The organism is Agrobacterium sp. RAC06 (assembly GCF_001713475.1).
GTDB lineage: Bacteria > Pseudomonadota > Alphaproteobacteria > Rhizobiales > Rhizobiaceae > Allorhizobium.
In genome coordinates, this window is the sequence record NZ_CP016499.1 from 1,133,647 (window position 1) to 1,188,841 (window position 55,195).

The 55,195-nt window shown below is 61.0% G+C and carries 57 protein-coding genes, 1 tRNA gene and 1 riboswitch (2 of these 59 running past the window's edge); of the genes, 22 read left to right on the top strand and 36 right to left on the bottom strand.

The genetic code is table 11. The annotated features are described in order from the left end of the window. The 3 genes from BSY240_RS05465 to BSY240_RS23610 form a co-directional block, all read right to left on the bottom strand. Positions 1-951 carry the 5' portion of a UDP-glucose dehydrogenase family protein gene (locus BSY240_RS05465; RefSeq protein WP_069041640.1) on the bottom strand. Its footprint begins 459 nt before the window's first position, so the window shows 951 of its 1,410 coding nt (coding positions 1-951); its start codon is at positions 949-951; the stop codon falls past the left edge of the window. A 130-nt stretch (positions 952-1,081) separates the two neighbouring features. Further along, the gene (locus tag BSY240_RS05470; RefSeq protein WP_069041641.1) at positions 1,082-2,401 is read right to left on the bottom strand and encodes an MFS transporter; all 1,320 of its coding nucleotides are present in this window, start codon (positions 2,399-2,401) and stop codon (positions 1,082-1,084) included. A gap of 32 nt (positions 2,402-2,433) precedes the next feature. Continuing rightward, positions 2,434-2,598, bottom strand: a complete 165-nt coding sequence (locus BSY240_RS23610) for a DUF2256 domain-containing protein (protein ID WP_083229562.1) — start codon at positions 2,596-2,598, stop codon at positions 2,434-2,436. A gap of 141 nt (positions 2,599-2,739) precedes the next feature. On the opposite strand from BSY240_RS23610, the gene BSY240_RS05475 reads away from it, so the two are divergent. After that, positions 2,740-3,726: an aldo/keto reductase gene (locus BSY240_RS05475; protein ID WP_069041642.1), complete on the top strand. Its 987-nt coding sequence runs from the start codon at positions 2,740-2,742 to the stop codon at positions 3,724-3,726. Between the two features lie 80 nt (positions 3,727-3,806). On the opposite strand, the gene BSY240_RS05480 is transcribed toward BSY240_RS05475, so the two are convergent. The 6 genes from BSY240_RS05480 to clpP all read right to left on the bottom strand — a co-directional run bounded on the left by BSY240_RS05480 (position 3,807) and on the right by clpP (position 12,993). After that, the gene (locus BSY240_RS05480) at positions 3,807-6,005 is read right to left on the bottom strand and encodes an esterase-like activity of phytase family protein (RefSeq protein WP_069041643.1); all 2,199 of its coding nucleotides are present in this window, start codon (positions 6,003-6,005) and stop codon (positions 3,807-3,809) included. A 98-nt stretch (positions 6,006-6,103) separates the two neighbouring features. After that, positions 6,104-7,006: a DMT family transporter gene (locus BSY240_RS05485; protein ID WP_069041644.1), complete on the bottom strand. Its 903-nt coding sequence runs from the start codon at positions 7,004-7,006 to the stop codon at positions 6,104-6,106. A 135-nt stretch (positions 7,007-7,141) separates the two neighbouring features. Further along, a riboswitch (FMN riboswitch) is annotated at positions 7,142-7,295 on the bottom strand. A gap of 140 nt (positions 7,296-7,435) precedes the next feature. Beyond that, positions 7,436-7,711, bottom strand: coding sequence for a DNA-binding protein HupB (gene hupB / locus BSY240_RS05490; protein WP_006727558.1), 276 nt, complete (start codon positions 7,709-7,711; stop codon positions 7,436-7,438). Positions 7,712-7,917: 206 nt separating this feature from the next. Next, a complete protein-coding gene (gene lon, locus BSY240_RS05495; protein ID WP_069041645.1) occupies positions 7,918-10,335 on the bottom strand; it encodes an endopeptidase La in 2,418 nt (805 codons plus the stop codon). Positions 10,336-10,793: 458 nt separating this feature from the next. Beyond that, positions 10,794-12,071 (bottom strand): ATP-dependent Clp protease ATP-binding subunit ClpX, encoded by a 1,278-nt coding sequence (gene clpX / locus BSY240_RS05500; RefSeq protein WP_054150608.1) that lies wholly within the window; start codon positions 12,069-12,071, stop codon positions 10,794-10,796. A gap of 286 nt (positions 12,072-12,357) precedes the next feature. Further along, positions 12,358-12,993: an ATP-dependent Clp endopeptidase proteolytic subunit ClpP gene (gene clpP / locus BSY240_RS05505; RefSeq protein ID WP_054150607.1), complete on the bottom strand. Its 636-nt coding sequence runs from the start codon at positions 12,991-12,993 to the stop codon at positions 12,358-12,360. A gap of 357 nt (positions 12,994-13,350) precedes the next feature. Between clpP and BSY240_RS05510 the strand changes: the two genes are divergently transcribed. Both BSY240_RS05510 and BSY240_RS05515 read left to right on the top strand, forming a co-directional pair. After that, positions 13,351-14,607: a GGDEF domain-containing protein gene (locus tag BSY240_RS05510; protein ID WP_069041646.1), complete on the top strand. Its 1,257-nt coding sequence runs from the start codon at positions 13,351-13,353 to the stop codon at positions 14,605-14,607. A 50-nt stretch (positions 14,608-14,657) separates the two neighbouring features. Continuing rightward, positions 14,658-15,902 (top strand): cytochrome P450, encoded by a 1,245-nt coding sequence (locus BSY240_RS05515; RefSeq protein WP_069041647.1) that lies wholly within the window; start codon positions 14,658-14,660, stop codon positions 15,900-15,902. On the opposite strand, the gene BSY240_RS05520 is transcribed toward BSY240_RS05515, so the two are convergent. Further along, positions 15,892-16,875, bottom strand: a complete 984-nt coding sequence (locus tag BSY240_RS05520; RefSeq protein WP_069041648.1) for a helix-turn-helix transcriptional regulator — start codon at positions 16,873-16,875, stop codon at positions 15,892-15,894. The two genes, BSY240_RS05515 and BSY240_RS05520, sit on opposite strands and share 11 nt — an antisense overlap. 118 nt (positions 16,876-16,993) lie before the next feature. Here BSY240_RS05520 and BSY240_RS05525 point away from each other — a divergent pair, with 118 nt between their 5' ends. Next, a complete protein-coding gene (locus tag BSY240_RS05525) occupies positions 16,994-17,653 on the top strand; it encodes a glutathione S-transferase family protein (RefSeq protein ID WP_069041649.1) in 660 nt (219 codons plus the stop codon). Here the strand turns inward: BSY240_RS05525 and BSY240_RS05530 are convergent. Next, positions 17,650-17,994: a cupin domain-containing protein gene (locus BSY240_RS05530; RefSeq protein ID WP_069041650.1), complete on the bottom strand. Its 345-nt coding sequence runs from the start codon at positions 17,992-17,994 to the stop codon at positions 17,650-17,652. The genes BSY240_RS05525 and BSY240_RS05530 overlap by 4 nt on opposite strands. Positions 17,995-18,049: 55 nt before the next feature. Then, positions 18,050-19,336, bottom strand: a complete 1,287-nt coding sequence (locus BSY240_RS05535; protein WP_069041651.1) for an O-acetylhomoserine aminocarboxypropyltransferase — start codon at positions 19,334-19,336, stop codon at positions 18,050-18,052. Between the two features lie 167 nt (positions 19,337-19,503). Here BSY240_RS05535 and BSY240_RS05540 point away from each other — a divergent pair, with 167 nt between their 5' ends. Continuing rightward, positions 19,504-19,935: a DUF6455 family protein gene (locus BSY240_RS05540; protein WP_069041652.1), complete on the top strand. Its 432-nt coding sequence runs from the start codon at positions 19,504-19,506 to the stop codon at positions 19,933-19,935. 4 nt (positions 19,936-19,939) lie between these two features. Here the strand turns inward: BSY240_RS05540 and BSY240_RS05545 are convergent, their stop codons facing one another. Beyond that, on the bottom strand, positions 19,940-20,371 hold the full coding sequence (locus tag BSY240_RS05545; protein ID WP_069041653.1) for a CoA-binding protein: 432 nt from the start codon (positions 20,369-20,371) through the stop codon (positions 19,940-19,942). A 113-nt stretch (positions 20,372-20,484) separates the two neighbouring features. On the opposite strand from BSY240_RS05545, the gene BSY240_RS05550 reads away from it, so the two are divergent. After that, a complete protein-coding gene (locus BSY240_RS05550; RefSeq protein ID WP_069041654.1) occupies positions 20,485-20,829 on the top strand; it encodes a hypothetical protein in 345 nt (114 codons plus the stop codon). A gap of 14 nt (positions 20,830-20,843) precedes the next feature. Here BSY240_RS05550 and BSY240_RS05555 read toward each other — a convergent pair whose 3' ends face one another. After that, the gene (locus tag BSY240_RS05555; RefSeq protein WP_054150598.1) at positions 20,844-21,308 is read right to left on the bottom strand and encodes a CoA-binding protein; all 465 of its coding nucleotides are present in this window, start codon (positions 21,306-21,308) and stop codon (positions 20,844-20,846) included. Between the two features lie 114 nt (positions 21,309-21,422). Then, positions 21,423-21,854 (bottom strand): VOC family protein, encoded by a 432-nt coding sequence (locus tag BSY240_RS05560; RefSeq protein WP_069041655.1) that lies wholly within the window; start codon positions 21,852-21,854, stop codon positions 21,423-21,425. 431 nt (positions 21,855-22,285) lie between these two features. Between BSY240_RS05560 and rplM the strand changes: the two genes are divergently transcribed. The 5 genes from rplM (at position 22,286) to BSY240_RS05585 (ending at position 26,294) form a co-directional block, all read left to right on the top strand. Then, positions 22,286-22,750 (top strand): 50S ribosomal protein L13, encoded by a 465-nt coding sequence (rplM, locus tag BSY240_RS05565; RefSeq protein WP_054150596.1) that lies wholly within the window; start codon positions 22,286-22,288, stop codon positions 22,748-22,750. A 2-nt stretch (positions 22,751-22,752) separates the two neighbouring features. After that, positions 22,753-23,217, top strand: a complete 465-nt coding sequence (gene rpsI, locus BSY240_RS05570) for a 30S ribosomal protein S9 (protein WP_054150595.1) — start codon at positions 22,753-22,755, stop codon at positions 23,215-23,217. A 152-nt stretch (positions 23,218-23,369) separates the two neighbouring features. After that, entirely contained in the window at positions 23,370-24,323 is a 954-nt protein-coding gene (speB, locus tag BSY240_RS05575) for an agmatinase (protein ID WP_069041656.1), read from the top strand. 68 nt (positions 24,324-24,391) lie between these two features. After that, positions 24,392-25,324, top strand: coding sequence for an N-acetyl-gamma-glutamyl-phosphate reductase (argC, locus tag BSY240_RS05580; RefSeq protein ID WP_069041657.1), 933 nt, complete (start codon positions 24,392-24,394; stop codon positions 25,322-25,324). A 145-nt stretch (positions 25,325-25,469) separates the two neighbouring features. Then, the gene (locus tag BSY240_RS05585) at positions 25,470-26,294 is read left to right on the top strand and encodes a DODA-type extradiol aromatic ring-opening family dioxygenase (protein WP_069041658.1); all 825 of its coding nucleotides are present in this window, start codon (positions 25,470-25,472) and stop codon (positions 26,292-26,294) included. 6 nt (positions 26,295-26,300) lie between these two features. Here BSY240_RS05585 and BSY240_RS05590 read toward each other — a convergent pair whose 3' ends face one another. Then, the gene (locus BSY240_RS05590) at positions 26,301-27,404 is read right to left on the bottom strand and encodes a COX15/CtaA family protein (protein WP_069041659.1); all 1,104 of its coding nucleotides are present in this window, start codon (positions 27,402-27,404) and stop codon (positions 26,301-26,303) included. A gap of 116 nt (positions 27,405-27,520) precedes the next feature. Here BSY240_RS05590 and BSY240_RS05595 point away from each other — a divergent pair, with 116 nt between their 5' ends. Both BSY240_RS05595 and BSY240_RS05600 read left to right on the top strand, forming a co-directional pair. Next, a complete protein-coding gene (locus BSY240_RS05595) occupies positions 27,521-27,748 on the top strand; it encodes a DUF2842 domain-containing protein (protein ID WP_069041660.1) in 228 nt (75 codons plus the stop codon). Between the two features lie 115 nt (positions 27,749-27,863). After that, the gene (locus BSY240_RS05600; RefSeq protein ID WP_069041661.1) at positions 27,864-29,126 is read left to right on the top strand and encodes a GNAT family N-acetyltransferase; all 1,263 of its coding nucleotides are present in this window, start codon (positions 27,864-27,866) and stop codon (positions 29,124-29,126) included. Positions 29,127-29,154: 28 nt separating this feature from the next. On the opposite strand, the gene BSY240_RS05605 is transcribed toward BSY240_RS05600, so the two are convergent. Beyond that, the gene (locus BSY240_RS05605; protein WP_069041662.1) at positions 29,155-31,347 is read right to left on the bottom strand and encodes a GumC family protein; all 2,193 of its coding nucleotides are present in this window, start codon (positions 31,345-31,347) and stop codon (positions 29,155-29,157) included. A 189-nt stretch (positions 31,348-31,536) separates the two neighbouring features. Here BSY240_RS05605 and BSY240_RS05610 point away from each other — a divergent pair, with 189 nt between their 5' ends. The 6 genes from BSY240_RS05610 (at position 31,537) to BSY240_RS24085 (ending at position 36,731) form a co-directional block, all read left to right on the top strand. Beyond that, positions 31,537-32,106 (top strand): polysaccharide biosynthesis/export family protein, encoded by a 570-nt coding sequence (locus tag BSY240_RS05610; protein ID WP_371418475.1) that lies wholly within the window; start codon positions 31,537-31,539, stop codon positions 32,104-32,106. 3 nt (positions 32,107-32,109) lie between these two features. Further along, positions 32,110-33,252 (top strand): glycosyltransferase family 4 protein, encoded by a 1,143-nt coding sequence (locus tag BSY240_RS05615; protein ID WP_069041664.1) that lies wholly within the window; start codon positions 32,110-32,112, stop codon positions 33,250-33,252. A 109-nt stretch (positions 33,253-33,361) separates the two neighbouring features. Next, the gene (locus tag BSY240_RS05620; protein ID WP_054150585.1) at positions 33,362-34,918 is read left to right on the top strand and encodes an undecaprenyl-phosphate glucose phosphotransferase; all 1,557 of its coding nucleotides are present in this window, start codon (positions 33,362-33,364) and stop codon (positions 34,916-34,918) included. Further along, a complete protein-coding gene (locus BSY240_RS05625) occupies positions 34,915-36,147 on the top strand; it encodes an O-antigen ligase family protein (protein WP_069041665.1) in 1,233 nt (410 codons plus the stop codon). Before BSY240_RS05620 ends, BSY240_RS05625 begins: the two co-directional genes overlap by 4 nt. A gap of 99 nt (positions 36,148-36,246) precedes the next feature. Next, positions 36,247-36,504 (top strand): hypothetical protein, encoded by a 258-nt coding sequence (locus BSY240_RS05630; protein WP_236759317.1) that lies wholly within the window; start codon positions 36,247-36,249, stop codon positions 36,502-36,504. A 77-nt stretch (positions 36,505-36,581) separates the two neighbouring features. Beyond that, on the top strand, positions 36,582-36,731 hold the full coding sequence (locus BSY240_RS24085; RefSeq protein ID WP_006727526.1) for a hypothetical protein: 150 nt from the start codon (positions 36,582-36,584) through the stop codon (positions 36,729-36,731). Positions 36,732-36,748: 17 nt separating this feature from the next. Here BSY240_RS24085 and BSY240_RS05635 read toward each other — a convergent pair whose 3' ends face one another. The 9 genes from BSY240_RS05635 to BSY240_RS05675 form a co-directional block, all read right to left on the bottom strand. Continuing rightward, positions 36,749-37,771, bottom strand: a complete 1,023-nt coding sequence (locus tag BSY240_RS05635) for an extracellular catalytic domain type 1 short-chain-length polyhydroxyalkanoate depolymerase (RefSeq protein ID WP_069041667.1) — start codon at positions 37,769-37,771, stop codon at positions 36,749-36,751. A gap of 205 nt (positions 37,772-37,976) precedes the next feature. After that, positions 37,977-38,053 (bottom strand) — tRNA-Pro (locus BSY240_RS05640). A 122-nt stretch (positions 38,054-38,175) separates the two neighbouring features. Next, a complete protein-coding gene (locus BSY240_RS05645; protein ID WP_083229564.1) occupies positions 38,176-38,589 on the bottom strand; it encodes a hypothetical protein in 414 nt (137 codons plus the stop codon). A gap of 79 nt (positions 38,590-38,668) precedes the next feature. Beyond that, positions 38,669-39,202 (bottom strand): MerR family transcriptional regulator, encoded by a 534-nt coding sequence (locus tag BSY240_RS05650; protein WP_069043840.1) that lies wholly within the window; start codon positions 39,200-39,202, stop codon positions 38,669-38,671. 126 nt (positions 39,203-39,328) lie between these two features. Then, positions 39,329-39,667 carry an integration host factor subunit alpha gene (locus tag BSY240_RS05655; RefSeq protein WP_054150580.1) on the bottom strand — a complete coding sequence of 113 codons (339 nt, stop codon included), beginning with the start codon at positions 39,665-39,667 and terminating at the stop codon, positions 39,329-39,331. A gap of 108 nt (positions 39,668-39,775) precedes the next feature. Further along, a complete protein-coding gene (locus tag BSY240_RS05660; protein ID WP_054150579.1) occupies positions 39,776-40,747 on the bottom strand; it encodes a beta-ketoacyl-ACP synthase III in 972 nt (323 codons plus the stop codon). Between the two features lie 16 nt (positions 40,748-40,763). Continuing rightward, positions 40,764-41,810 carry a phosphate acyltransferase PlsX gene (gene plsX, locus BSY240_RS05665; RefSeq protein ID WP_054150578.1) on the bottom strand — a complete coding sequence of 349 codons (1,047 nt, stop codon included), beginning with the start codon at positions 41,808-41,810 and terminating at the stop codon, positions 40,764-40,766. 101 nt (positions 41,811-41,911) lie between these two features. Then, positions 41,912-42,472, bottom strand: a complete 561-nt coding sequence (locus BSY240_RS05670; protein ID WP_069041668.1) for a YceD family protein — start codon at positions 42,470-42,472, stop codon at positions 41,912-41,914. A 60-nt stretch (positions 42,473-42,532) separates the two neighbouring features. After that, entirely contained in the window at positions 42,533-43,072 is a 540-nt protein-coding gene (locus tag BSY240_RS05675) for a ubiquinol-cytochrome C chaperone family protein (RefSeq protein ID WP_069041669.1), read from the bottom strand. 241 nt (positions 43,073-43,313) lie between these two features. On the opposite strand from BSY240_RS05675, the gene BSY240_RS05680 reads away from it, so the two are divergent. Continuing rightward, complete coding sequence (locus BSY240_RS05680) at positions 43,314-43,817, top strand: outer membrane protein assembly factor BamE (RefSeq protein WP_054150575.1); 504 nt, start codon at positions 43,314-43,316, stop codon at positions 43,815-43,817. Positions 43,818-43,914: 97 nt separating this feature from the next. Here BSY240_RS05680 and BSY240_RS05685 read toward each other — a convergent pair whose 3' ends face one another. From BSY240_RS05685 to ribH, 4 genes are all read right to left on the bottom strand, one after another. Next, positions 43,915-46,053, bottom strand: coding sequence for a sodium-translocating pyrophosphatase (locus BSY240_RS05685; protein WP_069041670.1), 2,139 nt, complete (start codon positions 46,051-46,053; stop codon positions 43,915-43,917). Between the two features lie 154 nt (positions 46,054-46,207). Further along, positions 46,208-47,434, bottom strand: a complete 1,227-nt coding sequence (locus tag BSY240_RS05690) for an MFS transporter (protein WP_069041671.1) — start codon at positions 47,432-47,434, stop codon at positions 46,208-46,210. Positions 47,435-47,444: 10 nt separating this feature from the next. Further along, positions 47,445-47,924 carry a transcription antitermination factor NusB gene (gene nusB / locus BSY240_RS23900; protein ID WP_054150572.1) on the bottom strand — a complete coding sequence of 160 codons (480 nt, stop codon included), beginning with the start codon at positions 47,922-47,924 and terminating at the stop codon, positions 47,445-47,447. Between the two features lie 3 nt (positions 47,925-47,927). Continuing rightward, a complete protein-coding gene (ribH, locus tag BSY240_RS23905) occupies positions 47,928-48,386 on the bottom strand; it encodes a 6,7-dimethyl-8-ribityllumazine synthase (RefSeq protein WP_069041672.1) in 459 nt (152 codons plus the stop codon). Positions 48,387-48,713: 327 nt separating this feature from the next. On the opposite strand from ribH, the gene BSY240_RS05705 reads away from it, so the two are divergent. Further along, the gene (locus BSY240_RS05705; protein ID WP_069041673.1) at positions 48,714-49,076 is read left to right on the top strand and encodes a hypothetical protein; all 363 of its coding nucleotides are present in this window, start codon (positions 48,714-48,716) and stop codon (positions 49,074-49,076) included. A 234-nt stretch (positions 49,077-49,310) separates the two neighbouring features. On the opposite strand, the gene ribD is transcribed toward BSY240_RS05705, so the two are convergent. The 4 genes from ribD to BSY240_RS05725 all read right to left on the bottom strand — a co-directional run bounded on the left by ribD (position 49,311) and on the right by BSY240_RS05725 (position 53,693). Further along, positions 49,311-50,399 carry a bifunctional diaminohydroxyphosphoribosylaminopyrimidine deaminase/5-amino-6-(5-phosphoribosylamino)uracil reductase RibD gene (gene ribD / locus BSY240_RS05710; RefSeq protein ID WP_069041674.1) on the bottom strand — a complete coding sequence of 363 codons (1,089 nt, stop codon included), beginning with the start codon at positions 50,397-50,399 and terminating at the stop codon, positions 49,311-49,313. Between the two features lie 4 nt (positions 50,400-50,403). Further along, positions 50,404-50,880, bottom strand: coding sequence for a transcriptional regulator NrdR (nrdR, locus tag BSY240_RS05715; protein ID WP_006727509.1), 477 nt, complete (start codon positions 50,878-50,880; stop codon positions 50,404-50,406). A gap of 12 nt (positions 50,881-50,892) precedes the next feature. Then, positions 50,893-52,182 (bottom strand): serine hydroxymethyltransferase, encoded by a 1,290-nt coding sequence (gene glyA, locus BSY240_RS05720; protein ID WP_054150568.1) that lies wholly within the window; start codon positions 52,180-52,182, stop codon positions 50,893-50,895. A 182-nt stretch (positions 52,183-52,364) separates the two neighbouring features. Next, positions 52,365-53,693: a L,D-transpeptidase family protein gene (locus BSY240_RS05725; RefSeq protein WP_054150567.1), complete on the bottom strand. Its 1,329-nt coding sequence runs from the start codon at positions 53,691-53,693 to the stop codon at positions 52,365-52,367. 326 nt (positions 53,694-54,019) lie between these two features. Between BSY240_RS05725 and BSY240_RS05730 the strand changes: the two genes are divergently transcribed. Continuing rightward, entirely contained in the window at positions 54,020-54,406 is a 387-nt protein-coding gene (locus BSY240_RS05730; RefSeq protein ID WP_069041675.1) for a hypothetical protein, read from the top strand. A 74-nt stretch (positions 54,407-54,480) separates the two neighbouring features. Here BSY240_RS05730 and ldtR read toward each other — a convergent pair whose 3' ends face one another. Both ldtR and BSY240_RS05740 read right to left on the bottom strand, forming a co-directional pair. Further along, positions 54,481-54,990, bottom strand: coding sequence for a transcriptional regulator LdtR (ldtR, locus tag BSY240_RS05735; RefSeq protein ID WP_054150565.1), 510 nt, complete (start codon positions 54,988-54,990; stop codon positions 54,481-54,483). A gap of 132 nt (positions 54,991-55,122) precedes the next feature. Further along, a protein-coding gene (locus tag BSY240_RS05740; RefSeq protein WP_054150564.1) for a DUF6163 family protein crosses the window boundary here: on the bottom strand, positions 55,123-55,195 show its end. Its footprint extends 365 nt past the window's final position; only the last 73 of its 438 coding nucleotides appear in the window; its start codon lies beyond the right edge, outside the window; its stop codon occupies positions 55,123-55,125.

The following is a 55,195-nucleotide window of genomic DNA, read 5'->3' on the forward strand; positions in this document are numbered from 1 at the left end:
ACCGATTCGCTTGCCGCGCACGCTGCCGTCACAGGCGGCAATCACCCGGCGGCCCATGGCCCGCTTGCGGTTTTCGTTGATCGCGACCGTTGTCTCGATCAGCTTCAAGGGCCGGTCGTAATCCTGGGCCGTCTTCACCAGCGCCAGCGTATCCTTCGGGAAGCAGGACCCGCCGAAGCCGGGACCCGCCTGGAGAAACTTGTCACCGATGCGGCGATCCATGCCCATCCCCTTGGCGACCTTCTGCACGTCGGCGCCGAGTTCTTCGCAGAGATCGGCCATTTCGTTGATGAAGGTGATCTTCATCGCGAGAAAGGCGTTGGAGGCGTATTTGATCAGTTCGGCTGTGCGGCGCTCGCAGAAATAGAGCGGCATCTCCTTGAGATCGAGCGCCTCATAGATGTCGCGCATGACCTCGGTGGACCGTTCGTCATCCGAGCCGACCACGATCCTATCCGGACGGCGGAAATCGGAAATGGCCGCACCTTCCCGCAGGAATTCGGGATTGGAGACGACGGCGATAACCTTTTGCGGGAATTCTTCCCGGAAGATGCGTTCGATCTCGTCGCCCGTGCCGACGGGCACGGTGGACTTGGTGACCACGACGGTGAAACCAGTGGCAGCGGCAGCAATCTCGCGGGCGGCGGCGTAGACATGGCTGAGGTCGGCGTGACCATCGACGAGACGCGACGGCGTGCCGACCGCGATGAAGACCGCATCGGCCGCCGCCACCGGTCCCACGAGATCGCCGGAGAAGCTCAGGCGGCCGGCGGCACAGTTGTCGGCGATGATGATCTCCAGACCGGGCTCATAAATCGGCACTTTGCCGGCCTGCAGCGCCTCGATCTTGTCCCGGCTCTTGTCGACGCAGACCACGTCATGACCCAGCGCCGCCAGGCAGGCTCCGGAGACAAGCCCCACATATCCCGAACCGATCATCACAATGCGCATCCGTCACCCTTCCCGAAGAGAATCGAGCTTGAACCTCACGCCGTCACATGTGACCGAAAGACACGACGACTGGATGACAGCCACTCGCCAGGTCGCAGCGACGGGTGATCGGATAGCGAATCGTCTTGTTTCAGGCGCCGAGGCTTGCGCGCAGTTTCTGATGGGCCGCCTCGTCGAGGGAGAAATTCCACATCAAGGCGATGGCCGCGAGCTTGGGAAGGATCGGCAGGAAGGCGTAGAGGGCCGTCAGTGCAGTGAGTGCACCGGGCGTTTGGGTGGCCGTCTGGCTGCCGATGAAGCCGGCAAGGTCGAGGAGCGGGAAGACGACACCGGCGGAGAGCGCCACCGCAAGCTTGGTGGTGAAGCTCCAGGCGGCGAAGTAAAGGCCGGAGCGCTGCTCGCCTGATGAAACCGTGTCGTTGTCGATCACGTCGGCCTGGATCGCGGGTGGCAGCGTCAGATCGAAGCCGAGCAAAAGACCGGTCACGACGCAGACCACAGTGAAGGCGAGCACATCGCCCTCGCCAAGGAAACCCGTCACCGAGAAGACGGCACAGGCGAGCATCATGGCGTAGCACCAGGCGCGGTGCTTGCCGAGGCGCTTGGCGGTGGCAACTGCCAGCGGCACGCCGGCGATGGCGCAGAGGAAATAGGTGAAGAGCAGCGGCCCCTGCATGGCCGGCGCATCAAGACGCTGGCCGACGAAATAGATGAAGAGCGAAGCTGGGATCGCATTCGCAAAGCTGTTCAAGAGGAAGGCGCTGACCAGTCGCAGGAAGGGACCATTGGCGCGCAGATGCCGGAAGCCCTCCCGCAACGAGAGCTTCCGCTGTGAGAGATCGATCGGTTCCGGCACCACGGCCACCGCCAGCAGTCCCGCTAAGGGTAGCGCGACGGCAATGAAGACGGCGACCCAGGCAAGGCCGTGAAAGCCGGCTGCCGTGTCCAAGCCGCCGACGAATGGCAGGGTGATCGCGATCAGCGAGCCGATCAGAGTGGCGCCCTCGCGCCAGGCCGACAGCTTCACCCGCGCCTGATAACCGGTCGCGAGCTCCGCCCCCCAGGCAGTGTAGGGCAAAAGCGACCAGGTGGCGCCGATGGAGAGCGCCACGCCCCAGAAGGCGAGATAACCGACGCCCGCGTCCTCAGGTGGCCAGAAGAGCATGAAGGCGGCGAGCGCTGTCAGCGGCGTGGAGATGACGAAGAAGAAACGGCGGCGGCCATAGCGAGAGCGGACACGGTCGGACAGCCAGCCAAACAGGGGATCGGTGATCGCGTCGACCAGCCGGATGGCAAGCAGCAGCGTGCCGATGGTCGCGAGCGACAGGGCGAAGTGATCGGCGTAGAAGGTCGGCACCACGATGTAGAAGGGCAGCGCAATGGCGGCCATCGGGATTGCGGGAAGCGCGTAGAAAGCAAGGCGCTTCGACGACGGGGCCTGGTCTGTCATGGGGATCCGATCACTGAACTCTCTGGAAAGGTCTACGCCTTGTCGGCGTTAACGGTTTTGCCCGTGCGGCGGCAGCGCTCCGAACAGTAGACGACATTGTCCCAGTCCCGCTCCCACTTTTTGCGCCAGGCAAACGGTTTGCGGCAGACGGGACAGGTTTTCTGGGGCAGATCGCCCTTGCGGATCGTCTTGGGCATTCGGGGCTCGCGTTTGAATTTCACCTCCCATTTCGCATGGGCGGCGGTAGCGGATCACTTCAAGAGATTAGAGCGGTTGAAGCTTGCCACCCCCTGCCCCACTTGCTAGCTCGAAACCGCAATCACGGGAGAGACATCACGATGAGAGAACATTCCTTCGGCCGGACGGAATTCACCGTCAGCGATATCGGCTTCGGCGCCTGGCAGATCGGCGGATCCTGGGGCGAAGTCTCCGAGGCAGACGGCCGGGCGGCGCTCAATGCGGCCCTTGATGCCGGCATGACCTTTATCGATACCGCCGACGTCTATGGCGACGGTCGGTCGGAAAAAATCATTGCCGAGGTGCTGAAGGCGCGTGGCGGCAAGCGGCCGATGGTGGCGTCCAAGGCCGGTCGGAGGCTCAACCCGCATGTGGCCGATGGCTATACCAAGGCGAATATAGAAGCCTTCATCGATCGGTCGCTGAAGAACCTCGAAATCGATACTCTCGATCTGGTGCAGCTGCATTGCCCACCGACCGACGTTTACTATCGCCAGGAGATGTTCGAGGGGCTGGAAGAGATCCGCAAGGCCGGCAAGATCAAGCATTACGGCGTCTCGGTCGAAAAGGTCGAGGAAGCGCTGAAGGCAATCGAGTATCCGGGCGTCGTTTCGGTGCAGATCATCTTCAACATGTTCCGCCAGCGCCCGGCTGCCCTCTTCTTCCAGGAGGCCAGGCGCCGCAACGTCGCGGTCATCGCCCGCGTACCGCTGGCAAGCGGCCTGCTTTCGGGCAAGATCACCGCAGCCACGCAGTTTGCGGCGGAAGACCACCGCAACTTCAACCGCAATGGCGAAGCCTTCGACGTGGGCGAGACCTTTGCCGGCGTGCCATTCGAGACGGGGCTCGCGGCCGTCGAGGAAGTGCGCAAGCTGGTGCCAGCTGGCACCTCCATGGCGCAGTTTGCACTCCGCTGGATCCTGATGCATGAGGCCGTCACGGTCGTCATTCCCGGCGCCCGCAATGGCGAGCAGGCCAAGGCCAATGCGGCGGCCTCGGACCTTGCAGCGCTTTCTGCCGATGTCATGGCGGCGTCGCGCGAGGTCTATGAGCGGCTGATCGCACCGCATGTGCATCATCGCTGGTAATCCGCACCGGTGACGACATGAAAAGAGGCCGGGTGAGCGATCACCCGGCCTCTTCTGTTTCAGCTGGCCCGATCTTTCGATCAGTTGGTGCCCTGAAGGTTCACTTCCCAGAACAGGGTCTCGCCAGACGAGTCATCCACGCCGTCATTGTCGGTCACGGCAAAGGCCTTGCCCGATGCGTCGAAGGCGAAGCCTTCGAGCTTGTCGACGACATAGCCATTGGTGGCGGCCTTCAGGTCCGGGATGAAGTCATGGACTTGTTCCTTCGCAACCGTCGGGAGCTCTTCACCGATCTTGGCGGGCTTCAGATCGGCAATCGCGACGCGGTAGAGCTTCTTGAGCTTGGCGTTATCGCCGATCTGGTTGTCGCGCTCGACGATATAGACGTGGTCGCCATGGGCGGTGATTTCCGACAGACCGACCCAGCCTTCGCCAGCCGCTTCCAGCGGATAACGAACGGCACCCCATTCCTTGGACTTCGGGTTGTAGGAGAGGAGCTTCACCGAGCCCTTCTCGTCATCGCCCCATCCGCGCTGAACGGCCATCCAGAGCGTCATGTCGTCGCCGGTGCCGACAGAGGTGATGCCTTCGAGACCGAAGCGGGTCTGGCTGGCCAGGAGTTCGACCGGCAAGCCGATCTCGGCCTTGATCTCGCCCTTGGCGTCGACATTGTAGAGGCCGTGGCCGACGAGCTTGGCAGCATCGCCTTCGGAAGCCAGCCAGAAGCCGCCCTTGCCGTCGAGCGTGATACCTTCCAGGTCGAGCTTCTGGGCCGCAGCGCCACCGCGGGTGATCGGCAGGGCTGAGGTGATGACAGCCGGCTTCTGCGTTGCATCGATCGTGAAGATCGTCGGCTGCATGGCGTAGAAGCTGTCGTTGACGGCATAGAGCGTGCCGACCTTCTCGGCATCGCCGACGAGGCCAGAGAGAGCGCCCCAACCGATCGGTGCGCCATCGACCATGGCCGACTGGATCATCGGATAGGCGGGCGTACCTTCAGCCAGTTCATAGAGCATGACGTGAGAGCGCGCGCCACCGTCTTCACCGAGATCAACTTCGTTGGCGGTTACCAGAAGGTTGCGCGATGGGATGGCGACTGCGCCTTCCGGCGAGACGCCCGACGGCAGGAGCTGGGTGAGTTCAGGCTCGGCGCCCGTGTCCTTGTAGACGGCGGCAATCGAGGAACGCTCGGCGAGAACGAAGAAATAGTTCTGGTCGCCGAAGGTTGCGGCTTCCAGGCCTTCCGGCTCGACGCCCTTGGAACGGGCGCGCTTGTCCGGGAAGTGGCCGATCTGGGCGATCGCCATTTCGAGCGAGGCGCCGGCTTCGTAGGCGACCTTGCCGGTCTTGTCGAAAATGGTGAAACCGCGTGAACCGCCGTTCCAGGCGCCTTCATTGGCGATGACAAGACGATTGTCATCGAGCCACTTCACGGCGTCGGGCTCGCGCGGAACGCCGTCCTTGGTGCCGGTGAACTTCAGCGCGCCATCCGACTTGGTGTCGATGCCCGTCAGATCGACCGTACCGGCGGAGAAGTGGCTCTTCACTTCGCCGGTCTTGCCGTCGACGATGGCAATGTAGTTGTTTTCCTGCAGCGTGACGGCGATTTCGCCGAGGCTGTTGACCGAAACGAATTCCGGCTCCGGATCTTCTGGGGCGACTTCGGCGAGACCGGTCAATGCGACGCGCTTCATGGTGCCGCAATCGGCAACGCCATCCTTCAGCGAGATGATGACGAGGTCACCGGCCGGCATCTGCGGCAGGGCGCCGTCGTTGACGTCTTCGTCACGCTCGTTCTCGATGGCGATCGCGACGAAAGAGCCGTCCTTGGCAACAGCAACCGAATCCGGCTGACCGCCGATGTCGCAGGTGCCCTCGACGGTCTTGCCGGCGATGTCGACGATCGCGAGCTTGCCCGACGGGTTGGTGAAGCTCTCGGACGTGTTGACGCCGACGAGAACCTTGCCACCGGCGACGGAAACAGAAGTCGGTTCGCCGTCCATCATCAGCACACCGGCGGCCTTCGGCGCCTTGGCGTCCGTGATGTCGATGAAGCCGATGCCGCCGAGCGGGCTGTCGGAATAGATCAGGGTATTGCCGTCTTCCGAGGCCGTGATGATCTCGGCCGAGGTGGTGGAAAGCTTGTCCTTGTCAGCCGGCAGATTGGTGGCGACCGGGAAAGCGGCAATACGGTTGAAAACCTGTTCGGCTGCGGCCGGCAGGGCCACGGATGCAAAAAGCGCCGCCGTCAGGGCGACGCGGGAGAGACCATGGGTCATCGGGAAACCTCCAGTATCCAGAAATGGAACAAGAGGGTTCTGAGGCAGTCCGATGACAGTCGAATGACAAGGCGGGAATGAACGCACTTTTCATCGGTTCAGGGTTGAGGCGAAACTTCCTTGCCAGCCTCGCGCAGCATCAGGAAGAGTGATGCGCCGAGGATGAGAAGAGCGCCCAGCCAGAGATAGCCGCTCGGCGCATAGCCGAAGACGAGCCAGCCGGCAAAAACATTGAGCGGCAGTTTCAGGTCATCGAAGGGCTGAACATAGGCGGCATCCGCCGCATTGTAGGCGAGCGTCAGCAGATACTGGCCGATGGCCGTCAAAAGACCTGCGGCGAGAAGCAGCCAGAGCGCTGAACCTTCAGGAATGGCAAAGCCGGATGCTGCAGCAAGGCCGAAGTTGATCGGCGTCAGCAGCACGAGAAGCCAAACGGTCACCGTCTCCGGAGACTCGTAATGGGTGAGGTTCTTCATGATCAGCGACGAACCGCCCCAGAGAAGCGCAGAGAGAACCGGCAGCAGCGCGGCGAGCGTGAAGCTGTCCGACCAGGGCTGCAGGATGATCATCGCACCAACGAAGCCTGTGAGGGTCGCCAGCCAGCGATCGCGACCGACGGTCTCGCCGAGAAAGAGCCGCGCACCAATGATGATGAAGAAGGGCGAGGTCATGACGAGCGCGATCGCCTGCCAGATCGGCACGGTGGCAAGGCCCGTCACCCAGGCCTGGACGCCGAAAGCCGCGAGCAGGACGCGCAGGATGTGGCGGACGGGATAGGCGGTCTTCATCGCCATCAAACCGAGCCGGAACAACAGCGGAAGGGAGAGGACAAGAGCGAAGCCATATTGCCAGAAGGCCGTTGAAGCCGGCGGAAAGCCGAGCGTCATCGAGAGCCACTGGGTGACGACATTGAGAATGGCAAAGGCAACGCCTGCCAAAACCATAAAACCGGCACCAACAACGGCCCGGGAACGCAGAACAGAAACCGAGCTCTGATTCATGTCATTTTTCCTTATCCAAAGGACCAACACAAATCAGGACAGATGAGGACGACGAAAAACCGCGCCCGGACGGGCACGGACCTGCGCAGCAACGCCCAACTGATCCGCGTGACGCGGATGCAGGGCACAGCCTGACCTCATTCTCTTTCATCCGGACTTTAACCGTCGGCTCCGGAGTTACACCGGATCTGCTGACCCTGCCCTTCCCTTAGAGAAGACCAGGCGCTCGCGGGCTTGGAGTTTCCTCCTTACCGCCGGTGGGGAGTTTCACCCCGCCCTGAGAACGAATGCCGGACAATCCGGCGCAACAGAAATATGACAGCCCATGCTGCAGCGCAAGAGCGCAAAAAGAAAGCCCGGCACAGAGGCCGGGCTAACCAGGGTGTCAGCTGACCATCGGCACCGAAGGGTGGCGACGGTCACGACGGATCAGCTGTTGACAGCGTCCTTCAGGCCCTTGCCGGCCGTGAACTTCGGCACGTTGCGAGCCGGGATATCGACTTCAGCGCCGGTGGACGGATTGCGGCCCTTGGAGGCTTCGCGACGGGCGACGGTGAAGGCGCCGAAGCCAGCGAGACGAATGTCGCCGCCGTTCTTCAGTTCAGCCTGGACCGTTTCAAAAACGGCATCAACGGCAGAGGCAGCGTCAGCCTTGGTGAGGCCAGCCTTCTCGGCGACCGCGGATACGAGTTCGTTCTTGTTCATGTTTCCACCCTTTCTGATTGGTATGAAACGACTCAAATGATTAAGTCGGGCGGAGAATACGAAAGCTTCTGCCCTTCGCAACTCAAAAGCACCCGAAAGCCCCGGAAAACAAGCCTTTTAAGCGGCTTTTCACAAAAAAGGCTGGCAAAAATGCCAGCCTTTTTGTCGGTTTTGGAGCTTTGTGGCTCACTTATGGCAGAATTGCCTCAGTGAGCGACTGTTGCACCGGTTTCGTCGGTTCCATCAACCACGCCGATTGCCGGCGTTTCGACGGTTCCGTCCCATTCAATCGGTTCAGGCACGCGAACCAGAGCATGACGGATCACCTCGCCCATACGGGACACAGGGATGATCTCCATGTTGTTCTTCACGTTGTCCGGGATGTCTGCCAGATCCTTGGCGTTCTCTTCCGGGATCAGAACCTTCTTGATGCCACCACGAAGTGCTGCGAGCAGCTTTTCCTTGAGGCCACCGATCGGCAGGACGCGACCACGCAGTGTGACTTCGCCAGTCATCGCGACATCCTTCGAGACCGGAATGCCGGTCATAATCGAGACGATGGCGGTTGCCATGGCGATACCGGCGGACGGACCGTCCTTCGGGGTTGCGCCTTCCGGAACGTGAACGTGGATGTCTGACTTGTCGAAGCGCGGAGGCTCGATGCCGAAATCGACGGCGCGCGCACGGACATAGGATGCCGCAGCGGAAATCGATTCCTTCATCACTTCCTTCAGGTTGCCCGTGACCGTCATGCGGCCCTTGCCGGGCATCATCACGCCTTCGATTGTCAGCAGTTCGCCGCCCACTTCCGTCCAGGCCAGCCCCGTGACAACGCCCACCTGGTCTTCGCCCTCGGCTTCGCCGTGGCGGAAGCGCGGGACGCCCAGATATTCGTTGATGTTCTCACCGGTCACGGCAACCGAGGTCACCTTACCCTTGATGATTTCGGTGACGGCCTTACGGGCAAGCTTCATCAGTTCGCGTTCGAAGGAGCGAACGCCAGCTTCGCGGGTGTACTGCTGGATGATCGCCAGGATCGCCGAGTCGGCAACGGAGAATTCCTCCGGCCGCAGGGCATGTTCCTTGATCGCCTTCGGCAGCAGGTGCCGCTTGGCGATCTCAAGCTTCTCATCCTCGGTGTAACCGGCAATACGAATGATCTCCATACGGTCCATCAGCGGACCCGGGATATTCAGCGTGTTGGCGGTCGTCACGAACATGACGTTCGACAGGTCATATTCCACTTCGAGATAGTGGTCCATGAAGGTCGAGTTCTGTTCCGGATCCAGCACCTCGAGCAGGGCCGAAGACGGATCGCCACGGAAGTCCATGCCCATTTTGTCGATCTCGTCGAGCAGGAAGAGCGGGTTGGACTTCTTGGCCTTCTTCATTGACTGCACGATCTTGCCGGGCATCGAGCCGATATAGGTGCGGCGGTGACCACGGATTTCGGCTTCGTCACGCACACCACCGAGCGCCATGCGCACGTATTCACGGCCGGTTGCCTTGGCGATCGACTTGGCGAGCGAGGTCTTGCCGACGCCCGGAGGGCCAACGAGGCAAAGGATCGGGCCTTTAAGCTTTGTCGCACGCGCCTGGACGGCGAGATACTCGACGATGCGTTCCTTGACCTTGTCGAGACCGAAATGGTCCTCGTCGAGGGTCTTTTCAGCCGCGTTGAGGTCGATCTTGACCTTGGACTTCTTGCCCCAGGGAAGCCCCAGCAGCCAGTCGAGATAGTTGCGCACGACGGTGGCTTCCGCCGACATCGGGCTCATGTGACGCAGCTTCTTCAGCTCGGCATCGGCCTTTTCCTTGGCTTCCTTGGAAAGCTTGGTCTTGGCGATGCGCTCTTCCAGTTCGGCCATCTCGTCACGGCCGTCTTCACCGTCGCCGAGTTCCTTCTGGATCGCCTTCATCTGTTCGTTGAGGTAGTATTCGCGCTGCGTCTTCTCCATCTGGCGCTTGACGCGCGAGCGGATACGCTTCTCGACCTGGAGAACCGAGATCTCGCCTTCCATGAAGCCGAGCGCCTTTTCCAGACGCGTCTTCACGCTCACCGTTTCCAGCATTTCCTGCTTTTCGGTGATCTTGATGGAGAGATGCGAAGCAACCGTATCGGCGAGCTTCGAGTAATCCTCGATCTGGCTCGCGGCGCCGACGACCTCAGGCGAAATCTTCTTGTTCAGCTTGACGTAGTTTTCAAACTCGGAAACCACGGAGCGGGACAGGGCCTCGATCTCGACCGCATCTTCTGCCGGCTCGGCGAGGATGCTCGCCTTGGCTTCGTAGTAATCTTCGCGGCCGGTGTAGCTTTCGACCTTGGCGCGTGCACGGCCTTCGATCAGCACCTTCACGGTGCCATCTGGCAGCTTCAGCAGCTGCAGGACGTTGGCAACAGTACCGACTTCGTAAATGGCGTCCGGGGCCGGATCATCGTCGCTTGCGTTGATCTGGGTGGCCAGCATGATCTGCTTGTCGGAGCCCATCACCTCTTCCAGAGCGCGAATGGACTTTTCACGACCGACGAACAGCGGAACGATCATGTGAGGAAACACCACGATGTCGCGCAGAGGCAGCACCGGATAGGTGTTCACCTCGTTTGCAGCTGACGTATTCGTCATTTCACTTCCTTTCAAACGTCCCGGGGAAACCGGGACTCCATGCCGACCCAAAAGAGGCATCAGGCATATTTTTCGATCCTCCAACAAGTGGAGTGGCGCTCCCGCCAATTCAAGCCTGCCGCCTGTGCCCGCGCCGAATCTGTGACATCAGCATGACAGAACCTGCCCGCTTTCACACTACATTGCGGACCTGATGCGAACCATGCGCGTCACTTCGTCGCCTGAAAGGCAGCCGGTCGTCGCATGGATGATCGGGAACGCGGATACGCGGTAACGGCGACGCCGAACTCAAGCGTTCACTCGCCCCTGTTCTAGCCCAATCGACGGGCCTGACAACAGCGAATACCGTAAATGGACAAGGGCTCCGGAGATAACCACAGGCAGCACCAAAAAAGATCGCCCGAAACGGAAAAGCCCGCCACAAGGGCGGGCTTTTCGCTGCAATCGATCCGACACGATCAGGCGGAAGCGTTGGCCTTCTCTTCCTGGCGATCGGCATAGATGTAGAGCGGGCGGGAATTGCCGTTGACGACGTCGTCGGAGATGACGACTTCGCGGACGCCTTCCAGTTCCGGCAGTTCGAACATCGTGTCGAGCAGGATCTTTTCCATGATCGAACGAAGGCCACGGGCACCGGTCTTGCGGGTGATCGCCTTGCGGGCAATCTCGCGAAGCGCGTCCTCGTGGAAGGACAGTTCGACGTCCTCCATTTCGAACAGGCGCTGGTACTGCTTCACAAGGGCGTTCTTCGGCTCGGACAGGATCTGGATCAGTGCATCTTCGTCCAGGTCTTCAAGCGTCGCCAAGACTGGCAGACGCCCGATGAATTCCGGGATGAGGCCGAACTTGACGAGATCTTCCGGCTCGAGTTCACGCAGAACTTCGCCGACGCGGCGATCATCTTCCGCCTTCACCGTTGCGCCAAAACCGATCGAGGTCTTTTCGCCGCGGGCGGATATGATCTTGTCGAGGCCGGCAAAGGCGCCGCCGCAGATGAACAGGATGTTGGTCGTATCCACCTGCAGGAATTCCTGCTGCGGATGCTTGCGGCCACCCTGCGGAGGAACGGACGCGACCGTGCCTTCCATAATCTTCAGAAGCGCCTGCTGGACGCCCTCGCCCGATACGTCGCGGGTGATCGAGGGATTGTCCGACTTGCGGGAGATCTTGTCGACTTCGTCGATGTAGACGATGCCGCGCTGGGCGCGCTCGACGTTGTAATCTGCCGACTGCAGGAGCTTCAGGATGATGTTTTCGACGTCTTCACCGACATAACCGGCTTCGGTCAGAGTCGTGGCATCCGCCATGGTGAAGGGCACGTCGATGATGCGGGCAAGCGTCTGGGCAAGATAGGTCTTGCCGCAGCCGGTCGGGCCGACGAGCATGATGTTCGACTTCGCCAGTTCCACGTCGCCGCCCTTGGAGGCGTGCGAAAGGCGCTTGTAGTGGTTGTGCACGGCCACAGCGAGGATCTTCTTCGCCTGCTTTTGACCGATCACGTATTCGTCGAGGATCTTGATGATGTCCTGCGGCGTGGGAACGCCGTCACGAGACTTGACCATCGAAGACTTATTCTCTTCGCGGATGATATCCATGCAGAGTTCGACGCATTCATCGCAGATGAACACCGTCGGTCCGGCAATCAGCTTGCGGACCTCGTGCTGGCTCTTGCCGCAGAAGGAACAATAAAGGGTATTCTTGGAGTCACCGCCGTTGCTTCCGCTGACTTTGCTCATGTCTTTATCCTTCCAGCACGCCGCGCCACCGCAGTCACGGCAGGGCGGTCACTCACACTGTTCAGCTTCCACCGCCGCCTTTGGTGAAAACCTCTTCCGATCCGGAGCTACTAGCCGATCCGACCTTGTCGGAGCGGCGGCAACGAAAACTCTCAGTCTCGGCAGACTATGTCACAAAGATTCAACATAGCCTTAATCCTACTATTAGCGCTTTTGCGTCGACTTTAAACCCCGGGTGCCATCACGTCTGCCGGCATCGGTCCGATACCGGCATCCGCAACAAGGGTCACGCCGACGGTGCAGCGCCTTCCATTTCAGCGCGCGAGGTCAGGATACGGTCGATCAGACCCCATTCCTTGGCTTCGCTCGATTCCATGAAGTGGTCACGATCAAGCGTGTTCTCGACTTCGTCATACGTCTTGCCCGTATGCTTGACATAGACCTCGTTCAGGCGACGCTTCATCTTAATGATGTCACGAGCATGGCGCTCGATGTCGGAGGCCTGCCCCTGGAAGCCGCCGGAAGGCTGGTGAACCATGATCCGCGAGTTCGGGGTGGCAAAGCGCATGCCCTTCTCGCCTGCAGCGAGGAGCAAAGAGCCCATCGAAGCGGCCTGGCCGATGCAAAGCGTCGACACGGCAGGACGGATGAACTGCATCGTGTCGTAGATCGCCATGCCGGAGGTGACGACACCGCCCGGCGAATTGATGTAGATGGCGATTTCCTTCTTCGGGTTCTCGGCCTCAAGGAAGAGAAGCTGGGCACAGACGAGCGAGGCCATGGTGTCTTCGACCGGCCCCGTCAGGAAGATGATCCGCTCCTTCAGCAGTCGAGAAAAGATGTCGTAGGAGCGCTCGCCACGGTTGGTCTGCTCGACGACCATCGGCACCAGAGCGAGAGCGGTATCAACGGGATTTCTCATGTCGGTCCTTTTCAGCCTCTCCCCGGCACATCCGGTGGCGGGAATCACGTAATCTTTGTCAATCCCTACATAGAGTGTCCGCACCCAGACATTCAAGACACGAGGACCGGATATCCTTAATGGTCGCGATGCGCTCCCTGCTGGAGATCCTGGCTTTCGGCCGGCTCGACGGACGGCTGAGTGCCATGGCGCGATATCCATACACAAGAAACGGCTAACATGGTGAAATTTCGGTAAGTCTGGCCTTTGCTCAATTCCTGGCCGGGGCAGGATTCTGCACGTTTTCATAGTGACTGCTTAACCTGCTTGGCCCATTCTGCAGCGATAGACTGCCGAATTCGTTTCAGGAATTGCATCGTGATTGACGTCAAGACCGCGTTTTTGCTCTGGGTCATCCAGGCCAGCACGCTCGCGATTCTGCTCATGGCCATCTGGTGGCACGCCCGTGACCAGAAACACTTCTTATGGTTCGGCACCGGATTCCTGTTTCATGCAAGTGGCCTTGGACTGGTCGCGCTGCGCGGACAGATCCCCGATTTCGTTTCGATCCAGACGGCCAACACCATATCGCTCCTCGGCTTCAGTCTCTGGGTGAAGGGGCTCGCAGCCCTTGATCACAGGCCGGCACCGCGGCTTTTGTGGATCCCGCCCGTAGTCTGGCTCGCCGGAAACCTCGCACCCTTCATCCGGATGGAGTTCGCCTTTAGGGTCTCGCTTTACAATGTGGCCGCCGCCATCGGATTCGCGACGCTGGCCTTCATCGCCGCGCGCGCGCATTTCAGCTCCCACCGCGATCGCGCCCTGCTTGTCTGCATCTGGGGTGGTCAATCTGCGGTGACGCTGGGTTTTGCCGCGTTCGTCATTTTCCAGCGCCCCACGAGCTTTGCCGACAACTATTTCTCCATGTGGATAGGAACGCTCGCGGTCATCGGCTTTGTGACCTCGGTCGTGATACTCGCCAAGATTACAATGGACCGTTCCCAGGAACAGCTGCAGGCACTGGTCAGGACAGATCCACTGACCGGCGCGCTCAACCGGCGTGGCTTTTCCGAGGCCTATCAGGGGCTTGTGGAAAGCTCCCCCCTCAACACACTGGCAGTCCTGATCTTCGACCTCGATCATTTCAAGCAAATCAACGACCGGCACGGTCATACGGTCGGTGACCGGGTCCTGCGGGAATTTGCCGAAGTCTGCCGGTCGCTTCTGCCGCAGCGTGCGGTTTTCGCGCGGACCGGCGGTGAAGAATTTGCCGCAGTCCTCGCGATTTCGGAACCAAGGGATGCGGCGCTGTTCGCCGAGACCGTGCGGCTGGCGCTGGCAGATCGCAGCATCCCGACCGAAGACGAGGCGATCTCTGTCACCACCAGCGTCGGCATCGCGACCAGTTCTCTGCGCGACGCAGATCTGGACAAGCTCCTGTCCGAGGCCGATCTCGCGCTTTACACGGCCAAGGCGCAAGGGAGAAACCGCACCTCGCTGCGCTCGGGCAATCACACCGTGACCGTGCCGCCAGCGCGCGAAGACAACATACAGGTAGAGGTCGATCGGCAGGCGAGCCGACAGGTGGCCATTCTGAAACGCATCTCTGCCGTTGCCCACAAGCTGGACGACTGAGCGCATCCGCTTCCCCTTGCGCGCGGGAATGCAAAGGATAAACAGAACGCATGACACAGACATCCTTCCTTTCCATCGACCCCGCCACCCGTCGGGTCTCCCTCGACGCCCGCGATCCGGCCTTCTACAGCGATCCGAACCGCACCTATGCGGCCCTGCATGACAGCTGTCCGACCTTCTACTGGGAGGAACAGAAGCAATGGTTCTTCACCGGCTATGACCATGTGAACGCGCTTTTGCGCGACCGCCGCTTTGGCCGGCAGATCCTGCATATCGCGACCCGCGAGGAGCTCGGCATGCCGGAACCGGCCGAGCACACCCGTCACTTCGACAAGGCTGAGGAGCATTCCCTGCTCGAGATCGAGCCGCCGGAGCACACGCGCCTGAGGACGCTCGTCAACCGCGCCTTTGTCTCTCGCCATGTCGAGAAGATGACGCCTGAGATCGAACTGCTCGCGAACCGGCTGATCGACGATTTCGAGAAGGATGGAAAGACCGAGCTTCTGTCGACCTTTGCCGACATCATCCCGGTCACGATGATCGCGCGGATGATCGGCATCCCCGAGGACATGGGACCACAGCTCCTCAAATGGAGCCACGACTATGTCGGCATGTACATGTTCAAGCGGACGCGTGCAGACGAGGAAGCCGCAGACCGCTCGGCGAAGGAATTTGCGGATTATGTTCGGACAGTGATTGCCGAGCGCCGCGCCAATCCGAGCGACGATCTCTTGAGCCACATGATCCACACCGAGCACAAGGGCCAGTTCCTCACCGAGGACGAGCTGATCTCGACAACGATCGTGCTGCTCAATGCCGGCCATGAAGCGACCGTGCACCAGATCGGCAACTCGGTGCGCGTGATCCTCGACAGCGGCATCGATCCCTCAACGCTGTTTTCCGACGAGAAGACGACCGAGCGGACCGTCGAGGAAACACTTCGCATCTGTGCGCCGGTGCATATCTTCCAGCGCTGGTGTCTGGAGCCCTGCGAGATCGACGGCGTCAGCTTTCAGCGTGGCGACAAGGTGAGCCTGATCCTGGCTGCGGCCAATCTCGATCCGCAGAAATTCCCCGAACCACTCGCCTTCAAGCCTTCGCGCGAGGAAGGGGCCAATCTCTCCTTCGGCGCAGGCATTCATTTCTGCATCGGAGCTCCGCTCGCCAGGCTCGAGCTCAACATCGTGCTGCCGCTGCTCTTCAAGCGCTTGCCGGGGCTGAAGATTGCAGAGACGCCCACCGTCAAGGACGTCTATCACTTCCACGGGCTGGAGCGGCTCGATCTTACCTGGTGAGGGCAGTCGGCTCGGCGTAGCGGACCATCAGCGCTTCGACGGCCCGCCGCATGGCGAGCCGCAATTCTGGCGGGTCGAGGACCTCGGCTTCCGTTCCGAGCTTCAGCATTTCGGAGACGGCCATGCGCTCATGCGCCACTGGCAGGCGGACCGTCTGCCAGCCATACTCGTCAGGCTCTCCCAGCAATTCGAGATTGGCGCGCACATAGGGTGGCGCCATGTGCTCCAGCTCTTTTAGTCCCCAGGCCGAGAGCCGGATCACTGCCGAGTTCGGGTAGAGCTCGAGTTCGAGGCGCCGCGTGTTTTCGGTCCAATAGGCGGCGAGGTCAAAATCTTTCGGCCAATCGAAACGCTCTTCGGTGACGATCAGGTCGAGGACACGCGAGATCCTGTAGGTGCGGACAGTGCCGTCGACGCGGGCGGCAAGATACCAGGCTCCGCCCTTCATGACGATGCCGAGCGGTTCGGCCTCACGGTTCTTTTCCGCCTTCCACGAGCGATAGCGCATGCGGATGCGCTTGGAGTTCCAGACCGCATCGGCAATGGCCTGCAGGTAGACCGGCTGCTCCCCTTCGGCGAGCCAGGCGGGCGCGTCGAGATGGAACTTCTCCTGCATGCGGCGGGCGCTTTCGCGCAGATCTTCCGGCAAGGCGGCTGTCAGCTTCTTCTGAGCGCCAGCCATCAGGGATCCCAGGCCGAGATCGGCAGCCGCACCGGGAATGCCGGACAGAAACATGGCCTCGGCCTCGGCGGGCGTGAGGCCGTTCAGACGAACGCGGTAGCCGTCCAGCAGCCGGTAGCCACCATCGGAGCCGCGTTCGCTGTAGACGGGGATACCCGACAGCGAGAGGGCATCGATATCGCGGTAGATGGTGCGCACCGAGACGTCGTTTTCGTCGGCCAGCGCCTCGGCGGTCACCAGCCCCTTCGCCTGCAGCGTCGTGAGTATGTTGATGAGCCGGCTCGCCCGCATCGAAAATTCCTCGTTTCGACCACTATGCTAAACCAACCTGACACAATCTGACAGGTATGGTGGCGCAATCTCCCTTCATCGCCTTATGGCGTGATCATTTTCGAAAGGGAGACGTCCAATGACGCAGACACGATCAATCACCCTCTTCTACTCACCCCAGACCCGCGCCACCGGTGCGCGCGTGTTACTCGAGGAACTGAAGGTGCCTTACGATCTGCATGTGCTGAACATGAAGACGGGCGAGCAGCGCCAGCCCGCCTATCTCGCGATCAACCCGCTCGGCAAGGTGCCGGCGGTGCGAGTCGGCGATACGATGGTTACCGAACAGGGCGCAATCTACCTCTATCTCGCTGATCTCTACCCCGAAGCGGGGCTTGCCCCTGCCCTCATGGACCCGGATCGCGGCGCTTATCTGCGCTGGCTCTTCATCTATGGCAGTTGCTTCGAACCGGCAGTCGTCGATCGCTTCATGAAACGCGAGCCGGGCTCGATGAACGAAACCCCCTATGCCAGCTACGATTCGCTGATCGACATGCTGGAAGAGACGCTGAAAACAGGCCCCTACCTGCTCGGCGAGCGGTTCACGGCTGCGGATCTGCTCTGGGGGATCGCGCTGCGCTGGACGACGATGTTCGGGCTCGTCGAGGCGCGCCCGGTCTTCCAGGCTTACATGGACCGGATCGGCGATCGTGCCAGCATCCAGAAGGTGTCAGCCGAAGATGCCACGATGGCAGCAGAGCATGAGGCGGCAGCGACCCGGCTCAAGGCCGCGAGCTAGAGCCGGATGACGTAGTCCTTGCGAGTCGTTTCAAGGACTTCCCAGGTTCCCTTGAAGCCGGGTCTGAGGATCAGGCGATCACCGGCCTTCAAGTGAACGGGCTCGCCGCCATCCTCGGTGACAACAGAGTGGCCTTCGAGAATGTGGAAGTACTCCCATTCATCGTAGACGATCCGCCACTTGCCCGGCGTCGACTGCCAAATACCGGCATAGATGCCGCCGTCCGCTTCCTCGATGTTCCAGGTGATGAAGCGTGGGTCGCCTGAAATCAAGCGATCGGTGGCGGGAGCGCCCTCTTCCGGCGTGACGGTGGAGGGATCGAATGGCAGGGACAGGCTCATCATGGTCTCCAGGTGAACGAGCGGCGGTGTTTTGCACCGCCGCTCAAAGGACAGATCAGGCCGAGGCCAGCGCCTGCTCAAGATCGGCGATAATGTCTTCGGCGTCCTCGATGCCGATGGACAAGCGGACGACGTCAGGTCCGGCACCGGCTGCGATCTGCTGGGCTTCAGAGAGCTGGGCGTGGGTCGTCGACGCCGGATGGATGATCAGCGAGCGGGTGTCGCCGATGTTGGCCAGGTGCGAGAAGAGCTTCAAGCCACCGACCAGCGCTTTGCCGGCTTCAAGCCCGCCCTTGATGCCGAAGGTGAAGACGGACCCGGCGCCCTTCGGCGAGTAGCGCTTCTGCAAAGCGTTGTTCGGATCGTCGGCCAAGCCGGCATAATTGACCCAGGCGACCTTCGGGTGGCTCTTCAGCCAGGTTGCGACCTTCATGGCGTTGTCGCAATGACGCTGCATGCGCAGCGGCAGCGTCTCAATGCCGGTCAGCAGCAGGAAGGCGTTCATCGGCGCGATGGCTGGTCCAAGATCTCGCAGGCCAAGGACACGGCAGGCGATCGCGAAGGCGAAATTGCCGAAGGTCTGGTGCAGGACGACGCCGTTATATTCCGGGCGTGGCTCAGACAGCATCGGATACTTGCCGGGTTTTGCAGACCAGTCGAATGTACCGCCATCAACGATGACACCGCCCATGGAATTGCCGTGGCCGCCAAGGAACTTGGTGACGGAATGGACGATGATGTCGGCGCCATGCTCCAGCGGGCGGATCAGGTAGGGGCTCGCCATGGTGTTGTCGACGATCAGCGGCAGACCGTGGCGATGGGCGACCTCGGCGATGGCTTCGATATCGACGAAGGTGCCGCCGGGATTGGCCAAGCTTTCGATGTAGACGGCCTTGGTCTTGTCATCGATCTGGGCGGCGAAGCTCTCGGGGGCAGCAGGGTCTGCCCAGCGGACCTGCCAGCCGAAATTCTTGAAGGCATGGCCGAACTGGTTGATCGAGCCACCATAGAGCTTCTTCGCCGCAACGAAGTTGTCGCCGGGCTGCATCAGAGAGTGGAAGATCAGGAGCTGGGCCGCGTGACCTGAGGCCACAGCGAGTGCTGCCGTGCCGCCCTCTAGGGCTGCGATCCGCTCTTCCAGAACGCCCTGGGTGGGGTTCATGATGCGGGTGTAGATATTGCCGAACTCCTTGAGGGCAAAGAGATTTGCGGCATGATCGCTGTCGTTGAAGACGTAAGCCGTGGTCTGGTAGATCGGCGTGATCCGCGCGCCCGTGGTGGGGTCCGGCTGGGCGCCGGCATGGATTGCGAGCGTGGCGAAACCCGGATTGTTCTCCGACATTATTTGGTCCTCCCTATGTGACTTCGGGCCGGATCATAATCAGTCGCCGCCCGATGTCAGCCCGGATTATTCCAAAGTGCGGGGGTGATCGGGAAATTCATACTTGATCGAGGTCAATGCGGTCGTCCGTCGTGCTGGCATGCTCTTCGCAGTTAAAGGAGAGACGCATGACACTCACGATCGCCGATCCGGTCCGCCACACCGTGCAGCAAATCCTCTCCTGGTTCGCCCAGGGTTTCGAAACCGCCAATGAAAGCGACATGCTTGCCGCCTTATCCGATGCCGAAGTCGATGCGCTCGCAGACGACTGCGGCATCAGCAGCCATCAGTTGCTTGCGCTCGTGAAGGCAGGCCCGCATGCCGCCGACGAAATGCCGGCGATGATGCGGGCCTTGAACATCGATCCGGCAGAGATGGAGTACCGCATGCGTCGCCTGTTCCGCGACATGCAGGTGACCTGTGCGCAGTGTTCATCCAAGGATACCTGCCGGGCGCACCTGCACCAGGGCAAGGCCGAGCAAACCTTTGTCGACTATTGCGGCAATGCCGATACGCTGAACGCGCTGCGCGCCAATCCGGACTTGCTGGTCGGCGCCTAACGCGTCAGAGCCCGAGCCTGGGGATTTCGATCGCCGGGCAGCGGTCCATGACCACGCGGATGCCAGCCTCTTCGGCCGGCTTGACGGCTTCATCGTCGCGGACCGTAAGCTGACCCCAGATGACCTTGGGCCGGTTCGGCAAGGCAAGCGTTTCTGCGACCACCTCGCCCAGGTATTCCGGTGCCCGAAAGACGTCGACCATATCGATCGGTTCAGCAATGTCAGACATTGTGGCGTAGACGGTCTGGCCGAGAATTTCCTTGCCAGCCTGGCCCGGATTGATCGGATACACCGTGTAGCCCTTCGACAGAAGGAAACGCATGACGCCGAAGCTCGGTCGATCCGGCTTTGGAGACGCGCCGAGCAACGCGATCGTTCGAACGCTTCCGAGGATGTCCCGCAGGTCATCCGCGCTGTAGTGATCGTGATCGGCCATGTCTGTCTCCTCATCTCGCTAGATCAGGATTAAATGGTGTGGCCGCCGTCGACAACAAGGCGGAACCGCCCTGCCCGGCCACACGTTGATCTGCCGTCTCAAGGAGGACCGCCATGCGCCCGACACAGCTTGCCATCACAACCATCGCAGCCCTGCTGCTTGCCCAGCCGGCACTCGCAATTTCGCGCTACAACTCCACGGCGCTCACCTGCGACCAGGTCCGGCAGCGCGTCTTGAACGAAGGCGCGGTCATTCTGCGCTACCCGTCGACGCGCGTGAAAGGCATGACGCTCTACGACCGCTATGTCACACGCAGCGCCATGTGCGATCCGCATGAATATGCCGAGCGCGCCTATGTGCCGACGCGCGATGCCGCCTGGTGCCCGGTGCTCAACTGCCAGGACTACGATCCGGAGACGCGTCGATTCGGGTTTGGAAAACCGATCATCCGCTTCTGAATCGCCTGAGCGTATTAGGCTGCATGACCTTGCGCCGAGCCCGGATGCAGCCGCTCATAGACAAGCGGGTATTCGGACACCAGCGCGCGGTTCATGACCATGCTGATGCCTGCTGCCTCTGCCTTTTCGGCCGCCGCATCATCCCGGATCCCGAGCTGACACCAGATCGCGAAGGGCCGGGGCGACATTGCCAGGACCTCGTCGACGATGCCCGGCAGGCATTCCGTGCGGCGGAAGACATCGACGAGATGAACCGGTTCCGGAATCTCCGCCAGCGATCCGTAGACCTGCTGCCCGAGGATGCGCTCGCCGCGATGCAGCGGATTGACGGGGAAGACGTGATAGCCCTTGCCAAGCAGAAAGCCGGAGATCCAGTGACTGGGGCGCTTGTCATCCGGCGAGGCGCCGACGACGGCCACGTTCTTGGCCGTCGCAAGGATATCGGCAAGGTAGCTGTTGAGGTAGGTGTCGTGGTTCATGGACGTTCCTCCCGGCCCGCAAAGGCCCTTGGTTTACCCGTCCATCTTGTCCCAATCTCACTCTAGCGCGGACCGCTTAACGAGCGCGTATGCATATCGATCAAATGCAAGCGATCATTCCGGAAGGATGACATGTCCGTGTTCATCCTGCGGGAAGAACGGGTTGAAGGCGATCTCCCACAAATGACCATCGGGATCGGCGACGTAACCGGAGTAACCACCCCAAAAGACTTTCTCCGGCGACTTGACCAGCCTTGCCCCGCAGGACACGGCAAACTTCACGACGGCATCGACGCCGATCTCGCTCGAGACGTTGTAGGCGAGCGCGATGCCGGAAAAGCCCGGGGGCGTGTCTTCGACATGCGCATCTTCCGCCAGGCTGGCGCGCGAAAACAGACCAAGGGCCGTGCCCTTCAGCTGGATGAAGGTCACCTGGTCGTTGGACGCGGCGGATTTAGTCCAGCCCAACCTCGCATAAAACTCGGTGCTGCGAGCGATGTCGGCGACGCCGAGCGTGATGAGCGAAATTCGGCGTTCGAGCGACATGGCGATCTCCGTTGACGACCCCAGCCGGTACGTTCGGTTTATGTTTTCATTATGTTCATGCGCATATTAGCAAAATCATGGGTTGCGCTGGACAATTATGACACGTCTGTTCCATTTGCTTGCTTCGCTGGAATGCGGAATTCCGCCTTTTCCGGCCGATTAGCGCGGTCATGGAGTCTGATGCCGACAGCGATCGACATGCGGTAAAATAACACCACACCATCAAGTCATTGTTTTACCTTCGGTTTCTCCGAACCCGCCGAGCTGCCGCGATCTTGACCTCCAGCGGCACTCCCTCTATACCCCTCCTCGGAATGCGGCCCTTCGGGACCGCCTTCTTTTTTGCGTCGAAAACGGCGCGAAACAAGCAACAAGAAACGCCTGTCGCTCCCACAATTGGGAAACACAGGATCACACTGAAAGAGACCTCAATGTCTACCTTCGTTCAGAAGCCTGCAGAGGTGGAGAAGAAGTGGATCCTCATCGACGCCGAAGGGCTCGTTGTCGGCCGCCTCGCCACCATCATCGCCATGCACCTGCGTGGCAAGCACAAGGCCACCTACACCCCCCATGTTGACGACGGCGACAACGTCATCGTCATCAATGCCGAAAAGGTCGTCTTCACCGGCAAGAAGTATGCCGACAAGAAGTACTACTGGCACACCGGTTATCCGGGCGGCATCAAGGAGCGTACGGCTCGCCAGATCATCGAAGGCCGCTTCCCGGAGCGCGTTCTCGAGAAGGCCGTCGAGCGCATGATCCCGCGTGGCCCGCTCGGTCGTCGCCAGATGAAGAACCTGCGCGTCTATCCTGGCACGAACCACCCGCATGAAGCTCAGCAGCCCGTCGCTCTCGACGTTGCCAAGCTGAACGCCAAGAACACAAGGAGCGCCTAAGTATGGCCGATCTTTCTTCCCTGAAGGACCTTGCCCCGGCACAGGACGCAGCTCCGGCTCACGTCCGCAAGGTCGACTCGCTGGGTCGCTCCTACGCCACCGGCAAGCGTAAGAACGCCGTTGCCCGCGTATGGGTCAAGCCGGGCACCGGCAAGATCACCATCAACGGCCGCGAGTTCTCCACCTACTTCGCACGCCCGGTCCTGCAGATGATCCTGCAGCAGCCGATCGTCGCAGTGGCCCGTGACGGCCAGTTCGACATCATCGCGACTGTCGCCGGCGGCGGCCTCTCCGGTCAGGCCGGTGCCGTTCGTCACGGTCTCTCGAAGGCCCTCACCTACTTCGAACCGGGCCTGCGTCCGGTCCTGAAGAAGGGTGGCTTCCTGACCCGCGACAGCCGCGTCGTCGAGCGTAAGAAGTACGGCAAGGCGAAGGCCCGTCGTTCGTTCCAGTTCTCCAAGCGTTAATCGCTGGACAACCGGAAACGGAAATCAAGGCGGGGCTTCGGCTCCGCCTTTTTTCGTTCGCCTCGACCCGCGCAGCTGCTGCCGGCGATCGAGGCTTGACCGAGCAAGTCGACCAACTAACTTGATCAAATTTTCAGAGGGAGAAGAGCATCATGGCCAGCAAATCGATCGACAACGCGTTTACCGCAAAGACCCTGCGCGGTGCAGCGACCGATCCGACCTATGCGGGCGCGCTCTCCTTCATGCGCCGCAAGTATTCCAAGGACCTCACCGACGTCGATGCGGTCGTGCTCGGCATCCCTTTCGATGCCGCCGTCTCCAACCGGCCCGGCGCCCGTTTCGGGCCACAGGCAATCCGGCGCGCCTCGGCGATCTTCGACAATGATCCGCAATATCCCTTTGCGCGCGATCTCTTCGAGCAGATGGCCGTCATCGATTACGGCGACGTGCTTCTGGACTACGGCAATCATCAGAAGACCCCTGCCCTGATCGAGGACCAGGCGTCCGAGATCATCGCTTCGGGCGCCTACCTGCTTGGCCTTGGCGGCGACCACTTCGTCACCTGGCCACTTCTGAAAGCCCATGCCGCCAAACACGGACCGCTGGCGCTCGTGCATTTCGATGCCCATCAGGACACCTGGGACGATGACGGCCAGCGGATCGACCATGGTTCCTTCGTCTGCCGGGCCGTGCGCGAAGGCGTGATCGATCCGACGAAATCGATCCAGATCGGCATCCGCACGGAAGCGCCGGAGGATTTCGGCATCCGGATCATTCCAGGCTACGAGGTCGAGGACATGGGCGCGCAGGCCATCGCCGACGCGATCCTCTCGCATGTTGGCACGGCTCCGACCTATATGACCTTCGACATCGACTGCCTCGACCCGGCCTATGCTCCGGGCACGGGGACACCGGTCGCCGGCGGCCCCTCCTCCGCCAAGATGCTGTCGGTCCTGCGCAAGCTCGGGGCCCTCGACGTCCGGGGCTCCGACATCGTCGAGGTGGCGCCGGCCTATGACCATGCCGACATCACCGCAATTGCCGGTGCCACGGTTGCAATGTATATGCTGGGCCTGCGCGCCGAGAAACTCGCGACACGCGCCTGACACATTGATTCAACACACTCACAATCAGATTCCGCATTCTCATCCAAACCTCTGACAGGATTAGACAAATGGCAGCGAAGATCTTCATCGACGGCGAACACGGCACAACGGGCCTGCAGATCCGCACGCGCCTGGCCGACCGCCGCGATCTGGAGCTGCTGTCGATCCCCGAAGCGGAGCGGCGGAACGAGAAGATGCGTGAGGACATGCTGAACAGCGCCGACATCGCCATCCTCTGCCTGCCCGACGATGCGTCGAAGCAGGCCTATGAGATGACGGCAGCGAATAACAATGTCCGTTTGCTGGATGCCTCAACCGCATTTCGGGTGCATCCCGATTGGGCCTATGGCTTTGCCGAAATGGACAAGGCGCAGAAGGCGAAGATCCAATCGGCGCGCTATGTTTCCAATCCCGGCTGCTATCCGACCGGTGCGATCGGCCTCATCCGGCCGCTGCGCGCTGCCGGAATCCTGCCGGACGGCTATCCGATTTCTGTCAATGCCGTGTCGGGCTATACCGGCGGTGGCAAGCAGATGATTGCGCAGATGGAGGACAAGACCCATCCGGAGCATCTGGCGGCGAACAACTTCCTCTACGGCCTGACGCTCAAGCACAAGCATGTGCCGGAGATGCAGACCCATGGCCTGCTTGACCGCGCGCCGCTGTTTGCCCCCTCCGTCGGGCGATTTGCGCAGGGCATGATCGTCCAGGTGCCGCTCTTCCTGGAGGATCTCGCCGCAGGCACGACGGTGGAGAGCATCCATGCTGCACTCGTCGCCCATTATGCGGGCCAGGACATCGTCAGTGTGGTTCCGCTGGCGGACAGTGCCAAGCTGCCGCGCGTCGATGCAGAAGAACTGGTCGGACAGGACTCGATGAAGCTCTTCGTCTTCGGCACGCCCGGTGGTGTGCATGTGAACCTCGTGGCGCTGCTCGACAATCTCGGCAAGGGTGCGTCGGGGGCTGCCGTGCAGAACATGGATCTGATGCTGTCGGCGTGACCGGCCATCTTGATATCCCGCCAGGTCGGATATCCCGGCCTCGCGGGTCGACTCGTTCACAATTGCCGAACGAAATGTCGATCATCTGCCTCATTATCGATGACTATTCTCGGTGCTAGTGTCCTTGCGAAAGCGAGGCCACACTATGAGCAACCGTTTCCCCGTCTACTTCATTCCCCATGGTGGCGGCCCGTGGCCGTTCATGGAATTCCCGCGCGATACCGAAGGCAAGGCGCCCTGGGATGATCTTCGGGCCTTCCTCGAAGGCCTCGATGCGGAAATCGGGCGGCGGCCGAAGGCTGTGCTCGTGGTTTCAGGCCATTGGGAGAAGGAACCGGTGCCGACGGTGAGCACGGCTGCGAAGCCTGGCATGCTCTTCGACTATTACAATTTCCCGCCGCACACCTACGAACTCTCCTACCCTGCCCCGGGCTCGCCGGACCTTGCGGCCCGCGCGCGAGCGCTCCTGGCAGTGGCCGGGATCGAGAGCGCCGAGGATGCCACGCGCGGCTTCGATCATGGCGTCTTCATCCCGTTCATGCTGCTCTATCCGGATGCGGATGTGCCGCTGACGATGATCTCTCTCAAGAATACGCTGGATGTTGAAAGCCATGTGGCGATCGGCGAGGCGCTGGCGCCGTTGCGTGACGAAGACGTGCTGATCATCGCTTCGGGCATGAGCTATCACAACATGCGGATGTTCCGGCAGGCGGAACCAAATCATGTTGAGCAAGCGATCCGGTTTGACGACTGGCTGACGCAAGCGGTCTCCGCACCCGACAGCGCGCGGCGTTCAGAAGTGCTTGCGACCTGGGAGCAGAACCCGGATGCCCTGGCCTGCCATGTGCCGGACCACGATCACCTCGTGCCGCTGTTCGTCGCGTCAGGTGCAGCAGGCTCCGATGCTGGGCGGCAGGTCTTCCGGGGTGTGTTCCTCGGAAAACCTTACTCCGCCTATCGCTTCGGCTGATCTGGCTCAGTCGCGGACTTCGACCACAACCGGCTTCGGGCGCTCGCCATAGAAGGCGCGCAGATGGGCGACGGCAAAGGCGAGCACCACCAGCGCCATGCCCTGATGGATGACACCGGCAGCCAGCGGCACCTGCATCACGAGCGTCGCGATGCCGATTATCGCCTGGATGCTGATGAGGACGAAAAGCACCACGCTACGGCGGGCATGGGTGGTCTCGGGAGCCGCCCGCAGAGACTGGATCATATAGGCGAGTGCCGCCCCCCACAGAACATATGCGCCGATGCGATGGATGTACTGCACCGTCTTGGGGTTTTCGAAGATGTTGATCCACGCGGGCGATTGGATGAAGAGCCCCTGCGGCACCCAGGCGCCGTCCATAAGCGGCCAGGTGTTATAGGTGAACCCGGCATCGAGACCCGCGACAAGAGCGCCGAGATAGATCTGGACAAACGTCATGATAAGCAGAACGCCCGCGAAAAGACGGCTCTTTTCCGTCGGGACAGCATCGTCCGTATGCGGGTAAAGGCTGCGATAGATCCAGACACAGCTGGCGAAGATGAAGCAGGCCATCATCAGGTGGACGGCCAGACGATACTGGCTGACGTCAGTCCGCTCGCTGAGACCTGAGGAGACCATCCACCAGCCGATGAAGCCCTGCAGACCTCCAAGCGCGAGAAGCCCGACCAGCGGCTTGCGCAGGCTCGGCTCGATCTTGCCGCGCAGCCAGAAATAGGCGAGCGGGACGGCAAACAGCACGCCGATCAGGCGGGCGAGCAGTCGGTGTGCCCATTCCCACCAGAAGATGAACTTGAACTCGTCGAGGCTCATGCCCTTGTTGATCTGCTGATATTCCGGGATCTGACGATAGAGTTCGAGCTCTTCTTCCCACTCTGCGGCGGTCAGCGGCGGGATGACACCATGGATAGGTTCCCACTTGGTGATCGACAGGCCCGAGTCGGTCAGGCGGGTTGCGCCGCCGACCAGCACGAGACAGAACAGCGCAAGAATCACCACGCCGAGCCAGATGCGGACCGCCTTTCGGTCAGCATCCACGCGAGCGATTTCCTTGCGCACCTGCAACTCGGTTCCGGTCAATACTGCTGTCATTCGTCAATCCTCTTTTCGACCGTTGATTTGCATCAGTCAGCCGTGCAAAACAAGCCCGCCGGTTTGCGGCAAGCGGTCGCGTCGCGGAAGACGGCGACGTCGAGTAGGAATAAGGCATGACAAGGCGCCCGAAACTGAGATCCTTCATCGGTACGATCCTGATCATCCTGATCGTGTCGGTCTATGCCCTGCTCGCGACGACGATCGCGACGGCAACGCTCGCGACCGCGCCCTGGTGGGCTCATCTGCTTTACTTCCTCCTGACCGGCCTGCTCTGGGTCATTCCGGCCATGCTCGTGATCAAGTGGATGGCCGGCCCCTTCAAGAAGAAGGACGCGGATTAACTCCGCCTTTACCCTGGCAAGGTGTCAGGCTGCCCATCTGCGAAACCGATAACCGTTTGTTGGCAGTGTCCGCTTAAGCTCCTGCGCGTCAGTGAAACCGGACAGGATAGGGTACATGCGGGCCCAGATACGCCATGATGCGATGGCATTTGCCGAAGATCTGCCAGATGACGGCGCCACTGTCGAACGCAATCGAGCGGCCCTCGACAGCCCCGCTGGACGGCTCTCGCTGACGGTTCATCAGCGCATGAAGCCGCTGGAACAGGTCTGGCGGCAGCTCGAGGCCGATCCGTGGAACTCCCTGCATCATGGCTATGACTGGTGCCGCGCCTGGGTCGAGACCCATGGCCATACGCTTGCCATCGTCGAAGGACGCCTGAACGACGAGACCGCCTTCCTGCTGCCGCTCGAAATCGAACGGCACTATCTCGTGCGCAATGCCCGCTTCATCGGCTCCGCCTTCACAAACTTCAACAGCGGCCTGTTCAGCGCCCGCTTCCGATCGGTAGCATCGACGCTTCCCAGCCACTCGCTCGAAACACTGCTGGTCGAAGCGTTGCGTGACCACGCCGACCTGCTCAGCTTGACGAACATCCCCTTCAACTGGCGGGGCGAGCGGCACCCGCTTTCGGCTCTGCCGCATATTCGCAACCAGAACGCATCCTTCCAGCTGCCGCTGTGTGCGACCATGGAAGAGACGATTGCGCCGCTGAATGCCAAGAGCCGCCGCAAGAAGTATCGCGCACAGATCCGCAAGCTGGAAGCCGCAGGCGGATTCGAGCATATCCGCCCGACCAAGCTTGCCGAGCAGCAAGCCCTGCTCGAACGCTTCTTTCAGCAGAAGGCCGCCCGGTTTGCCTCAGGCGGCTTGCCGAACGTCTTCCAGCCTGCGGAGACGCAGGCCTTCTTTCGGATGCTCCTCGAAGTGGATCGCGGCGGAAGCGACGTGCCGCTCGAACTGCATGCCGTTCGCCTGAAGGGCGAGCATGACGGCAAGATCGCCGCCATCACCGGTCTCTCGCGCAAGGGCGACCACGTCATCTGTCAGTTCGGCTCAATCGACGACAGTCTGATGGCGGAGGCCAGCCCCGGCGAACTCCTGTTCTGGTTGGTCATCGAGCGCAGCGCCCTGAACGGTGCCGCCCTGTTCGACTTCGGCATTGGCGATCAGGACTACAAGCGTCGCTGGTGCTCCGTGCAAACCGTGCACCATGATGTGTTGCTGCCTCTGCGCCCTGCAGGTCACCTCGCGGCGATGACGCATCGCAGCCTCACCCGGACGAAAACCTTCATCAAGGGCAATCCGCATCTCTACACGCTCATCCAAAGGATGCGAGCCCAGAGCACGGCTGCGCCGACTGCCAAACCAGAGGATTGAGCGTTCCCGGCCCAGGGAACGGCCGATATCAGGCTGCGTCTCTCGCGTGGCGGCTTGGCGGCGTCTTCACCGAAAGCAGAACGAGATCCGAGTAGCCGACATCCTCGAAGGTCACCATGATCTCGGCAAGCTCGTCCGCCCTGGGATCGGGAGCCGAGAGGATGATCTCGTGGCGGCCATTGCGGCTGAGACGGGCGACGCTTTCTGCATTCGCAGGACCGCATTCGACCAGAACCAGATCGTAGACGTCAGCGAGTGCATCGACGATCATGGAGAGACGGTCGGCGCCACGCATGGCCTGACGGATATCCGCATTGCCCTGCGGGACGATATCGGCCGTCGAGGAACGATCAGGATGGATGCAATCGGCAAAGGCGGCTTCGCCGGTCAACAGATCCGTGATTCCAGGAAGATCCCGCCAGGACGCCATCAACCGCGTCGGGCAGGCTGATCCCGTCATGTCGACGAGAACCATGCGCTTGCCGCGTTCGGCAAGTTCGCGAGCGAGAGCGACCGTGCCGAGCGAGCCATCGTCGCCCGATGGCGAAATCGCAAAAGCGATCCGCGTTTCCTGCTCGACGAGAAAATTGGCCACGGATGCGATAGAGAACTCGTCATGCTCCTCGACAGTCTCAGCCGCAGGAATCTCGGCAGTGACGACCTGCTCCATCTCCTCGACCAGTTCGGCGTCCGGGGCAACATTCAAAAGGCTCGCGGGCGTATCGGCCGAACGCTCGGGCTTGCCCGGATCGGGAGCGGCTTCCTGACGCGGTAGCGCCTCTTCCTCACGACGGACCGCAACGGGAGCCACCGTCCCCGTGGGACGCAAGGCCCGACCGCTGAAAAGCTCGGCAAGCATCACGGCGACGGCCGCGAGAATCATGGTCGACAACGTGGCGACGATCGTAATCGGCAGAACCTTCGGGAAGTTCGGCTCCTGTGGCTCGATCGCAGTGGAAATCACACGCGCATCAGCAGGGCTCGAATCCTTGTCGAGGCGTGACGACGCCTCGCGGTAGCGGGCCAGATAGGTTTCGAGCAGCTGACGCTGGGCGGTCGCCTCGCGTTCCAGTGACTTCAAGCCGACTTCGTCCTCGCCGGCACGGGCCGTGTCAGCCTTCAAGGTATTCAGCTGGGCAAGCAGCTGTGTTTCGCGCTCACGAGCAACGGCGGCTTCATTTTCGAGGCCGGCCGCGACCTTCAGCGATTCGGCCTGTACCTGCTCGCGGATACCCGAAAGCTGGGCACGCAGGGCCTTCATCTGGGGATGACCATCGAGCAGGCGCGTGGAGAGATCGGAAATCTGGGCGCGCAGCTGCGATTCGGCGGCCCTCAGGCGCTGGATCGATTCCGAGCGGGCAACCGCATCCAGCGTTTCGGTCGACCTTCCAGCCTTGATGCTGGCACGCAGGTTCTCAGCGGTTGCTTCGGCATTCGCGCGTTCGCCACGGACCCGGGCGAGTTCCGTCGAGATATCGGAGAGCTGCTTGCTGCTGAACGAGCTTTGATCGGAGCCGAGTGACATCAAGCCCGCCGAGGAGCGATATTCCGCAACCTTCTGCTCGGCCTCACGGACCTTTTCCCGCAGGTTGGCAATCTCCGTTTCCAGCCAGCGGACGGCGTCGGAATTGCTGTCGAGCTTGGCACCGCTCTGCAAGGAGCGATAGACGTCCATCATCGTGTTCGGGACTGTTGCCGCGAGCTTCGGATCCTGCGATGTGAACTCGATCCCGATCACCCGCGACTTGTCGACCTGATAGACGGCGAGCTTTTCCTTGAAGGCGTTGATGACGCGCTCTTCGGGCGGAAGTTCCAGCGGGTTACTCTTCAGTCCAAAGAGCACGAGGAAGTCGGTGACGACGGAGGGGCTGGAGTCCGGATCGAATTCGGTGCGCTCATGCAGCTTGAGGTCCCGGGCCACCTGCTTGATCAGATCAACGGACTGGAGCAGTTGCACCTGGCTTGCGATATTCAGTTCGTCGGGCAAAGGTTCGGCGATCGAGGACGAGGTTCCCGAGGCCGAGAAGTTCGGCTCGCGCGGCTCGATCAGAAGTTTTGCATCGCCCTTGTAGGTGGGCGAGATCGCATTGGCACCAACGAAGGCCAGCACCCCGACAAGCGCAGTCGCGGCCAGGATCCTCCCCTTTCGCTCCCACACGGCGCGAAAGAGCTGGGCGAGGTCGATATCGACATCATGTTGATCGCGGTCCACACTCGGCATCACAGACTCCCGGAACATCTTGCCCGCGAAAGTAAAGGATCATGGTAACACAAGGGTTAACCGTGATGCTCCCAGTTTTGGCGTCTGAATGAGGCAATCCGCCACCAGACGTTTACCCGGCATTAACCCTAACCATTCGATAACAGGCCAACGAATGTGGGTTCAGTGGGAGCGCAGCAGCGCATGGCGATGGTCGGCAAACAGGCGATGGTTCTGATCGCAAGCGTGGTCCTGTCGATCGGCGTTTCGGGCTGCGCGAGTTATCGCCCTGCCCCGAAGGTCTTTCACGAGGCCACTATCCAGCCGTATCGGCTCGACAGCGGTGACCGTCTGCGCGTCACCGTTTTCGAACAACCGAGCCTCACCAACACCTATACCGTTGACCAGGCCGGCTACATCGCCTTCCCGCTCGTTGGTCAGGTCGCGGCTCGCGGTGCGACCCTCACCCAGCTCGAAGGCGCGATCGCCCAGAAGCTCAAGCAGGGGTACCTGCGTGATCCCGACGTCTCGATCGAAGTCGATCGCTACCGGTCCATCTTCGTCATGGGCCAGGTCGGGCAACCGGGGCAATACGCCTATGTGCCGGGCATGACGATCCTCAACGCCATCGCCGTCTCCGGCGGCTTCAACAGCCGGGCCAATCAGCGGGATGTCGACGTGACCCGCAAGATCAACGGACAGATCATCACCGGCCGCGTGCCAATCACCGACCCGATCCTTGCAGGCGACACCGTCTACGTGCGCGAACGGCTGTTCTGATCGATGGCCGAAGCCCCGTCGCTGCGCATCGTGCATTGCTTTCGGTCGCCGATCGGCGGAATCTTCCGCCATGTCCGCGATCTGGCAGAGTTGCACAGCGCGGCCGGACACAAAGTCGGCATCCTCTGCGACAGCTCGACGGGCGGCGCCCATGAAGACCGGCTCTTCGAGCAGATCATGCCGCATCTTGCGCTCGGCGTCACACGCTTCCCGATTCGGCGTTCCGTCAGTTTGAAGGACATGGCGGCGCTCGGCGAAGCTTACAAACTCATCAAGGAATTGCAGCCGGATATCCTGCATGGTCATGGCGCCAAGGGCGGCGTGATCGCGCGGTTGATCGGCTCACTGCTGCGGGTTCGAAGGTATCGCGTCGCCCGCCTCTATTCACCGCATGGCGGCAGCCTGCATTTCTCGCGGGCAAAACCGTCAGGACAGGCCGTCTTCATGGCCGAGCGCGTTCTGGAGCGGATGACGGAATCGATTTCTTTCGTCTGCGACTACGAGCGCCAGACCTACGAGACAAAGATAGGCAAACCCCATTGCCAGGCGACGCGGGTCTATAACGGCATCAGCGAGAGAGACTTCGGGCGTATCCCGGTCGAAGCCGCGGGCGTGGATTTCGCCTATATCGGAATGCTGCGCGACCTCAAGGGGCCCGATGTCTTCATCAATGCCTTCGCCGACGCTGAACGACTGGTTGGTCGACCGTTGAGCGGGGTGATCGTCGGAGACGGCCCCGACCTCGATCGCTATCGTCGAATGGTCGAACAAAAAGGCCTTAGCCGCCGGATTGGCTTCAAACCCGCCATGCCCATCGCCGAGGCCTTTGCGCTCTCCGACATCATTGTCGTTCCCTCGCGCGCCGAGGCCATGCCCTATATCGTCCTGGAGGCGCTGGCCGCAGAAAAGACGGTTATCGCCTCACGGGTCGGGGGCATTCCCGAGATCCTCGGCCCTGACTGCGAGGCCCTCGTCGAGGCCGGCCGCGCCGACCTCTTCGGCGCCGTGATGGCCAAGGCGCTCACCGATCCGGACTGGTCGAGGCGAACCATGCCGAGTCCTCAGAGCTTCCGCTCCCGTTTTTCCGCAACAGTCATGGCCAGGGACATCGAAGCGCTTTATCGGGCGCAACTCGCGCGCATTTGACCGCGGCTTGCACTGAAACGGCACAGATCACGCCATTTCTGAGGGGATCCTAAAGCGTTTCTTAGGACCTTCGCCGTAGTCTTCCCGCACACACGTGCGAGATCCAGACATGAACAAGGTCGACAAACCCGAGGCATTCGATCTTGACGCATTGCGTCGCGGTCAGACGGCCGGCGACGATCCCCTGCACAAGGTGGAAGGGGAGCGTAAAGCCGAAATCAGCGCATTGGCACGCCAGATCGCGTCACAATATGCGGTGGCCAACTATTCGCCGTCGATCGTGATCGGCCAGCTGCGTTTTCTCGAGTTCTTCAGTCTGTTCGGGATTGCGCTCGGCGCTAACTTCTTCTTCGCCTTCGATCCGGGCGCTCACTTCCTCGACACGAGCGTCAGTGCCTTTGTCGGCTCGCTGATGGCATTGCTCTTCATGCAGGCCAGCGATTGCTACCATGTCTCGATTCTGCGTTCGCCGATGGGATCCATGGCGCGGGTACTCGGAAGCTGGATGGCTTCCCTCGGTCTTGTCGCTCTGACGAACTTCCTGTTCATCGACCATGACCCCAATTACCGCAGCATACTCGCCGCATGGTTCGTGCTCGGTGCGATCTATCTCCTGATCGAGCGCAATCTGATCGGGTTTGGCTTTCGGCGCTGGGGACGCAACGGCGTGATGGAGCGCCGAGCGGTGATCGTCGGCGGCGGCAAACCTGCCAAAGACCTGATCCGCGCTCTGGAACAGCAGCCGGAAAACGACATCCGGATCTGCGGTATCTTCGACGATCGTAACTCTGCACGCTCCCCGGACGTGGTTGCCGGTTACCCGAAGCTCGGGACCGTGGCGGAACTCGTCGAATTTGCGCGTCTCGCCCATATCGACATGCTGATCATCTCGCTGCCGCTCAGCGCTGAAGCCCGCATCATGCAGCTCCTGAAGATGCTCTGGGTGCTGCCGGTCGATATCCGCCTCGCCGCCCATTCCAACAATCTGCGCTTCCGGCCTCGCGCCTATTCGCATGTCGGTGCGGTCCCGCTTCTCGACATTCTCGACAAGCCGATCCGTGACTGGGATTCCGTCGCCAAGCGCGCCTTCGACATCTTCTTCAGCGTTCTCGCCCTCATCCTGCTGTGGCCGGTTTTCATTGCCACGGCGATTGCGGTCAAGATGACATCCAAGGGACCGGTCTTCTTCGTGCAGAAGCGTCACGGCTTCAACAACGAGGTGATCAACGTCCTGAAATTCCGGTCGATGTATACGGAAATGAGCGATCCGACGGCCAAGAATGCCGTTACCAAGAACGACCCGCGCGTGACGCCGGTCGGCCGTTTCATCCGCAAGACGTCGATCGACGAGTTGCCGCAGATCTTCAACGTGCTGCGCGGCGATCTCTCGCTGGTCGGCCCCCGTCCCCATGCCATCCTCGGCCAGACCCGCGACAAGACATTCGGCGAAATCGTCGAGGGTTATTTCGCCCGCCACCGGGTCAAGCCCGGCGTCACCGGTTGGGCGCAGATCAACGGCTGGCGCGGCGAAATCGACACCGACGACAAGATCAAGTTCCGCACGGCCTATGACCTCTATTACATCGAAAACTGGTCTCTCTGGTTCGATCTGAAGATCCTGTTCCTGACCCCGCTCAGGCTTCTCAATACCGAGAACGCCTATTGAGTGCCGTCGTCAACCAAGCGAGGCCCTTCAATCCGCAGGCAGCTGCCGTTCAGCTGATGATCTCCTGGATCATGGCGTTTGGCGTCTTCCTGTCGGGCTTCGTCATATCCGAGCCTGCCCCTTATGAACTTCTGATGGTCGGCCAGGTCGCGCTCTGGTTCCTCTTCGGCCTGAAGATCTCGCGCGTCGTCGCGCCCCTGCTCGCTCTGTTGCTGATCTTCAACGTCGGCGGTTTGCTGGCACTGACCATGCTTAGGACCATCCTGACGGAGCAGGTTCTCTACGTGGCAGTGTCGATCTTCCTGGCGCTCACGGCCGTGTTTTATGCTGCGGTCATCGAGGACAGGCCGCAGCGGCTGAAACTGATCTTCCAGGCCTGGGTGGCTGCCGCCATCATCACGGGTATGCTCGGGATTCTCGGCTATTTCCACGCCTTCCCCGGAGCAGAAGTCTTCACGCGCTACGATCGCGCCATGGGTGCCTTCCAGGACCCCAATGTCTTCGGCCCGTTTCTCGTCGCGCCGACACTTTACCTGATGCATGGCATGCTGAAAGGGCGGCTGCTCGAGTCCCCGCTGCGGATTGTCGGTATTCTGATCCTTTCCTTGGCGGTGTTTCTCTCCTTCTCGCGCGCCGCCTGGGGACTGTTTCTCTTCTGCACCGTCGCCCTGGTCTTCGTCATGCTGCTCAAGGAGCGGACCAATGCCTTCCGCCTGAAGATCCTGGTGCTGTCCCTTGCTGCGGTCGTCGCCATGGTCTTGGCGCTCTCGGTCGCTCTGCAGTTCGAGAAGGTGCAAGCGCTGTTCGAGACCCGGACCCAGTTGGTACAGGAATATGACGGCGGCCACCTGGGGCGCTTCGCCCGGCACCGTCTCGGTTTTGAACTGGCGATGGAAAGGCCGCTCGGGATCGGGCCGATGATGTTCGGCCGGATCTTCCCGGAAGACGAACACAATATCTGGCTGAAATCCCTGATGGCCTATGGCTGGATCGGCTTTGTCTCTTACGTGACCCTGATGATCTGGACCGTGTCGATGGGCTTCCGCTACTTGCTGCGCGAAAGACCATGGCAACCCTATCTGATGGTCGCCTGGATCGTTCTCGTCGGGCATATCCTGGTCGGCACCGTGATCGATACCGACCACTGGCGGCATTTCTATCTCGTGCTCGGCATCGTCTGGGGCTGGGGCGCTGCCGAATGGCGTCACCAGCGCGCCTTGCGGAACTGACGCAGAAATGGCCGATTGCGGGCACTGCATTGATTTATTGCCCGCGCACCCCATACTTTACTCATGATCACACCTGCTCAGATACGCGCTGCGCGCGCCATGCTCGACGTCACCATCGACCGATTGTCGCAGGAAAGCGGCGTGCCCGCGCTGCTGATCCTCCAGATCGAAGCCGGGAATGGCTATGACGCCACACCACAGCATTACGCGGCGCTGAAGACCGCGCTCACGGATATGGGCGTCGTCTTTCTGGAGGCGGGCGAAGGCGGCCAAGGTGCAGAAGGACTTCGTCTTGCTGCGCGCGGCGGTGACGACGGCATGCGCCCCGAAGAACTCACCGCCGCCAACGACGATTGAGTTTTTCCAATATGGCGATGGAACAATAACCGGCGCCCAGACTTTCCCTGTCCGACATCATCAGACAGGAGAATTTCATGAGCCGGAACAATGGCCTCTACCTCATCATCGGCGCTCTCGTGGTCGCCGTTATCGGCCTTGGCATCTATGTCTACCAGGAAGAGCAGAAGCCTGACGGCGTCGAACTCCGGATCGGCGAGAGCGGCGTATCGATCGAGGAAAACTGAGCAACCGCCTCAGCAGCTCAAGTTCGGCCTGGCCGAATGAAAGTTTCGTAGAACTGCTGGGGCGCGCCGATGGCGCCCTCAAGCATGTAGGCCTGGCGCTCAGAGCCGGCGCGTCGCGCGATGACGGGCAGGCCATGGTCCAGGGCATTAAGCAGGCGATACTCCACCAACCGTCTGCCATTCTCATCCTTCCAGACGATCATCGATCCTTCCGGCCGGACTTCACTCTGTCCGGCGAATTCATCAAGCCCATGGAAATCCAGCCATTGGGCGAGCAGCGCCTCTCCATTGCCTGGCGACACCACCCGATCTGCCCTGCCCTGCCAGATCGCCACGGCTGGTTTGCGGCTGGACACGTCTCCTGCCGCACTCCGTGCCAGGTCACCCCATTCCCGTCTGCTGCGGCGAGGACCTGATTTCATCACTGAAAGTGCCGACATGGCGTCGCGGGCCGCGCCAAAGGGGAGCCCACCCACCACCTGACCGGCGGCAAAGAGATGCGGATATGTGACGAGGATCGCATTGGCCATGGCACCGCCCGCCGACAGCCCCTGGATGAAGACCCTGCTGTCCGCGATCCCGTGACGCTCGATCGCGTGTTCGATCATCTGGCGGATCGACATCAGCTCACCGCGATCGCGCGCCACCATGCTCGGGCGGAACCAGTTGAAGCAGAGATTGTGATTGTTCTCCTTGGTCTGCTCCGGATAGAGCAGCACGAAACCCTTTTCCCGCGCCATGCGGCTCCAACCGCTGCCACGGTCGAACTGTCTTGCGGTCTGTAGACAGCCATGCAGTACCACCACGAGCGTAGCCGGGTCCCGGCGGGCGGAGGGCACATATTCAAACATCCGCAGTCGTCCGGGATTGCTGCCGAAGGCATGCACCTGCACGAGGCCGGAGCGCGGCGCGCGGGGTTTTGCGACCTTCGGCGGCTCATACATCCTGAGCTTGGGCATCGCCTTCTCCAGCCTGCGCTGCAGACGCTTCTGGCTGCGAAGCAGCGCAGAAAGCGGAGAGATGGAGAACTTGAAGCGCATCGGATTTCGGCTCCTTTCGAACCTCTTTCCAATATAATGCTGCATTGCAGCAAACATAGGACAGAAACCAAAAGAAGCCGAGTGACATTCACGCTCGGGAGTTTTGCGACGACCTGTCGCCAACAACGAAAAAACCGGGCACCTTGCGGTACCCGGTCTCTCTAACCATGTCACGAAATCAACTGCTTGATCCCTGAGCATAAAATGGTCGGAATGGCGGGATTCGAACCCACGACCCCTTGACCCCCAGTCAAGTGCGCTACCGGGCTGCGCTACATTCCGTCATCTGCCAATCGTGCTTTTTTGGGTCACGAGTGACCCGCTCGACAGCCAGTTTCCTTTAGACAGTCAGCCATTTCTGCGCAAGGGGAAACTCCAGCGGGGACGAAAAAATGCAAGGATGATCAATTCAGACGTTGCATCAGCGCTCTGATTTCCTCGAAGCGCCGGCGTTCTTCGGGTTCTTCGCTGTTTGCGGCGTAGCAGGTCAGGTCCATGCAGAAGCGCGTGACCTGCAGCGGTTCGGCGTCACGTTCGAATTGACACTCGATCTTGTCAGAAATGTCCTGCGGTTCGCTGTCCATCCGGGTGGAATAGGTGAGCCTTGCTCCTGGCGGATCAAGCTCAGGAAAGGCCTGGACAACGCCAACCTTCAGATCTTTGACCATCAGCATGTTCTTCGCCACGAAGATGCAGGCATCCTCGACGGTAGCAGGTCTGGCCTCGGTGGCGTCAGACGACGTTGCCGCCTGCTGCGCAAGCGCCGGGGCGGCGGCGAGCAGGAAGAGAAGTGGGAGTGTGATAAAAAGCCGTTTCATGGAGCCTCGCGCGGGTTGCGTGTCGGTCCTTCAACGCCTCAAGGTCAAGCGGTGTTCCGTTCAAGGGAACGAAGTGTCATCACCGCACCTGATCGAGCAGCCGCTTGCATTCGAGCAGGTCGAAAAGTGCCTCCTGCAAGAGCGCACGGTCTTCCTTGCCGACGGAGCCCTTGCCGACCGAGCTCTCCGGTGCGTCATCATTGGCACCGCCACCGAAGCCGAAGAAACGACCGCTGGTGCGCACCTTGGGTCGGCCGACGACCTGGTCCTCGTCGAGATTGACCTTCGGCTCGTCGTTCTTAGAGGCATTGGCGGCAACAAGCGCTTCCATGGTGGCGACATCGCCGGTGGCAACCGCCATGACGAACTTGTTGCCGTTGGTCTTCAGAAGCTTCTGCACGCCCTTGATCGTATAACCCTGATCGTAGAGCAGATGGCGGATGCCCTTAAGCAGTTCGACATCGTCGGGACGATAGTAGCGCCGACCGCCGCCGCGCTTCAGGGGCTTGATCTGCGGAAAGCGGGTTTCCCAGAAGCGCAGGACATGCTGCGGCAGGTCGAGGTCATCAGCGACTTCACTGATTGTGCGGAAAGCATCCGGGCTCTTGTCCAACTGCATCACAGCGCTCCTCGAAGATCACGCGGGCGCGCGACTCGGATCACATTTCAACGGGGTGAGGGCTGGTTTTCAAGCGCTCGATGACCGGCGGCACGATGCTCCACCGATTTTGGTCTTTTCTCAGGCGGCCGGATTGACCGGCTTCTGCTTGGCCTTGCGGGCAATATGGGCCCGCAGGATGCGCTGCTTCAGCACATTCGACGCCTTGAAGGTCATGACACGACGCGGCGAGATCGGCACTTCCTCGCCGGTCTTCGGATTACGGCCGATTCGCTCGTTCTTGCTACGAACCTGAAAGGTGGCGAAGGACGAAAGCTTCACGGATTCACCACGCACAATGGCATTGCAAATCTCATCGATGACCGTTTCCACGAGTTCGGCGGATTCCGTCCGGGAGAGACCGACCTTGCGAAAGACTGATTCTGCCAAATCCGCACGCGTCACTGTCTTTCCGGCCATTGTTCTCGCCCGCCTAAATCAATGATCTTGTTGAATTGGGCAGAGACTATTGCCCTTGGCCGCAACGGTCAAGTGCTTGTCGATGCGCAATTTTTAGGGTTTCAAATGCTACCAGCGCACCAGCACGGCGCCCCAGGTGAAGCCGCCGCCCATGGCCTCGAGCATCACCAGATCTCCCTGCTTGATCCGGCCGTCGCTGGCCGCCGTCGCAAGGGCCAGCGGAATGGATGCCGCAGACGTATTTCCATGCTTGTCGACGGTGATCACGACCTTCTCATCGGGAATGCCGAGCTTCTTCGCCGAGCCGTCGATGATGCGCTTGTTGGCCTGATGCGGGACCAGCCAGTCGATGTCATCAGCGGTCGTACCGGTCGCCGTGAACGCAGCCTCGATGACGTCGGTGATCATGCCGACGGCATGCTTGAAGACTTCGCGGCCTTCCATGCGCAGATGACCAACCGTGCCTGTGGTCGAGGGACCGCCATCGACATAGAGCTTTTCACGATGGGCGCCGTCCGAGCGCAGGTTCGAGGTGAGAACGCCGCGGTCTGCAACCGTCCCCTCGCCTTCGGCCGCCTCGAGCACCAGCGCACCAGCACCGTCGCCGAACAGAACGCAGGTCGTGCGGTCGGTCCAGTCGAGGATGCGGGAGAAGGTCTCGGCGCCGATGACCAGCACCCGCTTTGCCATGCCGCCGCGGATATAGAGATCAGCCGTCGCCATGGCATAGACGAAGCCGGAACAGACGGCCTGAACGTCGAAGGCGAAGCCGTGATGCATGCCGAGACGGTTCTGGATGTTGACGGCCGTCGCCGGGAAGGTGTTGTCGGGCGTCGAGGTCGCACAGATGATCAGGTCGATGTCGGCAGCCGTCAGACCTGCGCGATCGAGCGCTTCCTGAGCTGCCGCTGCACCCAGCGATGCCGTCGTCTCGCCTTCACCTGCGATGTAACGCTGCTTGATGCCGGTACGCTGAACAATCCACTCGTCGGAGGTTTCGACCAGGCTTTCGAGATCAGCATTGGTCATAACCCGTTTCGGGAGCGCTGCTCCGAAACCGCGAACTACAGAACGGATCATTGGAGTTTCCTACCTTTCACGCCGCTTCGGGGCCGGCCGGAGACGGGTGCCGCGCGTGATATTTTTTCAAGTCGTTTTCGATCTTCTGGGTGAGACCGTTCCGGGCCATGTCATAGCCCACATCGAGAGCCGCCGCAAAGCCTTCGGCATCCGTGCCGCCGTGGCTTTTGATGACGATGCCGTTCAAGCCGAGGAAGACACCACCATTGACCTTGCGCGGGTCCATCTTCTCGCGCAGGCGATCAAAGGCGCCCTTTGCCAGGATGTAGCCAAGCTTGGCCATCCAGGTGCGCGACATGGCCGCGCGCAGGTATTCGGCAATCTGCTTGGCCGTGCCCTCTGCAGTCTTGAGGGCGATGTTGCCGGTAAAGCCTTCGGTGACGACGACGTCGACCGTGCCTTTGCCGAGGTCATCCCCTTCAACGAAGCCATAATAGTCGATCGTGTCGAGGCCGGCCTCGCGAATGAGGCGCCCGGCTTCCTTGACCTCTTCCTGGCCCTTGATCTCCTCCACGCCGACATTGAGAAGGCCAACCATGGGCTTCTCGATCTCGAAGAGCGCGCGCGCCATGGCGCCGCCCATGACGGCGAAGTCGAGCAATTGCTGCGCATCGGCACCGATGCCGGCACCGACATCGAGCACGATGCTCTCGCCCGACAACGTCGGCCAGATCGCGGCGATCGCCGGGCGCTCGATGGTCGCCATGGTGCGCAGGCAGAATTTCGCCATGGCCATAAGCGCGCCGGTGTTGCCGGCCGAGACGACCACATCGGCCTGGCCGGACTTCACCGCCTCGATCGAGCGCCACATGCTGGAGACGTAGCGGCCGCGGCGAAGCGCCTGGCTCGGCTTCTCATCCATGGTGACGGAGATGTCGCAGTGGTGGAAGGTCGACTTTTCCTTCAGCTTGGGAAACTGCGCGAGGATCGGCAGGCAGCGTTCCTGCTGGCCGAAGAGAAGGAAGGTTACATCGGGATGACGCTCAAGTGCCTTGGCGGCTCCGGGGATGACGACCTCGGGACCGAAGTCTCCACCCATGACGTCGACAGAAATTCTGATCACTTAGACCTGACCCTTCTTCATCGCTGGTCAGCGATATTTTCGGCCAAAATAGCGCTTTTCACTCGGCACACAACCCACCCGCAGGTGCAGATGGGGGATGATCAGTCCTTTTTCCAGTCTTTCAGGACCGCAAAGGGCGACGGCTTCTTGTCTTCTTCAGCCTTGCTTTCGATGTGTCCGGAGAAGGCAACGCCTTCTTTCTTCGGATAGGGATCGATGTCGAGAGCGGCGAATTCGGCGACCAGCGCGCCGGCGTCGATCGTGTCACCGGTAAACTGTTCGGGAAGGTCGGGACCATCCGGATCGAGCACCATCTCACCGGCGCCATCGAGCACGATGCGGGCAAGCTTGGATCCCTCCGGCACGAAGATCTGGTCGATCTCCTGATCGATCGTGGAGACCACCGGTTCCAGGGTGACGACGCAGGCCTGCACGAGTTCGCCCGTGACATTCCCCTTGATGCGTACACCGTCCTTTTTCCAGCGGGCGATCTGCAGGTCGGCGGACAGCCGATTGACCGCCTCCACGTTCCAGAGGTCCGCAAGGCCCGCGCGCTCACGCTCGTCGGCTTCCACATGGACCTGTACCGGGTTGGCGGAGATATGGGCGACTTTCACCAGATAGGTGAACTCGCGAGGGTCCCTTGCATTGCTGCCTGTCATGTCGTCAATCCTTGTTCTACCGTCCGGTGCGACCTCTGCGCTCCAAGCGCTTGCCGCTGCTCAGGCTCCCGGGACGGCCAGGCGGGCCATGCCCGTCTCGATTTCGTTTTCATCCAGGGCGGCCAGCGCTTGCTCGGCTGCAAACATCCAGTCGGCTAGCGCCTGCATGGAGGGAGCCGCCTCGCCTTCTTCGGGATGAATGTTGCGCTTCAGCGCGGCGCCAAGCGCTTCGCGGTCGTTTTTATCCAATGCCGCCGCGTAGGACTCCAGTCGACCATAATACATGCCGGCGAGCTTCTTCATGCGCTTCGGCACGCCGGGATCGCCGACGCCCAGTTCGCGGATGGAGTGATCGACATCCTCAAAGAAGGCGTCGATGATGTTCTGGGCGATCTCCTGGCCGCTGCGCGGAGATTTCGCCGTGCGGCGAAAATAGAGAATCAGCATGATCGTCAACAGCTCGAACCGGCCGATCACGGTGTCCGGAACATTCATGTCGAGATAGAATGCGGGCGTGCGCGCCGCCGCCGTCAAAGCCCCGTACTGGCGCTCGACGATCACCTGATTGTTTCTTTTCTGCCGAAAGAAGCCGAATACCATCCAATTCCACCAAAAAGAGCCGGCCGAAGTGGTGAGCCCGGACGTGGTCGTGTTGCATGATTGCGAAAGCTGGTTTACCGAAGCAGGCGTGAATTGCAATGCCGATATCCGGCACGGATGCCGCATCTCGTGGCAGATTGACCGGCAAATCGGCAGCGCGAGCTTTGCGGCGGCTTTCCCCGGAAAGGCCACAATGCTATGCGCAGAAGCGATCAGGCTCCGTCAGGTGCCTTCGACAGTCATGGGAGACGTTTGCGTGAATATCAGGATTTTCAAGTCGGACAGGAAGCTCCTGAGCACGACCGCACTTGCTCTTGCCGTCACCATCGGCCTCTCCGCCTGCCAGACCTCCGAGGTCTTCCACAACGGTTATGTCGTTGATCAGGCAGCGCTGGACCTGGTGCCGGTCGGTTCCAGCCGCGAACAGGTCCTTCTCTCGCTTGGCACGCCGTCGACCACGGCGACCTTCGACGGCGAAGTCTTCTACTACATCTCCCAGAAGCGCACCCGACCGGTCGCCTTCATGAAGCAGCGCCTCGTCGACCAGCAGATCCTCGCCATCTACTTCGACAAGGACGGCGTCGTTGCGCAGCGTGCGAACTACACGCTGCAGGACGGCAAGGTGTTCGATACGATTTCCCGCACGACGCCGACCGGCGGTCGCGATCTCACATTCCTGCAGCAGTTGCTGGCTGGTGGCGGTGGCGCAGCCAACAGCGTCCGCAATATCCTGAGCAACTACTAAGACCATCCACCGAGGGAGCTATGCCCTCGGCCCATAGAGACATGAAAAAGACCGCGGAAGTTTCCTTCCGCGGTCTTTTTGTTTTGGCATCTTCGCCTCAGCCCGCGAGAACGGCGAGCAGCAGCAGCGCAACGATGTTGGTGATCTTGATTGCCGGATTGACGGCAGGCCCTGCGGTATCCTTGTAGGGATCGCCGACCGTATCACCGGTGACAGAGGCCTTGTGGGCGTCCGAACCTTTCAGGTGCTTAACGCCATCCTTGTCGATGAAGCCGTCTTCGAAGCTCTTCTTGGCATTGTCCCAGGCACCACCACCGGAGGTCATCGAAATGGCGACGAACAGGCCGTTGACGATGACGCCGAGCAGCGAGGCGCCAAGGGCTGCAAAGGCGGAAGCCTTGGAGCCGGAAATCAGGAGCACGCCGAAATAGACGACGAGCGGCGCCAGAACCGGCAGCAGCGAGGGAATTATCATTTCCTTGATGGCGGCGCGGGTCAGTATGTCGACCGCCCGGCCATAGTCAGGCTTTTCGGTCCCCTGCATGATGCCCGGCTTCTCGCGGAACTGCCGGCGGACTTCCTCAACGATCGAGCCTGCCGCGCGGCCGACGGCCGTCATGGCGATCCCGCCGAAGAGGTAGGGGATCAGACCGCCGAAGATGAGGCCGGCGACGACATAGGGGTTTGAGAGATCAAAGGAGATCGGTCCCATGTCCGCGAAATACGGGTACTGGGCGCTGTTTGCGGCAAAGTAGGCCAGGTCGTTGGAATAGGCGGCAAAGAGCACGAGCGCGCCGAGGCCGGCAGAGCCGATGGCATAACCCTTGGTCACGGCCTTGGTGGTGTTGCCAACGGCATCGAGCGCGTCGGTCGACTTGCGGACTTCAGGCGGCAGATGCGACATTTCGGCGATACCGCCGGCATTGTCCGTGACCGGGCCGAAAGCGTCGAGGGCGACGATCATGCCGGCGAGGCCCAGCATGGTGGTAACCGCGATCGCCGTGCCGAAGAGGCCGGCAAGCTGGTAGGTCGAGATGATACCGCCGACGATGACAATTGCGGGAAGTGCGGTCGATTCCAGCGAGACCGCCAGACCCTGGATGACGTTGGTGCCGTGACCGGTGACCGAGGCCTGGGCGATCGAGTTGACCGGGCGCTTGTTGGTGCCGGTGTAATACTCGGTGATGACAACGATCAGCGCCGTCACCACGAGGCCCAGAATGCCGCAGATGAACAGGTTCACACCGGTGATGTCCATCCCGGCAACGGTGCCGATGGAACCCCAGCCAATGGTCAGCGACGTGGCAATGGCGAGACCTGCCACGGACAGGAGCCCGGTGACGATCAGGCCCTTGTAGAGCGCGCCCATGATCGAGCCGCTGGTGCCGAGCTTGACGAAGAAGGTGCCGATGATCGAGGTGATGATGCAGGCGCCGCAGATGGCGAGCGGATAGATCATCGCAATATCGAGCACGGCCGAACCGGCAAAGAAGATCGCAGCAAGCACCATGGTGGCAACGACGGAGACCGCATAGGTCTCGAACAGGTCGGCAGCCATGCCGGCGCAGTCGCCGACATTGTCACCGACGTTGTCGGCGATTGTTGCCGGGTTGCGCGGATCGTCTTCGGGAATGCCGGCTTCCACCTTGCCGACGAGGTCCCCACCGACGTCGGCGCCCTTGGTGAAGATACCACCGCCCAGACGGGCGAAGATCGAGATCAGCGAGGCGCCGAAGCCGAGCGCGACAAGCGCATCGATGACGGCACGCGAGCCGCTTTCATGACCGAGTATTGCGGTCAGGATGTAGAAGTAGATGGAGACGCCGAGCAAAGCGAGACCTGCGACCAACATGCCGGTGATGGCGCCGGACTTGAAGGCGATGTCGAGACCGGCCGCCAGACTGTGGGAAGCGGCCTGGGCGGTGCGCACATTGGCACGGACCGAGACATGCATGCCGATGAAGCCGGCAGCCCCCGACAAGACGGCACCGATCAGAAAGCCGATGGCAGCGGTGCCAGAGAGAAGAAGCCAGGTGGCGACGAAGACGACGGCGCCGACGATCGCGATGGTCAGGTATTGCCGAGTGAGGTAAGCTTGAGCACCCTCGCGAATATAGCCTGCAATTTCCTGCATTCGGGCATTGCCCTGATCAGCTGCAAGCACCGAGCGTGTCGCCCAGACCGCGTAGACCACCGACAGCAACCCGCATAAAATTACGCCTAGAAGAACCGTCATTCGCAATACCCTCCCGTATTGCCCGCGCCTCACTCATCGCGGGCCGTGACTCGCAGACTCAGGCCCCCTCCTCCGAGACCTCGTCAACGCGTGGCGAGATTGCGTCGCGCTTTTAGCGGCGTCAAGTACGCATATTTTGCCGTCTCAAGGGAACTCAGGCGGCTTTGCGGGCAGCCGCGCGAAGCTGGAGAACGACCAGCAGGAGGCAGGCGATCGTGATCGGCCAGATCACCAGATTCATGACCGACCATCCGAAAGCAGTAAACACCTTGCCCGAGGAGAAGGACGAAAGTGCTACGGTCGAGAACAGGATGATGTCGTGGAAACCCTGCACCTTGTCGGCCTCGGCCGGACGATAGCTCGAGGCGACGATCGCGGTCGCACCGATAAAGCCGAAGTTCCAGCCGATGCCCAGGAGAACGAGAGCGCCCCAGAAATTCCAGAGCGCAATGCCCATATGGGCGACGACCGCGCAGGCCATGAGGATCAGCAGGCCGCCCGCAACAACCTTCTCGGCACCGAAGCGGGTGATCAACATGCCGGTGAAGAAGCTCGGCGCGAACATGGCGATGACGTGCCATTGTATGCCGAGCGTCGCCAAGTCGGACGAAAATCCGCAGCCGATGACCATCGCGAGCGGCGCACCGGTCATCATGAAGGTCATCAGGGCATAGGAACTGATGCCGCAGATCATGCCGGTCATGAAGCGTTGGGTCATGACGATTTCGCGCAACGGGCGCACGGGGCCTGAGGCTTCCGCCTTCTTGTCAGCAAGGCTCGGCAGCTTCAGGAAGAACAAGACACCGATCGCGCAGAGCAGCAGAGGCACCATGCCGAGGAAGGCGCCGGCGAAGGTCACAGGTGCGAGCGCATCCTTGAACCAGATGGCGATCTGCGGTCCGACGATGGCGGAGATGATACCGGCGGCGAGGATCCAGGAGATTGCCTTGCCCTTGTAGAAGCTTGGCGATGCGTCGGCGGCGGCGAAACGGATCTTCTGGGTGAAGCCCCCAGATATGCCCATGAGCAAAAGCGAGAAGGCAAAGAGCCAGAAGTTCGACTGGATGAGCGAGAAGGCGGCCAGTGCGCTGCCGAGCGCACCCATCAATGCGCCGACCATGAAGCTTTCGCGGCGACCAAGAATCCTGGAGGCCGCTGCCACCACGATCGCGCCGACGGCCACGCCGATGTTGAAACCCGTCAGCGGAGCGGTCGACAGCGACTTGTCGGCGCCGAGCATCTGGAAACCGGCGAGACCACCGACAGCAAAGGCGAGCGGCGGTGCAGAGCCGAGGATTGCCTGGGCCACGGCAAGCAGACCGACGTTACGCTTGGCTGTCGAGAATTGTCCGTCCAGCCCTGCTCCCGTCGTCGCGTCCATCTGCCAATTCCTACTTCTGCGCCGGAGCGCGAACCTGCTTTGCAATCCGGTCGAGAACGGCGTTGACCAGCTTCGGCTCGTCTTCGGTGAAGAAGGCCTGCGCGATCTCGACATACTCCGTTACAATAACAGCGATGGGCACATCCTTGCGCTCGATCAATTCGAAGGTGCCGGAACGCAGAATGGCGCGCACGGTGCTATCCATGCGCGACAGTGACCAGTCGTCCTGCAGGGCGCCACGGATCATCGGGTCGATCTTCGTCTGGTCGCGTACGACACCGGCGACGATCGAGCGGAACCAGGAGGCGTCCGCCTTCAGATAGGTTTCTCCGTCGACCTCCTGGCCGAGGCGATGGGCTTCATATTCGGCCACAACCTCAAGCACGCCGGAGCCGGCGATGTCCATCTGATAGAGCGCCTGCACAGCTGCCAAACGAGCTGCACCGCGCTGGTTTGCCGGCTTTACCGGATGCTTGCCTTCGCCCGTCATCACTCAGCCACCCAGCTTCTTCTTCAGGTCGATCATGGACAGGGCTGCGCGCGCCGCAAAGCCGCCCTTGTCCTTTTCGCTACGCTTGACGCGTGCCCAGGCCTGCTCGTCGTTCTCAACGGTCATGATGCCGTTGCCGATCGCAAGCGATTCCGAGACGGCGAGGTCCATCAGGGCGCGCGAAGATTCGTTCGCGACGATGTCGAAGTGGTAGGTTTCGCCCCGAATGACCATGCCGAGCGCGATGAAGCCATCATACTGCGCGCCCTCGTCGTCCATCGCGTCGAGCGCCATGGCAATTGCCGGGGGGATCTCGAGTGCGCCGGGAACGGTGATCACGTCATATGTTGCGCCAACTTCTTCAAGAGCATGCTTGGCACCGTCCAGAAGGGCGTCCGACATGTCGTCATAGAAGCGTGCTTCGACGATCAGCAAATGCGGCGAAGCCGTCTTGTTTACCATGGGTCGATCCGATCTTGAATGTGATTGCGGCCGCTGGCCGAACAGAAACGCGGTCAAACCACGCCGTACCAAGGAAGGCAAGTGTTTTTGCTGATGGCCGGACCTGCGCTCCAGGCACGGCTCATCATGTCAGGCCGATCGCGGCTTTGCATCGATTGTTCCACTCTCGCTAATGCAGGCGGAAATCGGGCGACCAGCGTGACAAATGTTTAATGAAATTCAGTAACTTAGAGCCAGGATTTCGCCACAAACCGACACCACCTTCAGTCCTGCAAGCGAGCGACGGAATCCCCCGCCATCGCAAACATCCTTGAAAGGAACAGGACCATGAATCGCTTTGCAACCGTTCTGAGTGCCTCTGCACTGTCGGCCATCGCCTTCGGCGCCGAGAGCTATGCCGCCATGCCTTCTGCAGCCGGCATGTCCGGCAGCAGGATCGAAAGCACCATCCAGACCATGTCGTCCAAGGCCTTCAACGTCGTCCGCCTCGACACTCTGAAGACCCATGACACGGCGCATGAACGCTTCGCCGCGGTCTCTCCCACCTCGCAGGAAGCCCGACACATTCAGGCAGCGGTGATCGCAAACCGCTCGCTTGCCCAGAAGCTCGAAGGCCAGAAGGTCGAGCTCACCAATATCGTCGGCGCCGATCAGGCTGCCGATGGCGGCGTCACCTTCTACGTCCGCTGATCAACCTCCGCCTCCCCTCCATACCCCACCTTGCCCCCCCCGTGTCCTAGGACACGGGGCTTTTCGCGCGCAATGGAACCTTTCATGGAGCCCACGTGTTTCCGGTCATGAAAGGCGCCCGGAGGCGGTTGCCTCGAAACACGAAAGATGGAGGCACCCCATGGGTCGCGGCATTCTATTCTGGCTGATCGGCGTACCGATCCCCCTGATCATTCTGTTCCTGCTGTTCTTCCGTTAAACCCAGGCAGACGCAGGCAGTCTCTCAAAAATCTGCAGCCGGTCGCTTCCGATCTGTCTCTCGTCGATCTTGACGAAACCGGCAGGCAGGCGGCCGGCTGAAATCGGCGAAGGAATACCGCCTTCTCCGATCGTCACCGCGGAATCGTAGAGTTCGATCCGGTCGACCACTCCGCGCGCCAGCATGTCGGTCGCGACACGCGCGCCACCTTCCACCATCAGTGACGAGACACCACGCCGCGCAAGCAGCGCCAACAGTCCATCGACATCCGGAACCTCCGACACTTCGACACCCATGCTGACCAGCGCGGCGCGATTGCCTGTTGCGCCGGGTGCCACGGCGAGGAGAACGGGGACGTCCTGGGCCGTCTTGGAAAGCTTGGATGCCACCGGTAGTTCCGCCTTGCGATCAAGCACGATCCTGAGCGGCGAGGCGCTTTCGAGACCCGGCAACCGGACCGTCAATTCGGGATCGTCGGCAAGCGCGGTGCCGATGCCGACCAGGATTGCATCGCACTGCGCCCTCAGACGATGCACGGCTTCGCGTGCCTCCGGCCCCGTAATCGCGACCTGGCCTGCGCCAACGCGACCGACCATACCATCAGAAGAAACGGCAAGCTTCAGAATCACTTGCGGACGTCCCTTCGTCTGCCGGGTGAGATAGCCTGCCATCGCCCGGCGCGCCTCTTTCTGCAGGATGCCGATGGTCACCTCGATATCGGCATCCGCGAGGATCTTGAGCCCCTGGCCTGAAACCCGAGGATCGGGATCAGCAACGGCGACCACGACGCGGGCAATGCCGGCAGCAACGATGGCATTGGCACAGGGCGGGGTCTTACCATGATGCGAGCAGGGCTCGAGCGTGACATAGGCGGTCGCCCCCCTTGCCTTCTCGCCGGCTTCGGCGAGCGCCTGGGGTTCGGCATGGGGCCGCCCACCGAGCGCGGTGACGCCACGACCAACGACCTCGCCATCCTTGACGATCACGCATCCGACGGAGGGGTTGGAGCCGGTGCGACCGACATGCTTCAGGGAGAGCTCGATTGCCTCCCGCATATGCCGTTCGTCGCGGGCGGTGATGGACACGCCGTCAATCCGCCGTGCTGTCTCTGGAGATCTTGGCGTTGATCTCGGCAATGACGTTCTCGAAGTCCTCGGCATGGCTGAAGTCGCGATAGACCGAGGCGTAGCGGACGAAGGCCACGTCATCGAGGGTCTTCAGGGCTTCGAGCACCTGCAGACCGATTTCTTCCGAGGAGATCTCGGTCTCGCCGGAGCTTTCAAGGCGGCGAACGATGCCCGAAACGGCGCGCTCAATGCGGTCGGCATCAACAGGCCGCTTGCGCAGTGCGATCTGGAAGGACCGCACCAGCTTGTCGCGGGCGAAGGGTGCCTTGCGGCCAGTCTTCTTCAAGACCATCAGCTCGCGCAGCTGCACCCGTTCAAAAGTCGTGAAGCGCCCCCCGCAATCCGGACAGATGCGCCGCCGGCGGATGGAGGTGTTGTCCTCCGCCGGTCGCGAGTCCTTGACCTGGGTTTCATCCGATCCGCAGAAGGGGCAGCGCATCAGCCTTATGCCTTACATGTAGGGGTACATCGGGAAACGGTCGGTGAGAGCCACGACCTTCTCGCGAACGGCACCTTCGACGGCGGCATTGCCTTCATCCGAGTTGGCGACCTTGAGACCGTCAAGCACTTCGACGATCAGGTTGCCGATTTCGGTGAACTCGGCTTCCTTGAAACCGCGCGTGGTGCCGGCCGGCGTGCCGAGACGGATACCCGAGGTGACGAAGGGCTTTTCCGGGTCGAAGGGAATGCCGTTCTTGTTGCAGGTGATGTAGGCGCGGCCGAGGCCGGCTTCCGCACGCTTGCCGGTGGCGTTCTTCTTGCGAAGGTCGACCAGCATCAGATGGTTGTCGGTACCGCCGGAGACGATATCGAGATTGTGCTTGATCAGCGTGTCGGCCAGAACCTTGGCGTTCTTGACGACCTGGGCCGCGTAATCCTTGAATTCCGGCTTCAGCGCTTCGCCGAAGGCGACCGCCTTGGCGGCGATGACATGCATCAGCGGGCCACCCTGGAGACCCGGGAAGACGGCCGAGTTGAACTTCTTCGCCAGATCCTCGTCGTTGGTCAGGATCATGCCGCCGCGTGGGCCGCGCAGCGACTTGTGGGTCGTCGAGGTCGCGACGTGGCAATGCGGGAACGGCGACGGATGCTGGTCACCAGCGACGAGGCCGGCGATGTGGGCCATGTCGACCATGAGGTAGGCACCGACAGAGTCTGCGATCTCGCGGAAACGCTTCCAGTCCCAGGTGCGGGAGTATGCGGTACCGCCGGCGATGATCAGCTTCGGCTTGTGCTGCTCGGCCTTGCGGGCAACATCTTCCATGTCGAGCTGGTGGTCGTCTTCGCGCACGCCGTAGGAGACGACGTTGAACCACTTGCCGGACATGTTGACCGGAGAACCGTGGGTCAGGTGACCGCCCGAGTTCAGGTCGAGGCCCATGAAGGTGTCGCCGGGCTGCAGCAGCGCCAGGAAGACGGCCTGGTTCATCTGGCTACCGGAATTCGGCTGGACGTTGGCGAAGTTGACGCCGAACAGCTTCTTGGCGCGCTCGATCGCGAGTTCTTCCGCGATATCGACGAACTGGCAGCCACCGTAGTAGCGCTTGCCCGGATATCCCTCGGCGTATTTGTTGGTCATGATCGAGCCCTGGGCTTCGAGCACGGCGCGCGAGACAATGTTCTCAGAAGCGATCAGCTCGATCTCGTGGCGTTGACGACCGAGTTCCTTCTCGATCGCACCGAAAATTTCCGGGTCGGCATCGGCGAGAGAACGAGAAAAGAAGGCATCGTTGTTCGACATGATCGCTGGCTCCTCAAAAGCGTTTGATGCTGTGGGGTCTTAAACTTCCGCAGTCACGAGAGCAATACGGAGAGCGACATTTGCAGATCAATTGACGCGCGGAGGCGAATGGCCGCAGCCCCCGAAAAAGAAAAGCCGCACACGAGGCGCGGCTTGGGTTAGGTCAAGTGCGGCAGAGGCGCTTATTGCAGCGGCACGAAGTCCTCTTCGACAGAACCTGCGAACTGCTCGACGCCGATATTGGCCTGGAGCGCCAGCTGCGCATCGCCGTCCTTCTGATAGATGTCGTCACGGAACTGGACGATGTTGTCGCGGGTCGACCAGGCGCTGATGTAGACGATGTAAACCGGCACTTCTTCGGCCAGCTTGATCGGATTGTTCTGGCGGGTCGTGATGACGCGCTCGATCTCCTGACGTGACCAGCCGGGCGTGTCGCGCAGCAGCCAGGTGACGAGGTCGCGCACGTTCTGCACGCGGATGCAGCCTGAAGATTCGAAGCGCATCAGCTTGTTGAACAGGCCCTGCTGGGGCGTGTCGTGCATGTATTCGTTGTGCGGATTGTGGAAGTTGATCTTGGTGGAGGCCATGGCGTTGATCTTGCCCGGATCCTGACGGAACATCAGGTTGGGCGCCTTCTCCGCATTCCAGTCGACCGTTTCCGGCGCGACTTCATTGCCATTGCCATCGAGCAGACGGATGGCATTGCGCGTCAGATAGGTCGGATCCTTGCGCATCAGCGGGACAATGTCCTTCTCGATGATCGAGCGCGGCGCGGTCCAGTAGGGGTTGAGGATGACCTCGTAGATCTTCGAATTGATCATGTGGGTCGGGCGGTCGATACGGCCGACGACAGCGGTGTTACGCAGCGCGACGCGATCGTCTTCGACGGCTTCGACGGAGGCACCGGGAACGTTGACCGTGACGTAGCGACGACCGAGATCGCCGGACATCGACTGCAGACGCACCAGATTGGTGTTGAGCTGGTTCAGACGGACATCGGCGCTGACATTCAGTGCCTTGACGGTGAATTCGCCGAGAACACCGTCTTCCGGCAGGCCGTGACGGGCCTGGAAGCGCTTCACCGCACCTTCGACATAGGAATCGTAGGAATTGGACATGCCGGCCTCTTGCGGGAGGTCGCCTGCAATCATCAGACGCTGGCGCAGGCTCTGGACGGCTGGGTCCATGGCGCCGATCCGCAGCGCCGAAGGTGCGTTGACCATGGGCCAGCCACCGTTCGAGACGATCATCTGATACCGGCCGATCGCCTGCTGCATGTTGACGAGGTTGCCGGCGCTCAGCATCGGCGTGTTCGATGTGACGGCGGCAGCGGTGCGCGACGCCTGGGCGTCGAACTGGTCGTCCCAGTTGCCGCGACGCGGTGCGTTGATCAAGTCATTGACTGCATCCTGCGCCATGGCCTGTCCGGTGAATGCCGCAGCACCGGCAGCGGCAGCACCACGCAACAGCGAGCGGCGCGAGAGAGCAACAATTCCAGACGTCTTGGACATATTTCCTACCGTTTCATCCTGAACCTGTCCCAAACGCATACCGCGCCATGGTTAACAAAGCGCCGCCAGAGAGGCAGGGACATGCATTTCCGGGTTGATCGGAGACTGTTGACGCACCTCCGTTCCTAGCTTCGCCGGTCCCATATCAATATGGCCAATTCGTGTCACCAAGGGTTGCGTCACGGGAGTGTGTAGATCGAATTCGGGGCTGTCGGCAGCAGGCGGCCCCGTCCAAAGATCGTCGTCGAGACATCGTTCAGGCCGCTTGCTCGCGCGCGGATTTGCTGATTCCCTCGGATGTGCGCGGTGATTTGCGGGAGGCTTTTATGGAAGAGGTCGATGACAGTGTGGAGGTGTTCAGCTTTGAGGATGGGTGGCGCATCGTCGAGCTACTGACCAAATTCGACTACCAACGCGAAGGCGGTTTGATGGGCAATTGCGTCGGCATGTATTACGACGGGCCTCACACCATCTATTCCCTCCGCAACTCGCTCAACGAACCGAGAGCCAACATTTTGCTTGTGGGCCGAGAGGTCACAGAGGTCGCGGGGCGATACAATACGGTTCCCAAACCCAAGTACATAAAACGGGTGAAACGGTTCCTTGCCGAACGCGGCTACACGGTGGCGCCTACAGCGTTTCTCATTACGGAACTGCGGTCGAGAAACGGGGGACGGATCCAAAACGAGACAAGGCGCTACGGTGCAGGCTGAACCCGCGACCTAGCGCCTTCTCAATGCCACCGCATGACTGGAGGAAATGCGTGGGTGTCTCAGCCTCTCGTGGATTAGAGGCGGTACATGATGCTATCGTTCCAGAAGCGGTCGAGGCGCTGCAGAAGCTTGTTCATCTGGGTGAACTCGTCTGTGCCGATGCCGCCGACCTTCTGGATCGAGCCGATGTGGCGCTCGTAAAGCTTGGCAACAGTCTCGGCGATTTCCTGGCCGGCATCCGTCAGGCTGATGCGGACCGAGCGACGGTCGACGCGCGAGCGCTGGTGGTTGATGAAGCCGAGGTCGACGAGCTTCTTGACGTTGTAGGAAACGTTCGAGCCCAGATAATAACCGCGCGAGCGCAGTTCACCGGCGGTCAGTTCAGAATTGCCGATGTTGAAGAGCAGGAGTGCCTGGACGGCGTTGATGTCGGAGCGACCCTTGCGGTCGAACTCGTCCTTGATGACGTCGAGAAGGCGGCGGTGAAGACGCTCGACGAGGTGGAGGGATTCGAGGTAGAGCGAACGGATCGCTTCTTCCTGCGGGTCGAGAGTGGCCGGCTGCGGCTTGAGCTTGGTGTTCATATCGGTCTGCCTCACTGTTTTGTTTGGCGGTGTTGGTTTTTTCTCCCGCCTTGGTGAGGACCGTATCCAATGCGCATAAAATTCTATTTAAAACGCAGGCTTAACAGAGGCTTACTAAAGCCCAGCCTGCGATCAGGGTAAATCAACCGTTATACGCTCCTGCTTGTGTCTCCCTTCGAGCCACAACGCCAGGCGGAAAACAACG

Excerpts from the sequence above, each read along its gene's own strand:
- BSY240_RS05470 (WP_069041641.1), bottom strand. The coding sequence starts at position 2,401 with ATGACAGACCAGGCCCCGTCGTCGAAGCGCCTTGCTTTCTACGCGCTT.
- BSY240_RS23610 (WP_083229562.1), bottom strand. The coding sequence starts at position 2,598 with ATGCCCAAGACGATCCGCAAGGGCGATCTGCCCCAGAAAACCTGTCCC.
- BSY240_RS05475 (WP_069041642.1), top strand. The coding sequence starts at position 2,740 with ATGAGAGAACATTCCTTCGGCCGGACGGAATTCACCGTCAGCGATATC.
- BSY240_RS05480 (WP_069041643.1), bottom strand. The coding sequence starts at position 6,005 with ATGACCCATGGTCTCTCCCGCGTCGCCCTGACGGCGGCGCTTTTTGCA.
- BSY240_RS05485 (WP_069041644.1), bottom strand. The coding sequence starts at position 7,006 with ATGAATCAGAGCTCGGTTTCTGTTCTGCGTTCCCGGGCCGTTGTTGGT.
- hupB (WP_006727558.1), bottom strand. The coding sequence starts at position 7,711 with ATGAACAAGAACGAACTCGTATCCGCGGTCGCCGAGAAGGCTGGCCTC.
- lon (WP_069041645.1), bottom strand. The coding sequence starts at position 10,335 with ATGACGAATACGTCAGCTGCAAACGAGGTGAACACCTATCCGGTGCTG.
- clpX (WP_054150608.1), bottom strand. The coding sequence starts at position 12,071 with ATGAGCAAAGTCAGCGGAAGCAACGGCGGTGACTCCAAGAATACCCTT.
- clpP (WP_054150607.1), bottom strand. The coding sequence starts at position 12,993 with ATGAGAAATCCCGTTGATACCGCTCTCGCTCTGGTGCCGATGGTCGTC.
- BSY240_RS05515 (WP_069041647.1), top strand. The coding sequence starts at position 14,658 with ATGACACAGACATCCTTCCTTTCCATCGACCCCGCCACCCGTCGGGTC.
- BSY240_RS05520 (WP_069041648.1), bottom strand. The coding sequence starts at position 16,875 with ATGCGGGCGAGCCGGCTCATCAACATACTCACGACGCTGCAGGCGAAG.
- BSY240_RS05525 (WP_069041649.1), top strand. The coding sequence starts at position 16,994 with ATGACGCAGACACGATCAATCACCCTCTTCTACTCACCCCAGACCCGC.
- BSY240_RS05530 (WP_069041650.1), bottom strand. The coding sequence starts at position 17,994 with ATGAGCCTGTCCCTGCCATTCGATCCCTCCACCGTCACGCCGGAAGAG.
- BSY240_RS05535 (WP_069041651.1), bottom strand. The coding sequence starts at position 19,336 with ATGTCGGAGAACAATCCGGGTTTCGCCACGCTCGCAATCCATGCCGGC.
- BSY240_RS05540 (WP_069041652.1), top strand. The coding sequence starts at position 19,504 with ATGACACTCACGATCGCCGATCCGGTCCGCCACACCGTGCAGCAAATC.
- BSY240_RS05545 (WP_069041653.1), bottom strand. The coding sequence starts at position 20,371 with ATGGCCGATCACGATCACTACAGCGCGGATGACCTGCGGGACATCCTC.
- BSY240_RS05550 (WP_069041654.1), top strand. The coding sequence starts at position 20,485 with ATGCGCCCGACACAGCTTGCCATCACAACCATCGCAGCCCTGCTGCTT.
- BSY240_RS05555 (WP_054150598.1), bottom strand. The coding sequence starts at position 21,308 with ATGAACCACGACACCTACCTCAACAGCTACCTTGCCGATATCCTTGCG.
- BSY240_RS05560 (WP_069041655.1), bottom strand. The coding sequence starts at position 21,854 with ATGTCGCTCGAACGCCGAATTTCGCTCATCACGCTCGGCGTCGCCGAC.
- rplM (WP_054150596.1), top strand. The coding sequence starts at position 22,286 with ATGTCTACCTTCGTTCAGAAGCCTGCAGAGGTGGAGAAGAAGTGGATC.
- rpsI (WP_054150595.1), top strand. The coding sequence starts at position 22,753 with ATGGCCGATCTTTCTTCCCTGAAGGACCTTGCCCCGGCACAGGACGCA.
- speB (WP_069041656.1), top strand. The coding sequence starts at position 23,370 with ATGGCCAGCAAATCGATCGACAACGCGTTTACCGCAAAGACCCTGCGC.
- argC (WP_069041657.1), top strand. The coding sequence starts at position 24,392 with ATGGCAGCGAAGATCTTCATCGACGGCGAACACGGCACAACGGGCCTG.
- BSY240_RS05585 (WP_069041658.1), top strand. The coding sequence starts at position 25,470 with ATGAGCAACCGTTTCCCCGTCTACTTCATTCCCCATGGTGGCGGCCCG.
- BSY240_RS05590 (WP_069041659.1), bottom strand. The coding sequence starts at position 27,404 with ATGACAGCAGTATTGACCGGAACCGAGTTGCAGGTGCGCAAGGAAATC.
- BSY240_RS05595 (WP_069041660.1), top strand. The coding sequence starts at position 27,521 with ATGACAAGGCGCCCGAAACTGAGATCCTTCATCGGTACGATCCTGATC.
- BSY240_RS05600 (WP_069041661.1), top strand. The coding sequence starts at position 27,864 with ATGCGGGCCCAGATACGCCATGATGCGATGGCATTTGCCGAAGATCTG.
- BSY240_RS05605 (WP_069041662.1), bottom strand. The coding sequence starts at position 31,347 with ATGCCGAGTGTGGACCGCGATCAACATGATGTCGATATCGACCTCGCC.
- BSY240_RS05610 (WP_371418475.1), top strand. The coding sequence starts at position 31,537 with ATGGTCGGCAAACAGGCGATGGTTCTGATCGCAAGCGTGGTCCTGTCG.
- BSY240_RS05615 (WP_069041664.1), top strand. The coding sequence starts at position 32,110 with ATGGCCGAAGCCCCGTCGCTGCGCATCGTGCATTGCTTTCGGTCGCCG.
- BSY240_RS05620 (WP_054150585.1), top strand. The coding sequence starts at position 33,362 with ATGAACAAGGTCGACAAACCCGAGGCATTCGATCTTGACGCATTGCGT.
- BSY240_RS05630 (WP_236759317.1), top strand. The coding sequence starts at position 36,247 with ATGCTCGACGTCACCATCGACCGATTGTCGCAGGAAAGCGGCGTGCCC.
- BSY240_RS24085 (WP_006727526.1), top strand. The coding sequence starts at position 36,582 with ATGAGCCGGAACAATGGCCTCTACCTCATCATCGGCGCTCTCGTGGTC.
- BSY240_RS05635 (WP_069041667.1), bottom strand. The coding sequence starts at position 37,771 with ATGCGCTTCAAGTTCTCCATCTCTCCGCTTTCTGCGCTGCTTCGCAGC.
- BSY240_RS05645 (WP_083229564.1), bottom strand. The coding sequence starts at position 38,589 with ATGAAACGGCTTTTTATCACACTCCCACTTCTCTTCCTGCTCGCCGCC.
- BSY240_RS05655 (WP_054150580.1), bottom strand. The coding sequence starts at position 39,667 with ATGGCCGGAAAGACAGTGACGCGTGCGGATTTGGCAGAATCAGTCTTT.
- BSY240_RS05660 (WP_054150579.1), bottom strand. The coding sequence starts at position 40,747 with ATGATCCGTTCTGTAGTTCGCGGTTTCGGAGCAGCGCTCCCGAAACGG.
- BSY240_RS05670 (WP_069041668.1), bottom strand. The coding sequence starts at position 42,472 with ATGACAGGCAGCAATGCAAGGGACCCTCGCGAGTTCACCTATCTGGTG.
- BSY240_RS05675 (WP_069041669.1), bottom strand. The coding sequence starts at position 43,072 with ATGGTATTCGGCTTCTTTCGGCAGAAAAGAAACAATCAGGTGATCGTC.
- BSY240_RS05680 (WP_054150575.1), top strand. The coding sequence starts at position 43,314 with ATGGGAGACGTTTGCGTGAATATCAGGATTTTCAAGTCGGACAGGAAG.
- BSY240_RS05685 (WP_069041670.1), bottom strand. The coding sequence starts at position 46,053 with ATGACGGTTCTTCTAGGCGTAATTTTATGCGGGTTGCTGTCGGTGGTC.
- BSY240_RS05690 (WP_069041671.1), bottom strand. The coding sequence starts at position 47,434 with ATGGACGCGACGACGGGAGCAGGGCTGGACGGACAATTCTCGACAGCC.
- nusB (WP_054150572.1), bottom strand. The coding sequence starts at position 47,924 with ATGACGGGCGAAGGCAAGCATCCGGTAAAGCCGGCAAACCAGCGCGGT.
- ribH (WP_069041672.1), bottom strand. The coding sequence starts at position 48,386 with ATGGTAAACAAGACGGCTTCGCCGCATTTGCTGATCGTCGAAGCACGC.
- BSY240_RS05705 (WP_069041673.1), top strand. The coding sequence starts at position 48,714 with ATGAATCGCTTTGCAACCGTTCTGAGTGCCTCTGCACTGTCGGCCATC.
- nrdR (WP_006727509.1), bottom strand. The coding sequence starts at position 50,880 with ATGCGCTGCCCCTTCTGCGGATCGGATGAAACCCAGGTCAAGGACTCG.
- glyA (WP_054150568.1), bottom strand. The coding sequence starts at position 52,182 with ATGTCGAACAACGATGCCTTCTTTTCTCGTTCTCTCGCCGATGCCGAC.
- BSY240_RS05725 (WP_054150567.1), bottom strand. The coding sequence starts at position 53,693 with ATGTCCAAGACGTCTGGAATTGTTGCTCTCTCGCGCCGCTCGCTGTTG.
- BSY240_RS05730 (WP_069041675.1), top strand. The coding sequence starts at position 54,020 with ATGGAAGAGGTCGATGACAGTGTGGAGGTGTTCAGCTTTGAGGATGGG.
- ldtR (WP_054150565.1), bottom strand. The coding sequence starts at position 54,990 with ATGAACACCAAGCTCAAGCCGCAGCCGGCCACTCTCGACCCGCAGGAA.